This window comes from Streptomyces carpinensis, from assembly GCF_002154505.1.
Lineage (GTDB): Bacteria > Actinomycetota > Actinomycetes > Streptomycetales > Streptomycetaceae > Streptomyces > Streptomyces carpinensis.
This window is the reverse complement of record NZ_MUBM01000283.1, coordinates 1-45,818: the sequence shown is the minus strand read 5'-3', so window position 1 is coordinate 45,818 and position 45,818 is coordinate 1. Positions and strand designations below refer to the sequence as shown.

At 68.4% G+C, this 45,818-nt stretch carries 38 protein-coding genes and 4 pseudogenes; 16 read left to right on the top strand and 26 right to left on the bottom strand.

Annotation, left to right across the window (positions count from 1 at the left end; genetic code table 11):
* Positions 1-324 precede the first annotated feature (324 nt).
* A complete protein-coding gene (locus tag BZY54_RS50470; RefSeq protein ID WP_143668177.1) occupies positions 325-864 on the bottom strand; it encodes a hypothetical protein in 540 nt (179 codons plus the stop codon).
* A gap of 172 nt (positions 865-1,036) precedes the next feature.
* Here BZY54_RS50470 and BZY54_RS33755 point away from each other — a divergent pair, with 172 nt between their 5' ends.
* The 5 genes from BZY54_RS33755 to BZY54_RS33735 all read left to right on the top strand — a co-directional run bounded on the left by BZY54_RS33755 (position 1,037) and on the right by BZY54_RS33735 (position 5,521).
* On the top strand, positions 1,037-2,227 hold the full coding sequence (locus tag BZY54_RS33755) for a PP2C family protein-serine/threonine phosphatase (protein ID WP_086729133.1): 1,191 nt from the start codon (positions 1,037-1,039) through the stop codon (positions 2,225-2,227).
* Positions 2,228-2,551: 324 nt separating this feature from the next.
* Entirely contained in the window at positions 2,552-3,352 is an 801-nt protein-coding gene (locus BZY54_RS33750; protein WP_086729132.1) for an alpha/beta fold hydrolase, read from the top strand.
* A gap of 2 nt (positions 3,353-3,354) precedes the next feature.
* A complete protein-coding gene (locus tag BZY54_RS33745) occupies positions 3,355-4,644 on the top strand; it encodes a PP2C family protein-serine/threonine phosphatase (protein ID WP_086729131.1) in 1,290 nt (429 codons plus the stop codon).
* Complete coding sequence (locus tag BZY54_RS33740) at positions 4,641-4,979, top strand: STAS domain-containing protein (protein WP_086729130.1); 339 nt, start codon at positions 4,641-4,643, stop codon at positions 4,977-4,979. Before BZY54_RS33745 ends, BZY54_RS33740 begins: the two co-directional genes overlap by 4 nt.
* Positions 4,980-5,350: 371 nt before the next feature.
* Positions 5,351-5,521, top strand: coding sequence for a hydrophobic protein (locus BZY54_RS33735; RefSeq protein WP_086729134.1), 171 nt, complete (start codon positions 5,351-5,353; stop codon positions 5,519-5,521).
* Positions 5,522-5,601: 80 nt separating this feature from the next.
* Here the strand turns inward: BZY54_RS33735 and BZY54_RS53840 are convergent.
* The 7 genes and pseudogenes from BZY54_RS53840 to BZY54_RS33700 all read right to left on the bottom strand — a co-directional run.
* Positions 5,602-5,760 (bottom strand): annotated as a pseudogene (locus tag BZY54_RS53840) (IS30 family transposase); the annotation flags it as partial.
* Positions 5,761-5,950: 190 nt separating this feature from the next.
* Positions 5,951-6,373, bottom strand: coding sequence for an ATP-binding protein (locus tag BZY54_RS33725; protein ID WP_086729128.1), 423 nt, complete (start codon positions 6,371-6,373; stop codon positions 5,951-5,953).
* A gap of 159 nt (positions 6,374-6,532) precedes the next feature.
* On the bottom strand, positions 6,533-7,123 hold the full coding sequence (locus tag BZY54_RS33720; protein ID WP_086729127.1) for a hypothetical protein: 591 nt from the start codon (positions 7,121-7,123) through the stop codon (positions 6,533-6,535).
* A 466-nt stretch (positions 7,124-7,589) separates the two neighbouring features.
* Positions 7,590-10,418 carry a beta-N-acetylhexosaminidase gene (locus BZY54_RS33715; RefSeq protein WP_086729126.1) on the bottom strand — a complete coding sequence of 943 codons (2,829 nt, stop codon included), beginning with the start codon at positions 10,416-10,418 and terminating at the stop codon, positions 7,590-7,592.
* Between the two features lie 635 nt (positions 10,419-11,053).
* The gene (locus tag BZY54_RS33710) at positions 11,054-12,568 is read right to left on the bottom strand and encodes a DEAD/DEAH box helicase (RefSeq protein WP_244217472.1); all 1,515 of its coding nucleotides are present in this window, start codon (positions 12,566-12,568) and stop codon (positions 11,054-11,056) included.
* Positions 12,569-12,810: 242 nt separating this feature from the next.
* Positions 12,811-13,017, bottom strand: coding sequence for a cold-shock protein (locus BZY54_RS33705; protein WP_067116135.1), 207 nt, complete (start codon positions 13,015-13,017; stop codon positions 12,811-12,813).
* Between the two features lie 230 nt (positions 13,018-13,247).
* A complete protein-coding gene (locus BZY54_RS33700) occupies positions 13,248-13,586 on the bottom strand; it encodes a helix-turn-helix domain-containing protein (RefSeq protein WP_086729124.1) in 339 nt (112 codons plus the stop codon).
* Positions 13,587-13,729: 143 nt separating this feature from the next.
* Between BZY54_RS33700 and BZY54_RS33695 the strand changes: the two genes are divergently transcribed.
* Complete coding sequence (locus BZY54_RS33695; RefSeq protein WP_167414114.1) at positions 13,730-14,218, top strand: GNAT family N-acetyltransferase; 489 nt, start codon at positions 13,730-13,732, stop codon at positions 14,216-14,218.
* 345 nt (positions 14,219-14,563) lie between these two features.
* Positions 14,564-14,770, top strand: a pseudogene (locus BZY54_RS53835) (MerR family transcriptional regulator); the annotation flags it as partial.
* Between the two features lie 318 nt (positions 14,771-15,088).
* Here BZY54_RS53835 and BZY54_RS33685 read toward each other — a convergent pair.
* The gene (locus tag BZY54_RS33685; RefSeq protein ID WP_086729122.1) at positions 15,089-16,774 is read right to left on the bottom strand and encodes a ribonuclease J; all 1,686 of its coding nucleotides are present in this window, start codon (positions 16,772-16,774) and stop codon (positions 15,089-15,091) included.
* Positions 16,775-17,689: 915 nt separating this feature from the next.
* Between BZY54_RS33685 and BZY54_RS52415 the strand changes: the two genes are divergently transcribed.
* From BZY54_RS52415 to BZY54_RS33670, 3 genes are all read left to right on the top strand, one after another.
* Entirely contained in the window at positions 17,690-17,875 is a 186-nt protein-coding gene (locus BZY54_RS52415) for a hypothetical protein (protein ID WP_208640851.1), read from the top strand.
* A gap of 495 nt (positions 17,876-18,370) precedes the next feature.
* Complete coding sequence (locus BZY54_RS33675) at positions 18,371-19,786, top strand: DEAD/DEAH box helicase (protein WP_086729121.1); 1,416 nt, start codon at positions 18,371-18,373, stop codon at positions 19,784-19,786.
* Between the two features lie 212 nt (positions 19,787-19,998).
* Positions 19,999-20,241: a DUF5302 domain-containing protein gene (locus BZY54_RS33670; protein ID WP_086729120.1), complete on the top strand. Its 243-nt coding sequence runs from the start codon at positions 19,999-20,001 to the stop codon at positions 20,239-20,241.
* A gap of 550 nt (positions 20,242-20,791) precedes the next feature.
* On the opposite strand, the gene katG is transcribed toward BZY54_RS33670, so the two are convergent.
* A complete protein-coding gene (gene katG, locus BZY54_RS33665) occupies positions 20,792-22,984 on the bottom strand; it encodes a catalase/peroxidase HPI (protein ID WP_086729119.1) in 2,193 nt (730 codons plus the stop codon).
* Here katG and BZY54_RS51145 point away from each other — a divergent pair.
* The 4 genes and pseudogenes from BZY54_RS51145 to BZY54_RS33650 all read left to right on the top strand — a co-directional run bounded on the left by BZY54_RS51145 (position 22,983) and on the right by BZY54_RS33650 (position 25,619).
* Complete coding sequence (locus BZY54_RS51145) at positions 22,983-23,159, top strand: hypothetical protein (protein ID WP_158103958.1); 177 nt, start codon at positions 22,983-22,985, stop codon at positions 23,157-23,159. The genes katG and BZY54_RS51145 overlap by 2 nt on opposite strands.
* Before the next feature lie 1,057 nt (positions 23,160-24,216).
* Positions 24,217-24,480: a hypothetical protein gene (locus BZY54_RS33660; RefSeq protein ID WP_086729118.1), complete on the top strand. Its 264-nt coding sequence runs from the start codon at positions 24,217-24,219 to the stop codon at positions 24,478-24,480.
* A 114-nt stretch (positions 24,481-24,594) separates the two neighbouring features.
* Positions 24,595-24,963, top strand: a complete 369-nt coding sequence (locus BZY54_RS33655) for a hypothetical protein (RefSeq protein WP_086729117.1) — start codon at positions 24,595-24,597, stop codon at positions 24,961-24,963.
* A pseudogene (locus BZY54_RS33650) lies at positions 24,960-25,619 on the top strand (nucleotidyl transferase AbiEii/AbiGii toxin family protein). Before BZY54_RS33655 ends, BZY54_RS33650 begins: the two are co-directional and overlap by 4 nt.
* On the opposite strand, the gene BZY54_RS53830 reads toward BZY54_RS33650, so the two are convergent.
* The 15 genes from BZY54_RS53830 to BZY54_RS33580 all read right to left on the bottom strand — a co-directional run bounded on the left by BZY54_RS53830 (position 25,514) and on the right by BZY54_RS33580 (position 42,350).
* Entirely contained in the window at positions 25,514-25,939 is a 426-nt protein-coding gene (locus BZY54_RS53830; RefSeq protein WP_244217473.1) for a hypothetical protein, read from the bottom strand. The pseudogene BZY54_RS33650 and the gene BZY54_RS53830 sit on opposite strands and share 106 nt — an antisense overlap.
* Before the next feature lie 169 nt (positions 25,940-26,108).
* On the bottom strand, positions 26,109-26,981 hold the full coding sequence (locus tag BZY54_RS33645; RefSeq protein WP_244217471.1) for a sodium:solute symporter family transporter: 873 nt from the start codon (positions 26,979-26,981) through the stop codon (positions 26,109-26,111).
* Positions 26,978-27,253, bottom strand: a complete 276-nt coding sequence (locus BZY54_RS33640; protein WP_143668175.1) for a hypothetical protein — start codon at positions 27,251-27,253, stop codon at positions 26,978-26,980. Before BZY54_RS33640 ends, BZY54_RS33645 begins: the two co-directional genes overlap by 4 nt.
* A 217-nt stretch (positions 27,254-27,470) precedes the next feature.
* Positions 27,471-28,571, bottom strand: a complete 1,101-nt coding sequence (locus BZY54_RS33635; protein WP_244217470.1) for a phosphotransferase family protein — start codon at positions 28,569-28,571, stop codon at positions 27,471-27,473.
* Positions 28,571-29,809: an acyl-CoA dehydrogenase family protein gene (locus BZY54_RS33630; RefSeq protein WP_086729114.1), complete on the bottom strand. Its 1,239-nt coding sequence runs from the start codon at positions 29,807-29,809 to the stop codon at positions 28,571-28,573. Before BZY54_RS33630 ends, BZY54_RS33635 begins: the two co-directional genes overlap by 1 nt.
* A gap of 29 nt (positions 29,810-29,838) precedes the next feature.
* A complete protein-coding gene (locus BZY54_RS33625) occupies positions 29,839-30,621 on the bottom strand; it encodes an SDR family oxidoreductase (protein WP_086729113.1) in 783 nt (260 codons plus the stop codon).
* Between the two features lie 3 nt (positions 30,622-30,624).
* A complete protein-coding gene (locus tag BZY54_RS33620; protein ID WP_086729112.1) occupies positions 30,625-32,304 on the bottom strand; it encodes a class I adenylate-forming enzyme family protein in 1,680 nt (559 codons plus the stop codon).
* A 42-nt stretch (positions 32,305-32,346) separates the two neighbouring features.
* Positions 32,347-33,903 (bottom strand): long-chain-fatty-acid--CoA ligase, encoded by a 1,557-nt coding sequence (locus BZY54_RS33615; RefSeq protein ID WP_086729111.1) that lies wholly within the window; start codon positions 33,901-33,903, stop codon positions 32,347-32,349.
* 98 nt (positions 33,904-34,001) lie between these two features.
* A complete protein-coding gene (locus tag BZY54_RS33610; RefSeq protein WP_244217469.1) occupies positions 34,002-35,153 on the bottom strand; it encodes an aspartate aminotransferase family protein in 1,152 nt (383 codons plus the stop codon).
* 122 nt (positions 35,154-35,275) lie between these two features.
* Positions 35,276-36,391 carry a Zn-dependent alcohol dehydrogenase gene (locus tag BZY54_RS33605; protein WP_086729109.1) on the bottom strand — a complete coding sequence of 372 codons (1,116 nt, stop codon included), beginning with the start codon at positions 36,389-36,391 and terminating at the stop codon, positions 35,276-35,278.
* A gap of 31 nt (positions 36,392-36,422) precedes the next feature.
* On the bottom strand, positions 36,423-37,811 hold the full coding sequence (locus BZY54_RS33600) for an NAD-dependent succinate-semialdehyde dehydrogenase (RefSeq protein ID WP_208640850.1): 1,389 nt from the start codon (positions 37,809-37,811) through the stop codon (positions 36,423-36,425).
* Complete coding sequence (locus BZY54_RS33595; protein ID WP_086729107.1) at positions 37,808-38,512, bottom strand: transporter; 705 nt, start codon at positions 38,510-38,512, stop codon at positions 37,808-37,810. The genes BZY54_RS33600 and BZY54_RS33595 overlap by 4 nt, the downstream gene beginning before the upstream one ends.
* Positions 38,509-39,903, bottom strand: a complete 1,395-nt coding sequence (locus BZY54_RS33590) for a flavin monoamine oxidase family protein (protein WP_086729106.1) — start codon at positions 39,901-39,903, stop codon at positions 38,509-38,511. The genes BZY54_RS33595 and BZY54_RS33590 overlap by 4 nt, the downstream gene beginning before the upstream one ends.
* A complete protein-coding gene (locus tag BZY54_RS33585; protein WP_086729105.1) occupies positions 39,887-40,822 on the bottom strand; it encodes an alpha/beta fold hydrolase in 936 nt (311 codons plus the stop codon). Before BZY54_RS33585 ends, BZY54_RS33590 begins: the two co-directional genes overlap by 17 nt.
* The gene (locus tag BZY54_RS33580) at positions 40,815-42,350 is read right to left on the bottom strand and encodes a flavin-containing monooxygenase (protein WP_086729104.1); all 1,536 of its coding nucleotides are present in this window, start codon (positions 42,348-42,350) and stop codon (positions 40,815-40,817) included. Before BZY54_RS33580 ends, BZY54_RS33585 begins: the two co-directional genes overlap by 8 nt.
* A 578-nt stretch (positions 42,351-42,928) precedes the next feature.
* Here BZY54_RS33580 and BZY54_RS33575 point away from each other — a divergent pair.
* Positions 42,929-44,458, top strand: a complete 1,530-nt coding sequence (locus tag BZY54_RS33575; RefSeq protein WP_086729103.1) for an APC family permease — start codon at positions 42,929-42,931, stop codon at positions 44,456-44,458.
* On the opposite strand, the gene BZY54_RS33570 is transcribed toward BZY54_RS33575, so the two are convergent.
* Positions 44,397-45,005 (bottom strand): helix-turn-helix domain-containing protein, encoded by a 609-nt coding sequence (locus BZY54_RS33570; protein WP_086729102.1) that lies wholly within the window; start codon positions 45,003-45,005, stop codon positions 44,397-44,399. The two genes, BZY54_RS33575 and BZY54_RS33570, sit on opposite strands and share 62 nt — an antisense overlap.
* A gap of 326 nt (positions 45,006-45,331) precedes the next feature.
* Here BZY54_RS33570 and BZY54_RS33565 point away from each other — a divergent pair.
* A pseudogene (locus BZY54_RS33565) lies at positions 45,332-45,818 on the top strand (PucR family transcriptional regulator); the annotation flags it as partial.

The window sequence follows — 45,818 nt, the reverse complement described above, 5'->3', positions numbered from 1 at the left end:
GGGAGGCCCCCACCCCCCGCGCACGACATCCCGGCTCTTGCAGAGCTACTTGAACAACCACCCTGGCGGCGGCGGACTCGCCTGTCCTGCCAGGTTCTCGAGGTGGTGGGAATCCGTCGAAACCTCGGGTGCTCCCCCCACCCAAGGCACCCTCTCGGGCTCCAAGAATTGATCATCCCCACGTCTCGTGCCGGGGACGTGACTGCTGGTTTCCGTAGCGCCGGACCAAAGATCATTATTGGTCGCTTCGTGCCCGAACAGCTGAAGCACGGTCAATCTAGACCATCGGGGCCGCTATGAAGAGGGGGTGTGTGTAATTTGTGCTCACGCTGCGAAAGTTGATCCACCGATCCATGATCGACTACCGGTGTCTTGACGCCACCGCGCGCTCCAGCGGCGCGCCCGGCCCCGGGGCGCGGCGTCTACGCGGTAGTGATCGGCGAGCTTCGGGTGGCACCGGCCGGCGGCAGGGGTGTGCACGCTAGCATCGGCCAGGCACCGTCCCTCCTCTGGCGGGAACAGGGCGGTGACAACGATGACGGTTTGGTGGTAGACGAGATTCGCGGCCGCGTGCCCCTTCCTGTCTTGTGTGACGGCCCGCGCGATGCGCTGGTCGATCATGCCGAGCGAGCGGTACAGCTCGGAAACGCCGTCCAGGCGGCGTGATCTTTCCCCGGCCTCGGAGGAATGATTCCGCAGATCGAGCGATCCGAGGACGCGCTGCACCCGAAGCGCGCGAGAGCCTGATACCGCCGGTGGGTGCGGGAGCAGATCCCCTTCGATGTCGACTGGAATGGAAAGCGCTGCCGAGATCCCATGACGCACCTTCGCATGAGCCTGGCGCGGCGTCAGAAAGATCAGCAAGGGGTCATTGCGAGTCCTCGACCACCTGGCGAGCGCGCCGCCGTTCTGCGGCTCAGACGGGCCGAGGCGGATACTGCTGGAAGAGCAAATGCCGCGAGCGGGTGTGATGCAAGTACTGGATGAAGACGGGCGGACCCGGGGAAGAAGGAGTGGCAACGGATAGGAGGTTGCCATGGATGGCGGGGATCTGGAACTGGGGCAGCTTCTGGCCGCCGCGGAGGCCGCACCGCCAGGGGAGTCCGTCGAGGTACTTGCGAACGACCTGCGCAAGCGCTTCGGGGCGGAGCGCGTGTCGTTCCTGTTCGTCGACCTCGTGGGCCGGCGGCTGCTGCGCCTGACCACGCAGGTCGAGGATGACATGGGGGGCGCTGCCGAGCCGATCGACCTGGACGGCAGCGTCTACAGCGCGGTCCTGCGCAGCCAGCGCCAGCATGTGGAACCGAACGGCCAGGGCGGGCGGCGGGTGATCTCACCGGTGACCAACCGCGGCGACTGCATCGGTTTGCTGGAGGCAACGTTGCAGAACCATGACGACACCGTGCTCGCCCAGATCGAAGACGCGGCGCACGCACTGGCCTACATCATCGTCACGGACCGCCGTTTCACTGACCTGTACCACGCGGGCCGGCGCACCACCGAGACCAGCCTGGCCGCCGAGATCCAGCACCAGTTGCTCCCCTCGGCCGCCTGCTGCGAGGCTCCCCAGTTCACCCTCGCCGCTGAGCTGGTGCCGGCCGACGACATCGGCGGTGACACCTACGACTACACACTCGATCGCGACACACTGCATCTGTCCATCACCGACGCCATGGGCCACGACACCCACTCCGCGCTGCTGGCCACCCTCCTGGTCGGTGCTCTGCGCGGCGCCCGCCGCAGTGGCTGTGACGCACTCCAGCAGGCCCAACGTGCCCACGAGGCCCTCCTGGCCCACGGCCGTGGTCTGGCCACTGGGCAATTGCTGTGCATCAGTCTCAGGACGGGGACCTGCGAACTGGTCAACGCGGGGCATCCCCGGCCTCTGCTCCTGCGCCTGGGCGCCACCGAGGTCGAAGAGGTCCGGCTCGGCGTCAACCTGCCGTTCGGCGCGGTGGCCTCCACCACCTACCGTCTCCAGGAACTCCAGCTTCTCCCCGGCGACCGTCTGATCCTGCTCACGGACGGGATGCAGGAACGCGCCGCCGGAGCCGTCGACCTGCCCTCCCTCGTGTGGGACACCCGCACCTCACATCCCAGGGAGGCCGCGCGCAGCCTGACCACCGCGGTGCTGGACGCCTGCCGGGGAAATCTCAGGGACGACGCCACTGTTGTCGTCCTGGACTGGCATGGTCCCCGGGGCGTGACGACCGGCGCGAAGACGTAGAAAGCCCAGCTCGCCGATCAACTGCTGAGGATCGCTGCCCATGGCCGCGGCTATGACACGACGCAGCAGGCCGAGGCGCATCGGGCTTCGTCACACCCGGTGCCGCCGCGGTACTCGATGAACTCATGCTCGCGCCGCCTGCAGCTGCCTGCTCAGCGACGTCACCGGCAAGTCCCGCCATGCGCCCGCTCCTCCGGTGAGACCTTGACATCCAGGAGTGGGTAGAGGGTCTCTACCACGAACCGGTGTGTGAAGCGCCGGGCGCAATGAGGAGGCTTCAGGGCCGAATTGGGCCTCTGGGTGCTTCCTGAGAGACTGCCGAGCATGGATATCGCTCGCAGGAACAACGTCACCGTCACCGGCAACCCGCAGGGGCGGGCGGTGGTGCTGGCTCATGGGTTCGGCTGCGATCAGAACATGTGGCGGCTGACGCTGCCTGCCCTGGCCGAGGACTACCGCGTGGTGCTGTTCGACTACGTCGGTTCGGGCCGCTCGGACGCGGCCGCGTTCTCGGAGGACCGGTACGCCTCCCTGACCGGTTACGCCCAGGACGTGGTGGAGGTGTGCGAGGCGCTCGATCTGCGCGACGCGGTGTTCGTAGGCCATTCCGTCAGCGCGATGATCGGTGTGCTGGCGGCCGGCATGGCTCCGGGGCGGATCGGGGCGCATGTGATGGTCGCGCCGTCTCCGCGGTACATCGATGACGATGGCTACCATGGCGGCTTCAGCACCGAGGACATCGACGAGCTGCTGGCGTCACTGGAGTCGAACTATCTGGGCTGGTCGGCGGCGATGGCCCCTGTGATCATGGGGAACGGGGACCGGCCGGAACTCGGCGAGGAGCTCAAGAACAGTTTTTGCGCCACCGATCCGGACATGGCGCGTGTCTTCGCCCGCACCACGTTCCTGTCGGATTCGCGGGACGACCTGAAGAGCGTGAGGGTGTCGACCCTGGTGCTTGAGTGCACCCAGGACGTGATCGCGCCCCGGGAGGTGGGCGCCTTCGTCCACCAGGCGATCCCCGGCTCGACGCTGATCACTCTCGAGGCCACCGGGCACTGTCCCCACCTGTCCGCGCCCGGAGCCACCAACAAGGCGATCACAGAGTTCCTGGCGGCCCTGTGATGATGTGCCGTACCGGGCAGCAGCCCGACCCGCACGATGCCGACGACGAGAAGATATCGAACGCGGCGTTCGCCGCACTGTTGGAGGACAGCGCCGAGGAACTCTACGAAAGCGCACCGTGCGGATATCTGTCCACGCTGATGGACGGCACCATTGCGAAGGTCAACACGACGCTGCTGACCTGGCTCGGTATGGAGCGCGAGGCGGTGGTGGGCCGGATGCGGTTCACCGACCTGCTGACGGTGGGCGGCAAGCTGTACCTCGAGACGCACTTCGCGCCGCTGCTGCGCATGCAGGGCGAGATCAGCGCTATCGCCCTGGAGATCAAGCAGACAGACGGCGGCCGGATGCCTGTGCTGGTCTCCTCCGCGATCAAGCATGGCAGTACCGGCGAGCCCATGCTGATCCGTACCACCGTCTTCGACGCCCGGGACCGCCGCGCCTACGAAGAGGAACTCCTGCGCGGCCGGAAAGCCGCCGAGGAGGCACGCAAACAGGCGGAGGCCGACCGAGCCCGGCTGCAGGACGCCCTCGCCGTCCTCCAGCAGTCACTACTGCCCGACACCCTCCCAAAGGTGCCTGGGGTGGAGACGGCCGCCTACTACCACACCGCTCATCCCGACCGGCTCGGCGGCGACTTCTACGACGTCTTCCCCATCGACGGCAAACGCTTCGGCTTCTTTCTCGGTGATGTGTGCGGCAAGGGCCCCCAAGCCGCCGCACTCACCTCACTGACCCGCTACACCCTGCGTGCCGCCGCCCTGCACGACCCCGACCCCGTCTCCGCCCTGACCACCCTCAACACCGTGCTGCACGAGCGCTATGCCGGCAGCGGCGATCCGCGTTACTGCACCGTGGTCTTCGGCACCCTCGAGCCCGACCCCGATTCCGGGCAGGTCGCCGTCCACCTGGCCGCGGGCGGCCACCCTCCGGTCATCACCGTGCGTGCCGACGGCACCGCCGGCTATCTGCCCACTCCCGGTGGCCTCCTGGTCGGCGTCCTGCCCTTCGCGCGCTTCACCGCCGCCACGACCGTGCTCGCTCCCGGCGACATGCTCCTGCTCTACACCGATGGAATCACCGAAGCCCGCACCGGCGAAGACCGCACCAGCCTCTACGGGGACGAGGCCCTCCTGGCTTTCGCCGCCGACCACGCCGGCAAGCCCCCGCCCGCTGCGATCCAGGCACTGACCGGCCTGCTGAACAGTTTCGGCGACGGCCTCGACGACGACACCGCCCTGCTCGCCCTCGGCGTTCCAACTCCCGATCCCCTGACGAGAAGCAGCCAATGAGTCCACTGAAGATCACCATCCGAGACGCTGCCATGGGTCCCGTTCTGGAGATTTTCGGCGAGCTCGACTACGACAACGCCAGCAAACTGCGTGAACTGATCCCCACCATCGCCCTCCGGCCGGGCCAGCGCTTCATCCTGGACCTGGGCGGCATGGAGTTCTGCGACTCCAGCGGCCTCAGTGCCCTCATCGCCGCCCATAACCACGCCCACGCCGCCCAAGCGGACATCGCACTCGCAGCCGTACCCGCCCACACCCTGCGCACCCTGCGCATCGTCGGCCTCGACCAGATCTTCCCCATCCACCCCGAAACCGACACCGCACCCGATTCCTGAGCACGACGTGCGCTCACCGGACGGTTACGCGACAACGTGGCACTTCCGCCGGGCCGAGTGGCTGCGGTTGCAACCACTTCCGCCGAGATACCTGGAATGGCTTCCCGGGCATGCCCGGGAGGGCCCTTCGAAGAAAGAGACGTCGTCAGCGCTTGAAGGCATCCTTGGTCTTTTCCTTGGTCTGACAGACATCGCTTGGCCTTGCCCTTGGCCTGCTCGGTCTTCGCCTCGGCCTTCTCGCCGGCAGCCATGGAATGCGCCTTCTCCTTGCTGTGGCCCGCTTGTGCCCCGGCCCTCTCTGCACAAACAAGCCACAGCTATGGAATGAAGGAACAATGGCGGGGCATACGGCGCTCAGGAGGTCGGTAACTATGGTTCCTTTGTTGCTTGTTCTGCTTCTCGCCCTGGTCCTTTTCGGTGTCGGTTTCGCCGCCAAGGTGCTTTGGTGGGTGGCACTCGCCGTCCTGGTGCTGTGGCTGCTGGGATTCGTCATGCGCTCCACGAGCGCCGGCGGTGGCCGCGGCCGCTGGTACCGATGGTGACCTGTCCCGAACTCGCCCCCTTGTAGGGCCCGGCCGGTACGGCGGATTCCATGTTTCGTTGCAACACATGGTCGCGTTGATCAGGCCGTGAGCAGTTCATGCAGGCGCTCGGCTGGGGTTTCCCAGCCGAGCGTTTTGCGTGGCTGGCTGTTGAGCTCGTCAGCGACCGCGTCGAGGTTGCCCCTACTGGGCCGGGGAAGGCCGGTCCTTCTGGCAAAGTACCGCCGCAGGAGGCCGTTCCAGTCCGTTACCCGTGTGTCAGCCTTGACCGGGCGGGATCGAGCAACACGCGGGAGACACCGGCGGTCCGCGGCCGACTTCGATATCCCGAAGCACGGCGGCAAAGGGCGCCGTGCACAGCCGCTGACTCCCAGAGGCCATCCGGAAAAGAAGGAACCTGCGCGGTCTCCGGCCAGGTCGTTCCCCCGCTTATGTCGCCTGCGTTGGTGAGGGCGGTTGGAAGCAGGCGGTGACGTCTTTGCCGCGGGGGCAACGGCGGACCTGCCAGCCGTCGGCGAGGGCGTCGACCAGGAGCAGCCCGCGCCCCCCGAGGGCGCTGTCATCTGCGTGACGTTGCTGGGGCAACTGCGTTGAGGCGTCATGCACAGTCACATGCAGGCATTCCTCGTCCCACGTGAGGATGAGCTGCGCGGCGGTGCCGGCGTGGGCATGGGCGTTGGTGACCAGCTCGGACACGGCCAGCACGACCGAGTCCACCAGATCCGGTGCCGTCCGTTCCCAGCCGAGGCTGACCAGATGCTTACGGGTCCAGTCCCTGGCCGCCGTCACTCCGCTGCTGATCGGCAACGAACGCGCCCATCCGACAGCCCTCAATGATGAGTCCTGTGCCACGGTCTCTCCTTCAGCCAACCCGCGGGTCTCTTGTTCCGTCTGCCCGGCACACGGCAGCCCCAACGTGAGCTGGCGGGATGATCTCCAGCGCGAAGTCCTGTACGAAGAGTGTGGTGCCACCGCGGTTGCAATGAAGGTGCTTGTCCCAGGTGGATGCTGTTACTGCGCTGCGCGCCGCGGCTCAGGGCGCGGTCGGGGCCTGCGGCGCACCGTCCCGAAGGGCTTGACGTAAGAAAGCACGACGGTCGCGATCAGCACGCAGCAGGCTGCGCCCGAATCGCGGACCAGCCCGGTGGCGTCGGCGACAGGATGCCGGGCCAGTGCCGCCGAGGCCGCCGTGCCCAGGCCCGGAACCAGTACGAACGTGGCAAGGACGGTACCCCCGGCCGTGATCGCGAGGCTCAGCACCACCCACCAGTGGCGCAGCAGACCCCAGGGCGTGAGCAGGCCCAGCGCGACGCCGGTGGCCAGGGCCAGCACGGCGAGCGGCAGGAGCAGCAGCTCGCCGATCAGGTGGGCGGCTGGGTAGACGGTCACCGGGTCGCTGCCTAGCCGCCCCGCCGAGGCCAGGGCCAGCACGGCGGAGTCACTGCCCAGTAGCCCGACCGAGACCGTCACGTGTGTGGCCCGTAGCGCCTTGCGCCACTGCGGCGGCAGCGTGCCGCGGCGGCCTGGGCGGCGCGGCTCCTGCGGGTGCGTCGTTCGGGTGGTGGGGGCGAACGGGCTGGGTTTCTGAGGCGGGGTGTCCACGGGCCTTGGGTCCTCGGTGTCCGGTGTGTGTCCTGTCGGGGGTCGAGCGTCGCCTCTGATCCTGGACGCGGGCCGCGCTGACGTCGTCGTCCCATGGGCGGCACACCGCCTACTACGCGGGAAGTACCGGGGGATTCCTCGCGCTCCGTGCCGGACCTGCGGGCCGGCCGCCAGAGCAGCAGGCGGGCAGGGCGCAGCGACCGCACAGGCGCGGCAGCAGCAGGCCTGTCACCATGCCGTGCTGGAACCACCGCCTCGCTCGGAGACGGAACCGAGCAGGGCGCAAGGCCGCATCGGGCTTCGCTGCGAAGCGTGCAGTTCGGGCGACCCTGACAGGACGCCCGCACCACCCACCGGTGAGCGCGGACGTCATATGGTGCTGGGCACCGCCCTTCATCCGGCAAGCGAGGAGAACCACGGCCCTGCGCAGCTCGCGCGCAGGGCCGCCATGTTCCCCTACCGGGTGTCAGAATCCGGCGCACTGGCCCGACATCGGGCCGGACGCCGCGTTGGGTTGGTCGGCGTTGGTCGGTGCGGGGGAGTTGCCCGTGCAGGACAGTGGCCCGCTGATGTGGTTACCGGAGACGATCGTGGAGCCGGTGTTGTTCTTGAGGACGAGCGGGCCCGCCACGGTGGCGCCGTCGATCGTCACCTGACCGGCCGAACCGCTGACCTCCACCGAACCCCCGACCGTCGTCGGCGCGCACTCGCCGTTCCGGTTGCCGAGCCAGACGCGGGTTGCGGCGGTCACGTCCACCGGTCCGGAGACGGTTGTACCGCACAGCAGAACGTTGCCTGCTCCGGAGGCCGTCACCGGGCCGCGGAGCACGGACCCGGATGCGTAGAGCGAAGCACCCGCAGCCACTGTGACCCGTCCCGAGACCGTCGCGCCGTCGAGGCACGTGACGCCTGAGGACAAGGTCAACGGGCCCTGGTGCGTCCCGGTGACCATCGACGTACAGGACGGGACGCCGGTCGCGACGAACGGCACGACCCACGTCTGGTCCTGACGGCTGTAGGTGACGGTCCCGTGGTACGTCCCGTCCGCCGGGTAGGTGTGGCTTCCGCTGACCGTCATCAGGCTTCTGCCCTGACGTTGGCTCGTCGCGTAGTCCCGTGCTGTGATGCCGGCGGATTGGGTCGGCGATCCGTCGCCCCAGTCGATCACCGCCGTGAACTCACCCGGCGGAATCGAGCCGGCGGCCAACCGGCCCAGGGGTGCGTTGCTCAGGGTCCTGTCGACGCCGAGGCGGGTGACCGTGCCCATCGACTCCGTACTCCAGGTGACCTGGGCGATGGAACCGTAGTTCACGTTCGCGAAGGCCCATCGCGGCCCGGCGACGCTGAGCCGCTGGCGGTACGCGTCGTAGTCCTGGGTGAGCACCTTGGGAGACCAGGCCTTCTCCAGGATTCCGGCCAGCCGTGGGAACACCATGAACTCGTTGGTGGCCAGTCCACGCATCTGTTCGCCCCAGATCGGCGCCTCGATGCCGATGATGTCCTTTGCCTTCGGTCCGCCGTATGCCGGTTGCGCCCAGACGGAGCGGTACTTCTCGTAGACCCATTCCGGGTCCCAACCGTAGGCCTTGTCGAGCTCGGTCCGGGGCGTCCGGCCGGGCGACCCGTCGTACCCGAAGTCGAGGTAGGCGTTCCACTCCGGGGTGGTGATGACGTCGCGGCCTTGGTTGAACCACTCGGGTTTGATGAGCGGCGGGCCACCGCCGGTGTAGTCGGACCAGTAGTGGTTGATGGACGTCGAACCCGGTGCGTAGCCCTCGAGTGCGGGATTCCAACCCATCATCCGCTTGCCGTTGGCGTTGACGATGGACTCCATCTGCCCGATCCACCACTTGTAGTCCTCGTGGGGCATCCCGATGGCTTCGTCGCCGCCGATGTGGATGATCGGTGCGGGCGAGATCGCGGCGAGTTGTGCGATCGCGTCCCGCCAGAACGCGAGCGCCCGTGCACTCGCCGAGTCGTTCGGGTTCGTGCAGAAGCGGTCGGTCTGGGTCTGGCCCTGGCAGCCCATGACCGCGACGCCGCCCAAGGACCTGACCGCCGCCGTGGCGTGGGCCGGGCTCTCCAGTTCGGGGACGATCTCGATGAACCGGTCGGCGGCGTACTTGACCAGGCTCTTGAAGTCCTCTTGCGTGTAGAAGCCCGGGATACAGCCCGACCCGTTGCACCCGGTACCGTCCAGAGCCGGGTAGCCCTTGATCTGCAGGCGCCAGGACTGCGAGTCGCTCAGGTGCAGGTGCAGCCGGTCGCCCTTCAACGCTGCCAGTTGGTCGATCATGGACCGGATCTCGGCCACGGTCATGAAGTTGCGGGCAGGGTCGAGTTGAAGACCTCGATGCGCGTAGCGCGGGTAGTCCAGTACTGTGATGGGCTGCGCCGTCCACGGCCCCACGCCGGTGACGGACGAGTTGATCGCCGCCGGCAACAGCTGCCGAAGGCTCACGAAGCCGTTGAACAGACCGTGTGCTTGAGGGGCGACGATCTTGACGCCCGTACTCGACACTGTGAGGGAGTAGCCCTCGTCCGCCATGTCCTCTGGGATGCCGGACACCGGTCCGAGCGAGAGGGAGATGTCGGCGGAGGTGGCGGAATCCGTCACCACGGGGAGTACGAACCCGGTGGCCGGTCGTAGGTAGCCGGCGAGGACCTCTGCCGTCGAGGCGAGGGCACTGCTGGAGACGACGATCCGGGACTTGTCCGTGAGCACCCACGGCTGACCGCTGCCGGGCGTCTGCTTCACCGGCACGGGGATGATCTGACCCACTGTCGGCGGCGGCTTGGGGCCGGACCATAGCTCGAACTCGTTGAGCGTGTAACCGATGGTGGACGTCGTGGCCAGGGCCTGCATCCGGACACAGGAGATCGGATCCTTGCGATCGATCACCTGCGAATCCTTGTCGGCCGGATTCACCACGTGGGCGACCGTCGACCAGGTCTGGCAGTCGGCGTCCGTGGAAACCTGCAGGTCGTACTCGGTCGGCTTGGACGGAGAGGTCCAGCGGCTGAACACCTCGTACACCGGGGCGGGCGTGGCCAGCTTGACCTGGAACCAGTCCTGGGTCGGGTCGTAGCCGTTGCCGACCGACGCGTAGTTCGAGGTCCATCCGTCGTGCACGAACACATCGATCGCGTTGGCGGGCGCATACGTCGCCGCGGGTGCAGTCATGCGTTGGGACTTGGCAGTGGCGACCGCGCCCGGCAGCAGGGCGAGGTTCACGCTCTCGGAGGTCGACGGATCGGCGGACGTCGTGGCGGTGCCGGCGGAAGCCTCTCCCACTGTGAGTGGAAGCAGAGTTGCGGCCAGAAGGGCACCGATCGTGAGGACGGGGACAGCGCGAGGCCGAGAGCGATGGCCTGCGGTTGGTCTCCCCTCGAGTTTCGGTGACAAGAACGGGAATCTCACGTCACTCCTTACCAGTGCTGGCGGTGTCACGCGGACCTGGAGGGCGACCGTACCGGCGAAAACCACGACGAGAAAGACGTACGGCGCGACGAGCACGCCCCGATCGGCTGTACGCCGATGCTGCGGCCGACTGGGAATCGCCGGAGGGAGACACCGGGGTGGCCGCGGGCACGAGGACGGCCGCCTTGATCATGACGTGGTGTGACGCAACATCAAAGCACGGGGCATGCCGATGGAGCTCGAGGATGTCAACTGCTGGAGCCTGGCCGACGCGATCGGGGAGCGGGGTCCGCACCGCCTGCACCATCTGCTGTCCCGCGCGGTGGGGGACGAACAAGCGGTGCTTGGCGGACGTCGACCTGGTCGACGGCGGTGACGGGATCCTGATCAAGGATGAGACGGGGGACGCGAAGTCCTCCACCGCCGCGGTGGCCGCGGCCCCTTCGTTGGGGCGGGCAGGACGGGCGACGGCTCGTCCCGACCGCAGGGAGCGCCTCCCCGGGCTTGAGCTATGGGTTGTTCCCCGGTGCAGGCCGACGGCCCCGGGCGGCGGCCCGGCCTCTTCCGCCACGACCGGCCCCCTGGCCGCTCCTCCCACGGCCGGCAGCCCGGCTCCTGTGATGCCGGCCGACGGCTCCCTTGCCGTCGGGTCGTCCTTCGACCGGTGCGGCGAGGACGACGGGCACGCCGGAGGGGGTCCGGGCGCCGGTGATGCGGTGCAGCTCGGCCTCGCCAGGGCGGATCCGTACGGTGCGCGGAGCGATTCCGGCGTCGCCCATCAGACGGTCCACCGCTCGCCGCTGGTGTGGCAGCACGAGGGTGACGACCGTGCCGGACTCGCCGGCGCGTGCGGTACGGCCGCCGCGGTGGAGGTAGTCCTTGTGGTCGCCGGGAGGGTCTACGTTCACGACGAGGTCGAGGCCCGTGACGTGGATTCCGCGGGCGGCGACGTTGGTGGCCACCAGGACCGTGACGTGGCCGTCCTTGAACTGAGCGAGCGTCCGGTTGCGCTGTGACTGGGACTTGCCGCCGTGCAGGGCCGAGGCTCGTACTCCGACGGACAGCAGGTGCTTGGTGAGCCGGTCCACCGCGTGCTTGGTGTCCAGGAACATGAGCACGCGTCCGTCGCGGGCGGCGATCTCGGTCGCGGCGGTGTCCTTGTCGGCGTCGCGCACGTGCAGCAGGTGGTGCTCCATTGTGGTGACGGCTCCCGCGGACGGGTCGACCGAGTGCACCACGGGGTCGACGAGGTAGCGGCGTACCAGCAGGTCGATGTTGCGGTCCAGCGTGGCCGAGAACAGCAACCGCTGGCCGCTCGCGGGAACTTGGTCGAGCAGCGCGGTCACCTGCGGCATGAAACCCATGTCGGCCATCTGATCGGCTTCGTCCAGCACGGTGACGGCGACCCGGTCCAGCCGGCAGGCCCGCCGCTCGATCAGGTCCCTGAGGCGGCCGGGCGTCGCCACGACGACCTCGGCGCCGTCGCGCAGCGCACTCGCCTGGCGGCCTATCGACATGCCGCCCACCACGGTGGCGAGCCGCAGCCGTAGGGCGCGGGCGTAGGGGGTGAGCGCGTCGGTGACCTGCTGGGCCAGTTCGCGGGTGGGGACGAGGACGAGGGCGAGCGGCTGCCGGGGCTGGGCCCGCTGTCCGTCCAGACGGGCCAGTACCGGCAGACCGAAGGCGAGCGTCTTGCCCGAACCCGTCCGACCTCGGCCCAGGACGTGCCGGCCGGCCAGTGCGTTCGGCAGTGTGGCCGCCTGGATCGGGAAGGGCACGGTCACGCCCTCGGCGCGGAGCGCGGCCAACAGCCTTGCGGGCACGTCCAGTTCGCTGAACGCCTCGACCGCCGGCAGCGGCTCGGTGAGGGTGACCGGCAGGGCGAACTCATGTCGGCGCAGGGCGGAGCGTGCGCCCTGGCCGGTCTTTCGTCCGGTACCCGGACGGGGACCCTGGCGGCCCGTCCCCTGCGTACGGGAGCGGCCGCCGGAAGCGGTGCCGGTGTGACGGGGTGTGCGGTTCACGGAAGAACCTTCCACGATGCGGCGTATCGAGGAATTCCGTCCAGCGGCGATGACCGCACGAGGATTCGCAAGAATGAGCCGAAGAAAAAAAGAGCCGGCCCTCGTGGCGCTGGAGCGGGGACGGCCGGCGGTCCGGAAAATCCGGAAAACGGAAAATCAATGAGCTGGGGCCCGTACCCCAAGAGCACGGGCCCCAGCCACATGATGCGCGAACCACTGGCTCGCGACGATTCGCGTCTGCGTCAGGCGGGAACGATGTTCTCAGCCTGCGGGCCCTTCTGGCCCTGCGTGACGTCGAAGCTAACCTTCTGGCCTTCCTGAAGCTCGCGGAAGCCACCGTTGCTGATGATGTTCGAGTAGTGGGCGAACACGTCAGCGCCGCCGCCGTCCTGCTCGATGAAGCCGAAGCCCTTTTCCGCGTTGAACCACTTCACGGTGCCAGATGCCATATTGAATCTCCCTTGGGGGGCAGTGCCGGTCTCCGCACTTTGCGGAGCCGAGTCGCCGCGATGATCACCCCTCCGGAAAGTTCCGGAAAGCTCTGCAAAGAAAAAATCTCTGGCAACCAAAACTGCAACTGCTCTCACGTTAACACAGGCCGGATGGAGACGGGCATACGTTTTCGGGAGCGTCCGGTAATTATCCTCCCGCGCCGGGGTGTATATCTGTAGTGGCGGGACTAGGTATCTGCGCGGTGCTCGTCCAGCTTCCGGTGTATTGCCCGATTCAGACGCAGGGCGTCGTCGAGCTGGTCCTCAAGGGAGACGATGCGGCACGCGGCCTCGATGGGGGTGCCCTGGTCGACAAGCGCACGGGCGGGGGCGGCGATGCGCAACTGGCGGCGGGAACAACGGCGGTGGCCGCCTTCCGAACGCAGAGGAGCGATCAGTCCGACTTCACCGACGGCCCGGAGGAAGGCGGGGGTGGTGCCGAGAACGTCCGCGGCCCGCCCCATGGCGTAGGCGGGATAGTCGTCATCGTCGAGGTCGCCGGCGACGGAGGCGTTCTCAGCGGGCATGGCACGTTCGTTCCGGGGACGCGGCGAGGGACCCGGTCGTGCCTGGCACTGGTCTCCGAAGGATCCGGAGCGGTGCAGGAACGCCTGCCCGAGCAGCCGACCCCTCCGAACCAAGGCACCCCCCGGTGCGACATACTCTCCCGATGAGTTCACGCACTTCCCCGATCAGTCAGCCGATCACCATACGGAGGGCCGTCGCGCGGGATGCCAAAAGGCTCACACGGCTCGTGCGTGGCTCAGGCGCCTACGAGGGTAAGTACGCAGCCGCAGTGGCGGGCTACCGGGTCGGCCCTGATTACATCGAGGCCCACCGCGCCTACGTAGCCGTCGGCCCCGACGAGCATGGAGGCCGGGTCCTCGGGTTCTACTCGCTCGTCCTCGCTCCACCGGAGCTCGACCTGCTGTTCGTCGCCGACGAAGCGCAAGGACGGGGTATTGGACGACTGCTCGTCGCGCACATGCTATCCGAGGCCCGTGCCGCCGGGCTCGACCGTGTCATGGTCGTGTCGCACCTTCCCGCCGCGGACTTCTACCACCGCGTCGGTGCAGTACGGATCGGGACCGCCCTCGCGAACCCGCCCGCCGTCCTGTGGGACCGTCCCGAATTCGAGTTTCGCATTCCTTCGGAATGACGCGGTGTGCCGGTTCGCAGGGCACCGGCTTCGCCTGCATGGCGCGCTCCGTGTGTGCCGTCGTCCCTCCCTGGCGAGGGGATCGCCTGCGCGCCTGCGCCGGCGGCCTCTCCCTCACCCGAGGCCGACGATCTGGAAGAGGCGTGCGACGGAGGCACTGGGTGCTGCCCGTCGTAGCCGACCCCCGACGCGCGGTTCGGTGGGTGGTGAGGAGAGTGTTGACGCCGCCGGAGTCCATGATCGTGACGCCGTCGAGGTCCAGCACCGTCCGGTACGAGGCGGCGCGGTGGGCAGCTGCGGCATCGAGACGCGTCGGGGGCCCGGATGCCAACCGCTTGATCACCCCCGCTGCGCTCCGATGGCGGCCATCGCCGCTACTCCCGGTACCAGCTGCGCATCGCCGCCCGCGCCCGCGAACTCGTCGACCAGGGCACCGCCATAGAGGCCGCCTGGCGCATCGTCATCCTCGAAGACCAGCTCGAAAAGGCGCGGCGCATCGACGAGCAACTGCGCGCCGAGGGCGGCAAGCCTCAGCCGAAGACATCAGCCTGATCAGAACGCCCGAACCCGAGGCAACACCTGTCGGCGGATGAGGCCGCCGAGGGACCGCACCGCCGTTCCGCAGCTCAGGCGGGCTCAACGCGTCAACCGGACTCCACGGCAGAGAGAACCGCGAGCGGGCGTGATGCATGTAGTGGGTGACGAGGGGCGAACCCGGGGAAGGAGGAGCGGCAACCGATGGGAGGTTGCCATGGGTGGCGGGGATCTGGAACTGGGGCAGCTTCTGGCCGCCGCTGAGGCGGCACCGCCCGGGAGTCCGTCGCGGGCGGGGCCGCGGCCGGAACGGGGACCGTGCCGCCGGGCTATGGCTCAGGCGTCGATGATGACGGGGATGATGAGGGGTTTGCGGCGGTGGGTGCGGAACGCCCAGTTCGCCACGGCGCGGGCGAGGAGTTGTTCGAGTTGGCGCGCGTCCCCGACGCCTTCCTCGGCTGCGGTGGCCAGGGTCTTCTCGATGACGGGGATGACCGGCTCGAAGGTGGCGTCGTCGTGGACGAAGCCGCGGGCCAGGAAGTCGGGGGCCTCGGCGAGAGCGCCGGTGTCCGCGTCGACGATCGCCACCACCGTGACCACGCCTTCGGCGGCGAGGGTGAGGCGGTCCTTGAGGGACGCTTCGGTGGCGCCGCCGACTTCCATGCCGTCCACGTAGACGTTGCCGGCGGCCACCTTGCCGGTGATGGATGCGCGTCCGTCGACCAGGTCGACGACGACGCCGTCCTCCGCGATGACGACCCGGTCGGGGTCGACACCGGTACGGATGGCGAGGTCGGCGTTGGCCCGCAGGTGCCGCCATTCGCCGTGCACGGGCATGACGTTGCGGGGTTTGACGATGTTGTAGCAGTAGACGAGTTCGCCGGCGCTGGCATGCCCGGAGACGTGCACCTTGGCGTTGCCCTTGTGGACCACGTGGGCGCCCCACCGGGTGAGTCCGTTGATCACCCGGTAGATGGCGTTCTCGTTGCCAGGGATGAGGGAGCTGGCGAGCAGGACGGTGTCGCCCTTGCCGATGCGGATCAGGTGGTCGCGGTTGGCCATCCGTGACAGCGCGGCCATCGGTTCGCCCTGGGAGCCGGTGCACACCAGAGTGATCTTGTGGTCCGGGAGCTTCTCCAGCTCCTTCGTGCTCACGACCAGACCGGAAGGGACCTTCAAATAGCCCAGGTCACGGGCGATGCCCATGTTGCGGACCATCGACCGGCCGACGAAGGCGACCTTGCGGCCGTGCTGGTGGGCGGCGTCCAGGACCTGCTGGATGCGGTGCACGTGGCTGGCGAAGCTTGAGACGATGACCCGGCGCGGCGCGGTGCGCATCACCTGCTCGATCGCCGGGTTCAGCTCTCGCTCGGAGGTGGTGAAGCCGGGTACTTCGGCGTTGGTGGAGTCGGTGAGGAACAGGTCCACGCCCTCCTCGCCGAGGCGGGCGAAGGCGCGCAGATCGGTGATGCGGTCGTCGAGAGGGAACTGGTCCATCTTGAAGTCGCCGGTGTGCAGCACCATCCCGGCCCGGGTGCGGATCGCGACCGCGAGGCTGTCGGGGATGGAGTGGTTGACCGCCACGAACTCGCAGTCGAAGGGCCCGAAGCCACGCCGGTCGCCCTCCCGCACCCGCACCGTGCGCGGCCGGATGCCGTGTTCCTTGAGCTTGGCCTCCAGGAACGCCAGCGTCAGCTTGGAGCCGACGACGGGAATGTCGGACCGCTCGCGCAGCAGGTACGGCACGCCGCCGATGTGGTCCTCGTGGCCGTGGGTGAGTACCACGGCCACGATGTCGTCCAGCCGGTCCCGGATCGAGGTGAAGTCCGGCAGGATCACGTCCACGCCGGGCTGGGTCTCCTCGGGGAACAGTACGCCGCAGTCGACGATGAGCAGCTTGCCCGCGTGCTCGAAGACGGTCATGTTGCGGCCGATCTCACCCAGGCCGCCCAGGGCGATGACCCGCAGCCCTCCTTCGGGAAGGGGCGGTGCGGCTTTCAGCTCGGGGTGCGGATGACTCATACCCTGACGGTACCCGGAGAGCGGGACAGGGCGATCCATTGCCTGTGTGATCCAACGAGCGCCCGATACGACCCGACGCCGGAGACGTACTGGCGCTCAGGTCGGCAAGCGTCTCACCTGCCCGCTGCCCGGGCCCAGGACAGGAGGGCATCCGCAGTCACAGCGACCGCCGCGGGTGCCGGGGTGGCCTCGCGGGTCGCGCGGGCGGTGAGCACCCCGCCCGCGATCACACAGAAGGAGCAGGGCGAACCGAGGGCCCGGGCATGCGCTCACGGCCGCTGAAGTGTCGAGGTTGAACGTGATGTCGACCGTCGCGGTCCGTTGTGGTCGGCCCGAGTCGACTTCGGGGTGTTCCAGAGCTGGGATTGAGCATGTACTGCGGGCCCGGGTCGGGGAGGCCTGAGTCAGGGGAAATCGGCAGGTGCTGTCCTGCGGCGGGGTCTGACTCTTGAGATCTGCGACCGGGGTGTCTTGCCCACGACCGCCGGCCGGGGATGGTGCGTTGCTGGTACCGGGCCGGCCGGGTGTGTCTCGATAGGGGCTTGCCGACCAGGCGTCGTCACGGTTCTGACCGTCCGCCCGGTCCGGTGCCGGCTACGCGATGAGCCGTCGGGTCGGAAGGTGAACGAGGATGACCGGTACGTTCCCTGCCCGACGTACCCCCCGGCGCCGGACGACGGGGGAGGTGGTCCTTGGAGTGGACACGCACCGGGACGCTCATGCGGCTGCCGTGCTCTCTTTGGTGGGGGAAGTGATCGGCATCGAGGTATTCCCGGCCACTGCGGCCGGATACAGCGAATTGCTGGAGTGAGCCAGGGAATTGGGCACGGTTCGGCGGGCCGGAGTGGAGGGGACCGGCTCCTTCGGGGCCGCCCTGTCCCGCTACCTGCTGGCCCAGGGCGTGGAAGTGTTCGCGTGAACCGTCCGGACCGGACCGACCGTCGCCGGCGCGGCAAGTCCGACCCGCTCGAGGCCCAGAACGCGGCCCGGGCGGTGCTGAGCGGGCGGGCGCGTGCTCAGGCCAACTCAGTCGACGGACCAGTGCAGATCGCCCGGATGTACAAACGCACCAAGGGCTCGGCAGTCGAGGCCTGCACGTAGGCGATCAAGCAGCTCAAGGCTGTCCTCGTTGTGCCGACCCGAACCTGCTGGAAGAACCGGCCGGGCTGAACAACGCAGAGCTTTTCCGTTCCTGCGCACGGCTCGCCGAGGACAGCTGTCAGCAAATGGTCAGCACCGGACGGTGTCCGGGCTTGCTGACCTGCATCCGCGGCAGGGCCTGCTGCGCCGCCCGGCGCGCTGCTCGAAGACTTGGTGCGTGGCTCGACAGCTCGCCCCGTGGGATGGGCTCCTTCTTCAAGCCGTTCGCGATGCAGCCTCAGGCCGTCACGGTCTCGCCGTGCGTGAGGCGGTCCGCGTCGGGTCATCGACTCGGGCGGGCGATCGGTATCACGGCGCGATGTAACGTCTTGTGTTAGGGTGATGCGTTTGCGTGGTCGTCGCGGTGGGCGATTCTGCCTGTTCGGTTCCGCTGGTGAGGGGACTGTTCGATCCTGCCGGGCCTTCCTCGGTACGTTCCCCTGCGGAAGGCTGTTCATGAAGCATCCCGATGACTCCGGCATCGCTCACGGCGGACCCGCCCAGCCCGGGGCCACGACCCCGGCGCTGCCCGCGGCCGTCTCCTTCGCCGGTCTGGAACTGCCGGTGGAGGTGCTGCGGACACTGAGCGGACTCGGGGTGCGCGAACCCTTTCCGATCCAGGCCGCCACACTGCCCGATGCCCTGGAGGGGCGCGACGTCCTGGGGCGCGGGCGCACCGGATCGGGCAAGACGCTCGCCTTCGGCCTGCCGCTGCTGACACGTACGGCCGGGCGGCGCGCCGAACCGAAGCAGCCCCTCGCTCTGATCCTTGTGCCCACCCGGGAGCTGGCCCAACAGGTCACCGAGGCGCTGGCGCCGTACGCCGAGGCACTGCGGCTGCGGATGGCCACGATCGTCGGCGGCATGTCGATCGGCCGGCAGGTCGCCGCGCTGCGCCAGGGAGCCGAGGTGGTCGTCGCCACCCCCGGACGCCTGCACGACCTGATCGAGCGCAACGCCTGCCGCCTGGGACGGGTAAGGGTCACCGTCCTGGACGAGGCCGACCAGATGTGCGACTTGGGATTCCTGCCGCAGGTTGTCGACGTGCTCGACCAGGTACACCCCGACGGTCAGCGGATGCTGTTCTCGGCCACTCTGGATCGCGACGTCGATCAGCTGGTCCGCCGCTACCTCCACAACCCCGTCGTCCACTCGGTCGACCCGCCGGGGGGCACGGTCTCGACGATGGAGCACCATGTTCTGGTCGTCCACGGACCTGACCGCTACGCGGTTACCACGGAGATCGCCGCCCGTGACGGCCGCGTACTGCTGTTTCTCGACACCAAGCACGCCGTCGACCAGCTCACCCGGCATCTGCGGGCCAGCGGGGTGCACGCCGGGGCCCTGCACAGCGGCAAGTCCCAGCCGCAGCGCACACGGACCCTGGCGCAGTTCAAGAACGGCCAGATCACCGTTCTGGTGGCTACCAATGTCGCGGCCCGTGGCCTGCACGTCGACGACCTCGATCTCGTGGTCAACGTCGACCCGCCCACCGACCCCAAGGACTATGTGCACCGGGCCGGCCGCACCGCCCGCGCCGGTGAGTCGGGCAGAGTGGTCACGCTCGTGCCGGCGGGCCATCGGCGCGAGACGAGCCGAATGCTGGCCGGGGCCGGCATCGAGCCGACCGTCACCAAGGTGCGCTCGGGCGAGGCGGAGCTGAGCCGGATCACCGGCGCCAAGACTCCCTCCGGCACTCCGCTCGACGGCGGGGCCGCCGTCCCCCGGCCCAAGAACAGCAATGCTCCTTTCCGCGGCTTCGGCACCAGCAAGGACCCCTCCCGCGGCGCCGGCGGCAAGTCTCGAAAGGCCGGCGAGGCCCGCAAACTCGCCGAGGCCCGCAAGGCCGCCCTCGTGCGTCGCAACGGCTGAGAACCGTTGGCCTGCCGGCAAATCTCATGGCCACGGGATCGACATCCCACGGCCCGGCCCGAAACCGGTCCTGTGCCCCTCCACCACGAAGCGAACGCCCTCGGCCGTGGGAGGGATATCCGCCAGAACGAAGCAGGATATGTTGTCGGCGCCCCGCACTGCGCCCGGCATGACAAGCTGTGCTTGCCCACCCCCGAACCCAGGAGGTCACCATGACCGCAGAGCCCGTAACTACGGAAGGTTCGGAGCCGCCTGCCCCCGAGACGTCACCTCTGGCGCCGGACAGCGACGGCAACTACGACCTCAAGCGCAAGTTCCGTGAAGCCTTGGCGCGCAAGCGCGGTGCGCAGGCGGACGCGGCCGATGTGGCCGCCAATCCGGATGCGTCGAAGGTACGTGCGGCGCACGGCCCGGCTGCGAGCCAGCGGTCGTTCAGGCGAAAGAGCGGCGGCTGAGTCGATCGGTCCCGCCTGTCCGGCCGCATTACCGGCACTCTGCGCGCTGTCCACTCGCGCGCCCGGTGCCGTGGCCCGCAACGTGCGCATACCGTGCGCGCGTTGCGGGCGGGGCGTAGCCAGGGTTCTCGCCTGTGGGAATGGCCCGGCTGCGGTGGGGCGCGGCTCGGTGGTGCCGCCGCGCCGGCATTCCCGGACGGGACGTACGGTCGCCGGCGTTGCACGGGGCCAGGACGTAGCTGACGGCCCGGTGCGACACCGGCGCGTCCGGCCATCCCACCCGGCGCCGGGCGCCGTTCTGGGCGATCAGCAGGCACTCCCGGTCGAGACCGACCACGGCAGCCAGGGCGGCGGCCCCGACGGATCCGGCGTCGCCGGCGGCAGGGGAGGCCGGCACCGGTTTCGCGCTCGCGGCCTCTCCCAGCCCTGGACCAGGAGCAGACAACGACGTGGAGCCGACCCGCTCACGCAGGCATACGGCTCAGGACCGCAGAGGGCCACACTTCTCCACGTCCCGGCCGGCCGATGAGGGCCGACCGGGACGTCGGACTCAGGCGAGGTCGAACCGGTCGAGATTCATCACCTTGTTCCACGCTGCCACGAAGTCACGTACGAACTTCTCTCCCGCATCCCGGGACCCGTAGACCTCCGAGACGGCCCGCAGCTGGGAGTGCGCACCGAAGATCAGGTCGACGGCTGTGGCGGTCCACTTGACCTCGCCGGTGGCGCGATCCCGGCCTTCGAACACGTTCTCCTCCGTGGCCGACGCCTTCCACTCCGTGCCCATGTCGAGCAGGTTGACGAAGAAGTCGTTGCTCAGGAGTCCCGGCCGGTGGGTGAAGACACCGTGGGGCGACCCCTTGAAGCCGGTGTTCAGGGCCCGCATGCCGCCGATCAGCACCGTCAGCTCGGGAGCGGTCAGCGTCAGCAGGTTGGCGCGGTCCAGCATGAGGGTCTCCGGCGACAGTTTCTCGCCCGCCGGAAGGTAGTTGCGGAAGGCATCCGCCTTGGGCTCCAGCACGGCGAACGACGCCGCGTCGGTCTGCTCCTGCGAGGCGTCCGTACGCCCCGGTGTGAACGGAACCGTGATGTCGTACCCGGCGTCCCTCGCGGCCTGCTCGACGGCCGCGCACCCGCCGAGGACGATCAGGTCGGCGAGGGAGACCCGCGTTCCGCCGGTCTGGGACAGGTTGAAGTCCTGCTGGATCCGCTCGAGCGTGCGCAGTACCTCGGTCACCTCGGGGAGGTCGTTGAGCTCCCAGTCCTTCTGCGGCGCGAGCCGGATGCGTGCTCCGTTCGCCCCGCCGCGCTTGTCGGTGCCGCGGAAGCTCGCCGCCGACGCCCAGGCGGTGGTGACCAGCTGGGAGATGGAAAGGCCCGAAGCGAGGATCCTCTCCTTGAGGTCGGCGATGTCCTCGTCCCCGACCAGTTCGTGATCGACGTCGGGAACGGGGTCCTGCCACAGCTGCGGCTCGGGAATCCACGGGCCGAGGTAACGCGAGAGGGGCCCCATGTCGCGGTGCAGCAGCTTGTACCACGCCTTGGCGAACGCCACGGCGAGCTCGTCCGGGTTCTCGTGGAACCTCTTCGTGATCGGGCCGTAGACCGGGTCCATCTTCAGCGCGAGGTCCGTCGTCAGCATCATGGGGGCGTGGCGCTTCGACGGATCATGGGCGTCGCGCACAGTGCTCCTCGCCTCGGGGTCGGAGGGAGTCCACTGGTGGGCGCCGGCGGGGCTGCTCGTCAGCTCCCACTCGTACCCGTACAGATTGTCCAGGTACCCGTTGTCCCACTTGGTCGGCTCGGTGGTCCATGCGCCTTCCAGACCGCTGGTGAGCGCGTGCGGGCCCGCGCCGCTGCCGTATGTGTTCCGCCAGCCGAGGCCCTGCTGCTCGATGGAGGCGGCCTCGGGTTCCGGGCCGATATAGCTGGGCTCGACCGCACCATGGCACTTGCCGAAGGTGTGGCCGCCGATGATGAGTGCGGCCGTCTCCTCGTCATTCATCGCCATGCGCCGGAACGTCTCCCGAACGTCCCGGGCGGCGGCCAACGGGTCCGGGTTTCCGTTGGGCCCCTCCGGATTGACGTAGATCAGTCCCATCTGTACGGCGGCGAAAGGACCGGTGAGTTCTCTGTCTCCGCTGTAGCGCTCATCTCCCAGCCATGTGTCCTCGGGCCCCCAGAAGATCTCCTCGGGTTCCCAGATGTCCTCTCGCCCGAAACCGAACCCGAACGTCTTGAATCCCATGGATTCCATGGCACAGTTTCCGGCGAAGACCAGAAGATCGGCCCAGGAGACTTTCCGGCCGTACTTCTGTTTGACCGGCCACAGCAGACGGCGCGCCTTGTCCAGGCTCGCGTTGTCCGGCCAGCTGTTGAGGGGGGCGAAGCGCTGTGCGCCGCTGCCGCCACCGCCGCGGCCGTCCTCGATGCGGTACGTCCCCGCGGCATGCCAGCTCATCCGGATGAAGAGCGGCCCGTAGTGGCCGTAGTCGGCAGGCCACCAGTCCTGGGATGTCGTCATCACCTCGAAGACGTCGCGCTTCAGCGCATCGACGTCGAGGGTGGCGAACTCTTTCGCGTAGTCGTAGTCCTCGTCCATCGGGTCGGATCGGGGCGAGTGCTGGTGGAGAACCTGAAGGTCCAGCTGATTCGGCCACCAGTCCCGGTTCGTCCTGGGCCGCCGAGTCGGTGTGGGCGTCGGCGAAGGGATTACTGGGTTCTCGCTTTCACTGCCGGACATGCCCGTTCTTCTTCCTGTCTCGGTGTTCCTGCTGCCGGCCACCGCTCTTGACGTCGTTGACCTCGCTGGTGTCGAGCACGTCGACTCACAAAATCAGCGCGCCATGGCTCCCACCGGCTGGAAAATTGCCGTGCCGCGTCCGTATGGTCGCGCACCGCAGACCACACCTCCATGAAACACGCAGAGCACCCCCATAGGACAGACGTGAGAGAAGGGGCGGCCTTTCTGCTTCCGCGCCGACTTGCGACGCAGGCCGAATCGAATATGACAGCACCCGGACTGGCCGGAGGGGCCCGGCTGGTGGCGGCCGTAGGGCGTGGTACGCCTCGAACGGCGGGCGGGCGAACGGCCTGAGTGAGTAGTCGTCCATCTTGATCGCCATCTGGTGGGCCACGCGTTGGACGCCCGCTGGACCTGGTTCCGTGCGTTTTTGGGACTCATCATCGAGGTCGTCTTGCCGCGCAGTGCGGCCGATATGTCGTTCAACCGGTTCCTGGAGCGGACCGGTGGCGGATTGCACCACGTGTCGTTCGACGCCACCGATACTCGCGACCCGGCGGGCCCAGGGCTCCGTCCGCGACGACATCCCCGCCGACCCGCTCGCCGACCAGCTCAGCGCCCTGGGCAACGATTGGATGATGACGCTGCCGTTCACACCCGAGAGGCTCGCACCGCGCCAGGGCCCCGGCCTTCGTCACTGCGCGATGGTCGATCGCTCCAGTCCCGGAACATTCCGCAAGGGCTGGGGCGTGAACAATGATGTGACCGCTGCCACGAGCGTAGTCCGCGCCTGCCGCGTAGTGTCCTTTCGTCTTCATTGCGGACGTGCCGTCAAGTAAGTCAGCGACTGGTCAGCTTCAGTCCTTGATGTTGATCGGCACCCCGTTGGAAAACCGTGTCGATGTAGAGCGAAAAACGCCCTTGACCTGCAAGAGCAGGCAGGGAGCCAACCCTCTAGACGACCGAATGCTGCGCACCATGTTCAGTCCAAGATCTAGCGTTTGGGTGTTTCCGCAGGTCAGAGGCTTGATGACGCCGCTCGGGTCAGCAAACGGTCAGCATTGGGCGCCGGAGCGTCCCAGCTTGCTGACCAGGTGGCCGCGATGACGGGGGACCTGGACACAGTGCCTGGCTCCCGCTTGGGACGTTCGCTGCGTTACTCGACAGCTCGTCCGCGGTATGGGTCCGGAGTGAGTGGGCTGCGTTCGGGACCGAAGCGGCGTGCCTTGTGAATGCCGCCAGCCCACTCCGGCCGTGATCGCGACCTCGCCCGCTCCGGTGACCTTCTCGTCCACTGCGCCGGCGCCATGGGCCTCACCTTCGGCACCGTCGTCATCTCCGACACCGAGACCGAAGCCGCAGCCGACTCCGCTGCGGCGGCCCACCGCGTGACCTGCTGCGTCATGATCACCCGCGCCCGCGAGCGGGGCTGGTCCCGGGTCTGCAGGGCAGCCGGTTGCCGCGCCGCCTGGGGGATGCTCGCGGGTAGGCGATGATGCGCCAAGCGCCCACTGGGTGAGATCTCCGATGGAAGGGCGGCCGGCCGCCCGACCCGTACGTACGACAGGGGACCCCCGTATCCGCCATGCCGCCGCCTCCCAGCAGCGATACTGAATGCATGGACACGCCGATCACCCCCCCGCGCCGAGGTGCTGCGGGACCGCTACCGTAGCCGACTGCCGGAGCGCTTGCAGGATCTGGCCGGCCCCGTCGAGGGCAACGTGGACCTGCCGCTCCACATCGTCTGGTCCGGGCGGACGAGCTACAGACTGGACCGTCCGAAGTCCCGCATGACGCTCTACCGGACCGTCCTCGCCGAAGGACTGGGTGAGGACCTGGTGGCTCTCCTGCACCACCGGCTGCTCACCGAGCAGTGGCCCGTGCTGCGGCGCTTGATCAGTCCCTACATCCGCGAGGTCTGGGAGGATGCCTTCCCCGAGCCGCTCCGCACCGCTCCGGCCGACACGACCGCCGAGTGAGGCTCACTCCGCCCCACGAGCGTCTCCTCGCCGACATCCTCGACCTCGGCTCCCCCTACCCTCTGGTCCTCACCGGCCGATACGCCGTGCAGGCCCACGGCCTGGTCGAACGCTTCAGCCGTGACCTCGACGTCGCCACCGAGAACCCCGCTCCGATGCAGGAGATCGTCGCCTCACTCACAGCAGGCCTCAGCGCGCGCGGATGGCGAACCACGCACGTCCAGACCGATCCGCTCAGCGGCCGGTTCCTCGTCACCGATCCGGACACCGGCGAGGAGTGCGAGGTCGACGCCCTCAAGGAGGCGTTCTGGGCTCCGCCTGCCCAGACCCCCTACGGCCCCGTTCTTTCCCTCGACGACGTGATCGGCACAAAGGTCCGTGCCCTCGCCGACCGCGGTACCGTCCGCGACCTCATCGACGTCCAGGCTGCCTCCCGCCACCGCTCCACCGCCGACCTCGAATCCCTGGGCCGCCGTCGCGCCCACGACGAGTTCAGCCTCAAAGATCTCCGGGACCGGCTGATCGGCGCGGACTGGTACGAGGATGAGGACTAAACCGCGTACGGGCTCACCTCCCGGCAGATCGAACAACTCAAGGCGTGGGCGCTGGAGTGGGCGGAGGGTCTGGGTGCGCGGATCCATGACCATAACGCCTGAGAGGCGGTCATCGCGTCCATCCCCTCTGCCGCCGTTGCAACGAGAGGATGCGGCGCCGAGGGCTGCTGTGGCTCGTCTACGGAGGGCTGTCCCTCTGCAGAGGAAGGCTCACCTCCCCCGTTGTGTCCGGGGTTGAAGCCGGTCCAGAGGAAGGAGTAGACGAGCGCGGGGAACACGCAGGAGGCCGCGAGGCTCAGCGAGGTACGGCCCTTCTGCCCGATCAGGTCGCGGGTCACGGAGACGGCAGCGGCGAAGGTCACGCTCGCCACGGCTGTGAGGACGGCGAGGAAGGCGACACAGGCCACGAGGGTGATGAGCACGACCCGGCTGGTGGAGTGGTGGGGAGGACCTCCGATGCCAGAAGGATCGGGGCTCCCTGTCCCTTCGCATCGACCGCCCCGATCTGTTCGCTGCCCACCACCGCGGCCGCGGCGAAGCCGGTCGTGATCAGGAGCAGGTAGAAGAGGCCGGTCAGCCCTACGGCGACGCTCAGTGAGCGCCGAGCGGCGGGCACGTCCCGGCTGCGCTGACGCGAAGGAGCAGATGGGGCATCATCGCGGCGCCGAGGATGACGACGATGTGGTCGCTGATCGTGCCGAGCGGCCCGAAGTCGGCGGTGTGCGCCCACAGTCCGGGGCTGAGGTAGTCATCCGGCGACATGCTCTTGTCCATGGCGGCCGACAGCACGGATTCAGGGCTCCAGTCGAACAGGCGGAGCGCCAGCAGGGTGACTGCGGCGAGCGTCGCCAGGGCTACGGGCACCTTGGCGACCTGTACGAAACTGGTGCCGCGCAGATCGGCCACTGCTGCGAAGCAGGTGATGAGGAATCCCATCAGCACCGTGCACACCACCTGGGCCGTCTCGGTCGGCATGTCGATCAGAAGAGCGGCGGTCCTGCCGCCGGCACGCAGTTGAACCATGAGCAGGGGTACGGCGATGCACAGCGTCACCACCGCACCGGCGATCCGCGTTCCCGGTCCCTCAGCACGCAGGGAGAACAGGTCGCCCAGGGTGTAGCGGCGGGTCGCGCGAATCCTGGAGGCGAGGAGCAGGAAGACGCCGAGTGCGAGGGCACTGTCGACGGCGGTCGAGACTCCGTCGTAGCCGAAGAGGGCGATCGCTCCCGGCAGCGAGACCAGAATGACGACCGTGATCTGTTCTCCCGCCGTCGCGACGCCGTTGAAGACGGGTGGGAGAGACCGGTCGGCGACGTAGAGGCGTTCCGGGGCGTCGTCCTGAGTGGCGAGGGTGAAGACCCACGGGAGGCAAAGGCCGATGAAGCTAGGAAGGCGGTGATGACCGCGCCTCGCGGCGGAGCCGATGAGGTCGGGCGAGCTGAAGCTCAGGAGGGAAACCGTCACCAGTTGCCCCCGGCCGGACGAGAGGCAGCAGTCGTCGCCGACGCCGGTTCGCTGGAGGACGCGGCCCGGTTCTCGTACCACCACGTCCCGACGACGAGGACGACGAGCTGCGTGAGCGCCCACGTCATGCCGAGGGTGAGACGTCCGTACACGGAGATCTCTCCGAGGGCCCTGGAGCAGGAGAGCAAGACACCGACGGCGAGCGGCAGCGCGTTGACAGTGACCAGCACCCGTGTGTCACGGGGGGAGTGCTGGGAGGAAGCGGAGGGCACGGGACCTCTCTCTGATGATGAAAAGGAAGACGGACACGGCGCGAGGGGGCGCGGAGACGGTCGCAGCCGTTGAGGACAAGCAATGGAGTCGGGCGGCAGCGCTCCGTACCGGTCGAAAGTCCATGCCTGCGACCGCGGGGGCTCGATGGTGGCGCGGCCTCCACGGCCTGGTCGCAGCGAGGTTGGTGAAGAGCCCCGTACCGGGACGCGTCGGGTGTCAGCGGCGAGTGGTCGCCGTCAGGCCGGCGTATTGCCCGGCCCGCTCCAGCAGTCGGGGGACACCCGTTTCGAGCGACGGCCCGAAGGTCTTGTCGTGGGGACGCTCCCCACGCTGCCAGCGGGTGTAGATGGCCTCGCAGAAGATCGCTGCCTTCCACAGGGCGAGGGTCTGATACCAGGGCAGCGGGGTCAGATCGAGACCCGTGCGGGACTGGTACCGCTCTGCCAGCCGGCGCTGGGGGAGGTAGCCGGGTGACCGGGTCACGCGGGTGAGTTCGAGCGGGGTGGCCGGGCTGCCCGCCTCGGAGTAGGTGGCGGTGAGGTACCCCAGGTCCGCGAGCGGGTCACCCAGCGTGGCCATCTCCCAGTCCAGGATCGCGAGGATTTTGGCCGGCGCCTGTGGAGCGAACATGAGGTTGCCCATGCGGTAGTCACCGTGCACCACCGAGGCCGCCTGGCTCGTCGGCAGGTTGCGGCCGAGCCAGTCCCCGATGCGCTCCACCGCAGGGAGGCTGCGTGTGGTGTTGACCTCCCACAACCCGCGGAACCTGTCGACCTGGCGCCGGAGATAGCCCTCGGGGAAACCCAGGGAGGCGAGTTCCCCTCCGGTGACGTCGATGCTGTGCAGGGCGACGAGGGTGTCGATGACCGCCTCGCTGGTGGCCCGGCGCTGTTCGGCGGAGGAGAGGTGGGGTGGGATCGTGTCGGTGATGACGATTCCGTCGAGCCGGGACATGAGGTAGAACGGCACGCCCAGAAGCGACTCGTCCTCGCAGACGGCGACGATCTCCGGTACCGGTACCCCGTGCTCACCGAGGATCTTCTGGATACGGGCCTCGCGCACCATGTCGTGCGTCGACCTGGGCAGGGGCGGCCGCGGTCCACGGCGTAGTACGACGCAGTCGCCACCGCGCTGGATCAGATAGGTGATGTTGGAGTGGCCGTCGCCGATGCGCTGCCACGCGAGCGGGCCGCTGCCGATGCCGTGTGCGTCGAGGAAGCCGGTGACCGCGTCGAGGACCAGGAGCGGAGGGCTGTCGAGGTGACGGGTCCTCTCCCAGCTTGCGACGACTTCCACGCCGTCAGGGACGGTGTGCATCACGCGCCTCCGTCCTGGCCGACGACGGCATCGCCCCTGTACCGCTCACCGGCCCGGACCGAGGCGTGGCGGCCCGCCGAGGCGCGGCGGGCGATGGCCCACCTGTGGGTTTCGTTGGAGCCGTCGTAGATACGGAACGGACGGACCTCGCTCAGGTACTGCGCCAGCGGGAGCCCGTCGGAGACCCCGTCCCCGCCACAGATCTGGATGGCGCGGTCGATCACCCGAAAGATCGCCTCCGAGCAGTGCACCTTGGCGATCGACGACATGGCCGAACCCGCCTTCGGGTCACTGTGCAGCAGAGCCGCGGTCTTGGTGATGATCGCGTCGGAGGTCTCGATGTCGATCACCGACTCGGCGATCAGGTGCTGTGCCAAGCCCAGCGAGTCGATCGGACCGCCGAACAGCTCACGCCTTCCGGCCCGGTCCAGCGCGATGTCGTGCGCCCGCCGCGCCAGCCCCAGCCACCGCATGCAGTGCGTGAGGCGTGCCGGTCCGAGCCGGACCTGCGCGTACCGGAATCCGAGCCCCACCTCGCCGAGCACCGCGTCGTCGGCGACGAAGCAGTCCTCGAGGTACACGTGCGGGTGACCGCCGTCGATGGAGCGGTCGACGGTGTGGATCGCCTCGCCGACCCAGATCCCGGGGTTCGTCATGTCGACGAGGAACATGGTGGCCCCCTCGGGGGAGCCGTCGACGGCCGGGGTCCGGGCCATGACGATGCAGAATCCCGCACCGACAGCGCCGCTGGTGAACCGCTTGTGACCGTCGATGATCCAGCCGCCGTCGGCGCGCACGGCCGTGGTCCGCAGCGCCGCCGGGTCGGATCCCGCCCCCGGGTGGGGCTCGGTCATGCCGAAGCAGGACCGGACGTCCCCCGCCGCCAGAGGCGCGAGATAGCGCTTCTTCTGCTCCTCGGTGGCTATGAGGTTAAGCATGTGCATGTTCCCCTCGTCGGGTGCCATGCAGTTGAGCGCGACGGGACCGATCGGCGAGTAGCCGGCCTCGTGGAGAATCGGTGACCAGTGCTCGATGGACAGGCCCTGCCCGCCGTACTCCGTCGGCACGAGCGGCGCGAAGACACCGGCCTCCTTCGCCGCAGCCTGCAGTCGGCCACGGGTGGCCTGGTCGAGACGTCCCCCCGGTGGGGGCTCCGAGTCGATGACGACCTCGCGGATGAACCGGCGAATGCGCTCACGCAGCTCCGCGACGTCCGGCGGAAGGTGAGGGAAAGTCATGGCTGTCCTTTGTCTGATGGGCGCGGTCGTTACGCGGTGCCGCCGGCGACCGTGAGGCCGCCGTCGACGTTGAGGACGTGACCGGTGACCCAGGAGGAGTCCTCAGAGGCCAGGTAGGCCACGGCGGAGGCGATGTCCGAGGGCACGCCCAGACGCCGCAGCGGATAGTCGGCGGCCACCTCGGCTTCCTTGCCCTCGTACAGGGCTTCGGCGAACCGGGTCTTCACCACCGCGGGTGCCACGGCGTTGACACGGATCTCCGGGCCGAGCTCGACGGCCAGGGTCCTGGTCAGGTGGGACACCGCCGCCTTGCTCACGCCGTAGAGGCCGATGCCGGGGGAGGGGGTGTCTGCGGTCACCGAGGAGAGGTTCACGACGGTGCCGCGGCGTTCGGCGAAACGGAGCTCCGGGTGGGTCACCGCGTCCTGCACCCAGGCGAGGGTGGCGAGGACGTTGACCTCCAACACCTTGCGGGCGACGTCGAGGTCCAGGCCGACGACGGGACCGTACGCCGGGTTGATGCCCGCGTTGTTCACGAGGACGTCCAGTCCGCCGAACTCGCGTGCGACAGCGTCGAACACCTCGCGGCGGTGCTCGGGGTCGTCCGCCTTGCCGGCGACGGTGATGACGCTGCCCCGGGGAAGAGCAGCGGCGGCCTCTTCGAGCGGTCCGGCCTTGCGCGCGGTGATGCACACGCGCGCCCCTTCGGCGACGAGCCGCTCGGCGACGGCGAGGCCGATGCCCCGGCTCGCTCCGGTCACGATGGCGGTGCGGCCCGAGAAACGCCCCTGGTCGGTGTGGTTCTCGCTCATCGATCAGTCCTTCGAGGGTGATACCGGCCCGGTGCCGTCGACGCCCCGGAGCTCGGCACGCCGGATCTTGCCGCTCTGCGTCTTGGGCAGGTCGGCGAGGAAATGGATCAGGCGGGGACACTTGTAGGCGGCCAGCCGCTCACGGGAGAAGGCGATCAGCTCCTCCGCCGTGGCGGTCAGACCCGCCTTGAGCGAGACGTAGGCGACGACGGTCTCGCCGCGGTACGCGTCCGGCTGCCCGACGACCGCTGCCTCCAGCACGGACGGGTGCTCGTACAGCACGTCCTCGACCTCGCGCGGCCAGACCTTGTAACCGGACACGTTGATCTGGTCCTTGAGCCGGTCCACCAGGTAGACCCAGCCCTGCTCGTCGATGACGGCGACGTCACCGGTACGAAGCCGGCCCTCCGGCATCGTCCGGCGGGTGGCCTCGGGCTTGCCCCAGTACCCGGGCACCACCTGCGGCCCGCTCAACTCGAGTTCGCCCTGCTCCCCGTTCGGCAGCGGGTTGCCGTGCGGGTCCACGACGCGCGCGGTGAGGTGCGGCAGGGGCCTGCCGATGGACAGCGTCCCGCTCGGCAGATGCACGGGCGCCCTGTCCCCCGGAGGCACGGCGATGACGGCGGACGTCGTCTCGGTCATCCCGTAGCCGTTGTGGAGGTAGACGCCGAACCGCTCCTGGAACCGCTCGACGGTCGCCGGCGGGATCGGCGCGCCCCCGGAGTACAGGGCCTTCACCGACGCGAAGTGCTGGGGACCGGCCTGCGGCAGCTCGTAGATCGCGTTGTACGCCGTGATGGAGCCGATCGTGCAGGTCACCCCGTGCTCGGCGAAGGCCTCCAGCACGACCTCGGGGTGGAACCGGCCCGTGAGGACGAGCGTGGTGTCGGTGAGCAGGGAGATCGTCGCGTTGACCACCGCGCCGGTGATGTGGAACAGCGGGGCGATGGCGAACACGACGTCCCCGTCGCTCAGACCGGTCCAGGAGGCGTAGGTCGATACCACGCTCAGAACGTTGCCGTGGGTGTTCATGGCACCCTTCGGCGGCCCCGTCGTGCCGGAGGTGTAGGTCAGGAACGCCACGTCGTCGCCGGTCAGCTGTACGGGCGAAGGGCTGCGGCCCGTGAACTCAGCGATCAGCGCCACGAGGTCGCCGTCCGGCGCCGGGGCGAGGCGTTGCGTTGTTGCGAAGACCCGCGGATCGTTGCGGGACTGGTAGTCCAGTGCCGACGTGCTGACCAGCCATCGGACCGTGCTCCCCGCCAGCGTGCCGAGCGTCTCGTGGACGTCCGCGTCCGCGCAGACGACGCCGACCGCCCCGGAGTCGTCGATGATCCGGCGGAGCTCCTGGCGCCGGTACATCGGGTTGAGTCCCAGTGCCGTGGCCCCCAGCTTCCACAGGGCCAGCAGCACCAGCGCGTACTGGGGGATGTTCTGCAGGTACACGCCGACGCGATCACCCCGGCCGGTTCCGCGGGCCTCGAATGCGGCAGCCAGGGCGTCCGACGCCGCGTCCACCTCCTGCGCGGACAGAGCGCCGTCGAAGAAGCGGAGCGCTGTGCCCTCCGGGTTCTTCGCCACGCGTGCCTTCCAGGCGGCCACGAGCGAGTCGGGAACCGCATCCGTCCCCGGGCCGAATCCGTCGGGGAGCGTGTCCCCCCGCCGGCCCTCATCCAATGTCATCTGCCGTCCTTCCCACCCGTGTCGATGCGCTTGTCGTGCCGGTTACGTGAGTTCGCGCTTGAGGATCTTTCCGGTGGACGTCATCGGCAGCATCTCGACGATCTCCACGATGCGCGGGTACTTGTAGCCGGCCATCTGCTCCTTGCCCCAGGCGATCAGCTCATCGGGACTGGCCTCGGCGCCGGGGTCGAGGATGACGAACGCCTTGATCTCCTCGCCGTGGCTCTCGTGGGGCACGCCGACGACCGCGGCCAGGCTGATCGCCGGGTGCGTCATCAGGACCTCCTCGATCTCACGCGGGTACACGTTGAAGCCGCCGCGGATGATCAGGTCCTTCGCCCGGTCGACGATGTAGTAGAAGCCGTCCTCGTCCCTGCGGGCCAGGTCGCCGGTGCGGAACCAGCCGTCCCTGATTGCTTCGGCTGTGGCGTGGGGGCGACCGTGGTAGCCCTTCATCACGTTGTGGCCCTTGACCGCGATCTCGCCGATGGCGCTGCCCGTTCCGTCGTCCTCGACCTCGGACCAGTCGGAGTTGACGAGCTTGAGTTCCACGCCCCAGATCGGCACGCCGATGGAGCCGGGCCGCGGCTCTCGCGCCGGATCGCTGAAGGTCACCACCGGCGAGGTCTCGGAGAGGCCGTAGCCCTCCAGAACCTGGACGCCCAGTCGCTCCCTGACCTGTTTGATGATCTCGGCAGGGAGCGAGGCACCGCCGGAGACGCCGACTCGCAGGTTCCTCGCGATCCTTGCTGCGTCGACATCGTCGGTGAGCGCCTGCAACAGGCCCCACCACATGGTGGGGACGCCTGCGAAGAAGGTGATGTCCTCCTGCTGCATCAGGGACACCGCCTGCCGGGCGTCGAATCGGGGCAGCAGCACCAGTGTGCTCGCCGTCGAGAAGCCGGCGTTCATCTGCACGGTCGCGCCGAAGGAGTGGAACAGCGGCAGCACGAGCAGGTGGGTGTCCGAGGCCGGCTGGTTGTCCAACAGCCGGTTGCAGGCGAGGGCGTTGAGAACGAGGTTGGCGTGGCTGAGTTCGGAGCCCTTCGCCTGTCCTGTCGTACCACTCGTGTAGAGCAGCACAGCCGGGTCGTCCCCGGTGGTCCCCATGCTGTCGAACGTCGTCGGCGTGCCCCGCAGCGCGGCGCCCATGGTCTCGACGCCCTCGATCGGGCTTTCCGCCTCGGGATCGGCGGTGATGAGGAAGAAGTGCTCGCAGCCCGCGGTGTCGGTGAACCCGGCGTGTCCCTCCGCACCCATCGGCAGACCCGCGTCTCCCTCGAAGCAGAAGTACGCCTTCGCCTCCGAGTCGGCCAGGTGGTAGGCGATCTCCCGGCCCTTGAGCAGGATGTTGAGCGGTACGACGACGGCGCCGGCCTTGAGGATCCCGTAGTAGACGATCGGGAACCAGGGCAAGTTCGGACAGCTGAGCGCGACCTTGTCGCCGGGCCAGATGCCGCGGTCGACCAGGAGGTTGGCGACCCGGTTCGCGGCGGCGTCGACCTGGGCGTAGGTGAGGCGCGTCGGGCCGAGGACGACTGCGTCCCGGTTCGGGTGGGCGCGGGCGGAGTCCTCGAGCAGGACCGAGAGGTTCAGCATGGTGTCTTCCAGGAATGTGGGCCAGGCCAGGTCGCGGGGGACGGGACACACGGCCTGGCCCTGAGCGGGTGGGGGCTACACGTGGCTTGATGCGGATGTCACAACTTCCGCAGCAGCTGGTCGAGGGCCTCGGCCGTCGCCTCGACGTCGGCGGTGGTATGGGCCGTACTGATGAAGACCTTGCCGGACGGCATGAACAGGAAGCCCTGACGCAGCATCCCTTCGAGGATCGCGGTCCAGAGCCCGCCGGTTCCGTGGAGCCCCGTGGCCCCACCGGCGGGGACGTACTGGAGGAGCGAGCCGACCCGGTTGAAGCGGCCGAAGTCAGGAGATGAACCGAGGGCGCCACCGACGAGGGCCTCGAACTGGGACGAGGTCTGTTCGAGCAGCGCGTAGACCGCAGGATCGGTCAGGACGCGCATCGTCGCCTCGACGGCTGCCAGTGCGATCGGGTTGGCGTTGAAGGTTCCGGCATGAACGACGCCGGACGTCACCTGATCGACCAGCTCCGCTCGGCCGACGACGGCGCTCTGCGTGAAACCGCCGGCCATCGCCTTCCCGAAGACGGACAGGTCGGGCAGCACGCCGTACTTCTCGGCCGCCCCGCCCCGGGCGATTCGGAACCCGGCGATCACCTCGTCGAAGATGAGGACGACGCCGTGTCGGTCGCAGAGCGTTCGCAGCGTCGACAGGAATTGCGGTGAGGGTGCTTCGACGCCGGCGTTGCTCATCACCGGGTCGACGAGCACGGCCGCGATGTCGCGCTCGACGGACTCGCTCAGCAGGCGTTCGGCCAGCTGTACGTCGTTGAAGCGCGCCACGACCAGGTCGTCCAGCACGCTGGTCGACTGCCCTGGTCCGCCGGGGGATGCAGGGCGATCGCAGTCGTCCTCGGACATCCCGGCATACACGGTGTCATGCCAGCCGTGGTAGCTCTTGGCGAACTTGAGCACGCGGCGCCGCCCGGTGACGGCTCGCGCGAGGCGCAGCGCGACCTGCACCGCTTCGGTCCCCGTGTTGCTCCACAGCAGGCGCTCGCCGTGCGGCACGGCTTCGAGGACCGCTTCCGCCGCGCGATACTCGAGCGCGTGGCCGGTGCCGACGACCTGCATCTTCTTCGCGACCTCGGACACCGCGGACAGCACGCGCGGGTCACCGTGACCGAGGACGAGCGGGCCCCAGGCCATCACGTAGTCGATGTACCGGTCGCCGTCCAGGTCCCAGACGTATGCGCCCTGTGCCTCTTGCACGAAGAGCGGATGGGGAGGCATCGCGGCGCGCAGGCCTGACCCCACACCCCCGCCGACGCTGCGTCGAGCTCGCTCGAACGCCAAGCGTGATGATTCCAGGGCCATGCGATTGCCCCTGCCTTTCAGTACCTGATCACCGAGCGGATGCCGATGCCGCGCTGCATCTGGTCGAACGCCTCGTTGATGTCCTTCAGATCGATCACACGCGTCACAAGGGAGTCGAGATCGATGCGGTTGTTCATGTAGTGGTCGATCAGCATGGGGAAGTCGGAATCCGGCTTGCTCGAGCCGTAGTTCGAGCCGATGAGCGACAGCTCCTGATCGGACATGACGAACGGGTCGATGGAGATCCTCATGCCGTCCGCCACCTGCCCGGCGACCACCGCCGTGCCGCCTCGGGCCAGGACCTCGTAGGCCGACTCGATGGTGCGTGGCAGCCCGATGGCCTCGATGGCGATCTCCACACCGCGTCCGTCGGTGAGCTCGTGCACCCTGTCGGCGAAATTCTCGCGGCCGTTGTTGATCAGATCTGTCGCACCGAAGACGCGTGCCTGCTCGAGCTTCTCATCGGAGATGTCCGCGGCGATGATCCTCCGCGCGCCGGCGAGCCGAGCACCCTGAATCGCGTTCAGGCCGACGCCGCCGCAGCCGAGGACCAGCACGGTGTCGCTCGGACGCACCTTGGCCGTGTTGACGGCCGCGCCGACGCCGGTGGTGACGGCGCATCCGACCAGAGCCGACTGTTCGAACGGGGCGTCGTTCCGGATGGCGATCGCGCCCGATTCGGGCACGAGAGCGTACTGGCCGAACGTTCCGAGGCCCGCGAAGCTGTAGACGTCGTCCCCGCTCACGGACGCGATTCGAGACCGGCCGTCGAACGACAGATGATTCGCCGAGTGTTGGCTGACCATGTCACAGAGGACCGGTCTGCCACTGATGCAATAGCGGCAGCGGCGACAGGACGGCGTCCAGGACAGCACGACGTGATCGCCCTTCTTCAGCGTCGTGACACCTTCGCCGACACTCTCGACGATCCCGGACCCTTCATGGCCGAGAATCATCGGCGATGGCACCTCCCATTCGCCTACGACGACGTGAAGGTCGCTGTGGCACACCCCGCTTGCTTTGAGCCGCACGAGCACCTCGCCGGGCGGAGGCGTCGAAGGGAGAGTCACTTTCTCGATGGTCAGTGGTTCGTTCGGTGCCCTGAAGACAGCGGCGTCGAATTCGATGGTCATGACAGGTTTCCTTCTGTCCGCGCTGTGGCGATCACGTCCGAGCGGTGCGGATGAGTTTCTTGTTGGCGAACTCGTCGATTCCCGCCCGGCCCAGTTCGCGGCCGAAACCGGACCGCTTGACCCCACCAAAAGGCAGTTCCGCGCCCTCGAGTCCGACGCCGTTGATGAAGACCATGCCTGCGTCGATCTTGTCCGCGACGCGCATCGCCTGCTCGGCGTCCGTCGTGAACACGTAGGAGCCCAGGCCGTACGGTGTTCCGTTCGCCAGGTCGACAGCCTCGTCCTCGGATCCGGCTCGATAGACGATCGCGACGGGGCCGAAGAGCTCCTCGGCGGCCGACGGCGACGTCGGCGATACGCCCGTCAGAATGCCGGGCGGGAAGTGCGCCCCTTCGCGCTGTCCTGCGGAGACGAAGGTCGCCCCGTCATCGATGGCTCGCTCGACTTGTTCTTCGAGGCGCTCGGCAGCGGCGACCGAGGACAGTGGCGCCAGGCCGTCGGCCATGGCGAGGACTTTCTGGGTGAACTTGTCGAGGAACGCGTCATAGATGTCGTCGGCGACGATGATTCGCTTGCCGGCGTTGCACGCCTGCCCGGTGTTCTCGAATCGAGCGTCGACCGCCGCCTGGACCGTGGCGTCGAGGTCGTGCGTCGACAGCACGATGAAGGGGTCCGAGCCGCCCAGTTCGAGCACCACCTTCTTGAGGCTGCGCCCGGCCCTTTCGGCGATCTCCGCGCCGGCCCGCTCCGAACCGGTGAAGGAGACGCCTTGCACCCTGGGGTCCGCGATGGCGCGAGCGATCTGCTCGTTGGTGGCGTAGACGTTGACATAGCTGCCCTCGGGACAGCCCGCGTCCGTGAACAACTGCTGCAGAGCCGCGGACGACTCCGGACACTGCGGCGCGTGCTTGAGCACGATGGTATTGCCCAGCGCGAGATTGGGTGCGGCGAATCGGGCGACCTGGTAATACGGGTAGTTCCAGGGCATGATCCCCAACAACACGCCGATCGGCTGGCGACGGATGAAGGCGGTGCCCTCTGCCTCGAGAAGCTCGATCGGCTCGTCGGCGAGGAACCTGTGCGCGTTCTCGGCGTAGTACCTGTAGATGGAAGCGCTGAACTCGACCTCTGCGATGGCCTGGTCCACCGGCTTGCCCATCTCCCGGTGGATGATCTCGGCAAGTTGCCCGCTGCGCTCGCTGTGCAAGGTGGCGACGGTGCTCAACAACTGCGCGCGCTGAGCCACCGAGGTCTGCCTCGACCATTGCGCGTAGGCCTGCGCCGCCGAGTCGAGCGCCCTGTCGACAGCCTTGTCTGTCGCGGCGGGGTACCCCTTGACCAACTTGCCGCTGGCGGGGTCCACCACCGCGTACACGGGCCTGTTCGCCATACTGACTCCGTCTTCGTGCTCGGGGTTCATGCGATGGCCCCTGTTGCGTGAGCGGGCTTCGCATCCAAGGCCGCGTTGTGGTGGTGCAGCGCGCGGTAGGCGCGGAAGTAGACGAATCCCTGGGTGCCCCAGGTCGCCAGCGCAGCGGTGTAGAAGACCGTGCGGTTCTCGTCGTCGAACGGCAGGGGGAACAAGTCGTAGGTGATCGCGATGGCGGTCCCGGCGGCGGTGACCAGTCCCGTCCAGATCGCCGGCCACCTCGCGCCCGCGTCCCAGAGCCGCTTGACGAAGTACCCGACGAAGACTGCCGTGAGGAGATTGACGACGAGGTAGAACACGGCGACCGAGAACGCGGCGCGGTCGGTGTGGAGATCCGCGCCGTGGAAGTGCCGGAGGAACAGACCGGCCACAATCGCAACTCCGAACAGGGCGACATCGACGCCGAGGCTCGGCTTGTAGCGATGGGTGACCTTCATCAAGCCCATGATCAGGATGAGCGTGATGCCGACCGACCTGGAGAACGCGTCGAAGAAGTACGCCACGTCGTACAGGACGCTGCCGCTGTCGGCTCCGAGCAGCGACCAGAGCAGGAAGTTGCTGCCCGACGTCGCGACGACCATCCACTCGAGACCGAGGAGGTAGTTGCCGTACCGGCGGATGAACCTCCATCCGTAGAAGTAGCCGGCGAAGATCATCCACAGGTCGGCCAGCAGGAACAGCGCTTCCTTCATCGCAGCGCCCCCTCCCGGACGTCGCGGGACAGGAGGGCGGCGACGCGCTCGGCGGCGCGCTGGCCCGTCAGGACCGCGCCGTTCATGGTGCCGGCCCATTCGCCGGCGGTTTCGGTACCGGCCCAGTGGATGCGCCCGTGGGGCTCGGTCAGGGCCCTGCCGTAGCTCGTGGTCGCGTAGGGGGCGACAGCAGGATTGGGACCACCTGGGGCGAACGGTTCCGATCCCCAGCAGTGGTCCACGTAGTCGATGGGGTTGCGGGCCTGCGGACCGTAGAGGTCGGCGAGCTGCTGGATGACCCGGTCGCGTCGGGTCTCGGCGCTGAAACCGTCGAAGACGCGCGGATCGCAGAAGGCCATCAGCACGCCCGGTCCGCTGTGGGCGGGTGACACATCGAAGGTGATGAACACGGTTCCGGTGTCGGTCACTGCCTCGCCGGAGAGTCCGCCGGCCCGCCAGAACGGCACTTCGTAAGCCGCGAAAGCCTTGCTCAGCACGCCCATGCGCCAGGTTCGTGTGAGCCCTTCGGCCTGCTCGGGCAGAGCGGGATCGAACGCGATGGCGGCGCGGTGCGCCGGCGCGGCCGTGACGATCCCGTACCTGGCGTGGATCTCGTCGGAGTCGGTGTGGACGGTGACGCCGTTGTCGTCCTGCGCGATACGGCGCACCGGTGTCCCCAGGCGCACGCGGTCGCCGAGCTTCTCCGCCACCCGCTTGGCGATCTCCTGGGTGGTTTCGACGAGCCGGTCCTGCTGCTGGCCGCCCTCGACGTCCAGCATGTGATCGATGCCGCCCGCTGCACGGATGTAGCGCAGTGCGTGCAGCAGGGAGACGTCTGACGGGGTGCAGCCCCACTGCACCTTGCTGATGACGGTCATCAGCGCACGGGTGCTGGGCAGGGCGTTCTTCCGGTCGAGCCACTCGCCGAACGAGATGGTGTCGAGCCGGCTCGCCTCGGGCGACTCCCACGCCGCGTCCACGTCGATGGTCGAGACGAGCTTGTTCACGGCCATCTGCATGCGGGCCATGTCCACCAGGGCCGCGGGGGAGACCTTGGGGATGGTGCCGCTGTAGGTGCGGCGCCGGCCTGCCATCCACAGCACGTTGCGACCCTGGTTGAACTGGGCGGTCGTGGTACACCCCACCCGGCTCGCAAGGTCCCGGATGGCAGTGTGGCGCCGTGCCACCCACGTTGCTCCGAGGTCGACCTTCACGCCTGCCACCTCGCCGGACAGGGATCGGCCTCCGACCCGGTCGCGGCCTTCCACGACCAGGACGGACTGCCCCATGCTCGCCAGTCGCTCGGCAGCGCTCAGGCCGGCGAAGCCGGCACCGACGACCACGACGTCGACCGAGGTGTCCCCGGAGCCGGGCTTACGAGATCCGGACATGGTTTCCTCCTTCGCCCACGCGGTCCGCGTGCTGCGAGATGTACTGGGTGACGGGGCCGACGAGGGCCTGGGGAATGTGGTGGCCCATGCCGGGAATGACCACGTGCTGGGCCGAGCGGATCGCCTTCACCGTCGCTTCGCCGCCGCTCGGGTGGACCAGCAGGTCCCGGTCGCCGTTGATGACGAGCGTCGGTGCCGTGATGGTGCTCAACTGGGCCGTCCGGTCTCCGGAGCGCTGGATCGCCTGGACCTGGCGCGCCACGCCGGCCGCCGGGTCACCGGCGCTGCGGTCCCAGCCGCGCGCTGCGATGGCCGCCTCGGCCGCGTCGTCGATGGGATATCCCGTTCCCGCGACGTGCCTGGTGATCCGCAGGTGGGCCCGGACCGCCGCGGTTCTGGTCCTCGCCGGTGGGGCGGCGAGGAGCCGGATCGTCGACAGCGCCGGCTGGCCCACTTTCTTCGACCCGGTGGTCGAGTAGATGGAGGTCAGCGACAGAACGCGCTCGGGGGCCGTGGCCGCGATCGTCTGCGCGATCATCCCGCCCATCGATCGCCCCACCAGGTGCACCCGCGAGATCCCGAGGCAGTCGAGTACGCCGACGGCGTCCTGGGCCATGTCGGCGAGCGCGTACGCGTCGCTGCGCGGGCGCCCGGCGAGCTGACGCCACAGCGCCGGAGGGGGTGCGGCGACGAACGTCGACTGGCCGACGTCACGGTTGTCGATCGCGACGACCCGGAAACCGCGGGCGACGAGCGAGCCGAAAAACGCGTCGGTCCAGAAGGTGAGGTCCTCGCCCATACCGGCGATGAGGAGGATGGTGGGGTCGGCCTTGTCGCCGAAGTCCCGGAAGCAGATCCTCATCCCGGACGGCAGGGCCGCGTACCGGTCGGTGCTCTCCGCACCGCTCGTCTCAGACATGGGTGGCTCGCCTCCCACCGAGCGACTGCGCGGCCGCCCGACGGGAGCCGAACTCGAGGTGCTCGTCGGCCACCGGGCCGCGAAGGGCCTTGGCGTCCTCGGGGTAGGACATCGCCATCCGCCAGGGCTTTTCGAGGCCCTGCTTGGGCATGCGCTTCTCGGCGCGCTTGGCGTACCCCGCCTGAAGGTCCATGACGGGCCTGCGCTCCGTCCCCGCCGGCGCGACCGGAACCACCGTGTCGCATCCGCGGGCGTCCATGTGCCTGACCAGGTCGATGAAGTAGCGACACATCAGGCTCACCTTGAGCGTCCAGGACGAGGTGGTGTAGCCGATCGCCATCGCCCAGTTCGGAATCCCGCTCAGCAGCATTCCGCGGTAACAGAGCGCGTCCGCGATGTCGACCTGACGCCCGTCGACCACGATGGGCATGCCGCCGAAGAGCTGCAGGTTCAGCCCCGTCGCGGTGACGATGACGTCGGCTTCCAGCTCCTCACCCGAGCTCAGCACGATTCCGCGTTTGCTGAACCGCGCGATCGTGTCGGTGACGACGGTCGCGGAACCCTTCTTGATCGCGTCGAAGAAGTCGCCGTCCGGCGCCAGACACAGACGCTGGTCCCACGGGTCGTACGGCGGATTGAAGTGCTTGTCGACGTCGAACCCCTTGGGCAGCCGCTTGATGTTCTCGCGCCGGATCAACCGACGCCCGGCCTTCGGGAACGTCCGCAGTCCCTTGACGACGGCGCGGTCGAGCCAGATGTTCTTGAACCGCGTCACGGCGTACCCGCGCTCCTCCCCGAGCACCTTCGTGAGCGCCAGGGCGACCTTGTCGACGCGCGGCAGCGCCAGGACGTACGTCGGGGTCCGCTGCAGCATCGTCACGTGCCGGGCGGCGCCGGGCCCGGTGGCCATGGCCGGCACCAGCGTGATCGCCGTCGCGCCGCTGCCGATGACGACGACCTTCTTGCCGCTGTAGTCGAGCGTCTCGGGCCAGTGCTGCGGATGGACGATCGTGCCTTCGAAGTCGTCGCGCCCCGGGAACTGGGGGGAGAACCCCTCGTCGTACCGGTAGTAGCCGGTGGCGGCGAACACCCATCCGGCACGGATCGTCTTGGTTACGGTGCCCCCGCCGGCGGGGTCGGCTGCCTCGACGGTGAGGGTCCACCGCGCCTCGTACGAGGACCATTCGGCCCTGACGACCCGGTGGCGCAGCCTGATGAGGGGCTCCAGGTGGTTCTCCTCGACCGTCTCCCGAAGGTAGTCCCGGATCAGCGGCGCGTCGGCGATCGCGGCTTCGTGACGCCACGGCTTGAACTCGTAGCCGAACGTGTGGAGGTCCGAGTCCGAGCGGATGCCCGGGTAGCGGAAGAGCTCCCACGTGCCACCGATGTTGTCGCGGCCCTCGAGCACGAGCAGGGACTTGCCGGGGAGTTCCCGGCTGAAATAGCTGGCCGCGCCGATTCCGGAGATCCCCGCTCCGATGATGACCACGTCGAACTCCTCGACGGCGTCAAGCACCTCAGTTGTCATGGTGTTTCCTCGCTGTTCCCGGGGTGGTGATCTCACTGTCGCCAGCCACGGCCACGGGCGGAACGACAGGGTGCACCAGCTGGTCCCAGGGCTCGGTGCACGATGCACAAGCGGTCCGGCAGCGCCGCCCTCAGGCGGTTGCAGGCAGCCGGGCACGGCCTCGGCCGAGGTCTCGCCGACTCTCGAAAGAAGCCGGGATCCCGCGGATCTCTCTGCTGTGGCCGACCTCGCCGCATCTCTTGCGGTGACTTCACCGGCGTGATAGTCGTTTGCGGCGTTTACCAGTACTAAACACGTGCGGCAGCGCGTGCCTCGCTCGAGGACTCGAACCGGGCTCAGTCCTGAGAGGTCGTGGCTCTCTCTGGTAGCCGTCGCCCGCGGCCACCTCATCGGCCGGCTCTCTCCAGGTCGATCACTGGATGCACGCCGCGCACGTGGCCGGAGAAGCAGAACCCGGATCTCGTCGCCCTGCTGCGGGGCAGACGCGCCGGTTCACCCCGTGTGGCCGTACCCCCTCACCTCCTCATCACCCAACCATGACGAGCCGGCACCGGCCCGTGAGCTGAAAGGTGGTCGACATGGCCGACCTCTCCGAGACAGGGCACTTCGAAGCACCCGGCAGGGAAGCAGGCCCAGGCAACCCGCTGCGCCGCGGGCTCGGCGTACCGCAGATCGTCTTCATGGTCGTCGCCGCGGCGGCGCCGCTCGGGCTGGTGGCCGGCGGGGTGCCGATCGCCTTCGCCGTGAGCGGCAGCCCGGGAATGCCCCTGTTCTTCGCGCTGACCACCGTTATGCTGCTGATCTTCGCGGTCGGCTTCACCCTGATGGCGGGACGGGTGCGCGACGCGGGCGCCTTCTACGCCTACGTCCAGGCTGGGTTGGGCCGGATACCCGGTCTCTCGGCAGCGACCCTGGCGCTCTTCTCCTACACACTGATTCTCGTCGGGGTGAACGCCTACGTCGGCGTCGCGACGAGCAATGTCGTCGAGCGGTACGCCGGCATCAGCTCCCCGTGGTGGTTGTGGGCGTTCGTCTCGCTGGGGATCATTGCTTCCCTCGGCTATCGGGACATCGAGCTGAGCGCCAAGGTGCTCGGTGTCGTGCTGGTGCTGGAATCCCTCCTGCTCCTGGTCATGGACCTCGGCATCGTGGGCCACGGTGGCGCCCATGGCCTGACGGCGAAGCCCCTGTTGCCTTCGATCCTGGGGAATGGCTCCCCGGGCCTCGGCATGATGTTCGCCTTCTTCGGGTTCATCGGTTTCGAGGCGACGGCCGTGTTCCGCGACGAGGCCAAGGACCCTGACGTCACGGTTCCGCGAGCGACGTACGTCGCGATCCTGGTGGTCGGGATCTTCTACTCGTTCACCGTGTGGGCGGTCGTCTTGGGCGTCGGCGCCGACTCGGTGACCGGCGCCGCGAAGGCCGACCCCGAGGGCCTGGTCCTCGCGCTGGCGCGGAGCTACGTCGGACCCGTCTGGTTCGACGTGATGCAAATGCTCCTGATAACCAGTCAGTTCGCGTGCGCGCTGGCCTTTCACAACGTCGTGACGCGCTACCAGTTCGCGCTGCCCCGGGCCGGTGCCCTTCCGGCGCGGCTGGGCGTCGTTCATCCCCGGCACCGGGCGCCGTCAGCGTCCTCGGGCGTCGTCTCGGCGGTCGCGTTCGTCACCACGCTTGTCGTCGTCGCGCTCGACCTGGACCCGATCGCGAACGTCTACGCCTGGTTCTCCGGCGCCGCCACCCTCGGCATCGTCCTGCTCATGGCGGCCACCAGCCTCGCGGTGATCGGCGTTTTCCGGCAAGTCGATGAGCAGGATGGGCAGCGGTCGGTGTGGCGCACGGTCGTGGCCCCGGCCCTGGCCTTCCTCGGCCTGACCTGTGTGGTCTACCTGGTGGTTGCCAACTTCCCGCTCCTCGTCGGCACCACCGAGGGCGCCTGGGTGATCGGCGGGTTCGTCGCCCTCTCGGCCGTAGCCGGCTTGGTGCAGGCGCTCGTCATGCGGACGTGCCGCCCGGCTGTCTACGAGCGACTCGATGCGGGCGGCTCTAGGAGGGTTCGCGGGCGACACGAAGGAGCGGAGGCGACAGGACCCACAGGACCTCGCTGACCGTCGTGCCCGGATTGTCGAACTGGTGCAGCGTCCGACCGGAGAACGAGGTGGACACACCGGCTGACAGCATCCGGGTCTCGCCCCCGACGATCAGACGGGTCGAGCCGCTCAGTCCCAGCGCGAAGATCGTGGTGGTGTCGAGCCGATAGGGGCCACCCGTTCCCCCGCCTGGTTCGATCACTGAACGGAAGACTTGGAACGCCGTGGTGCTGGCGGGCGTGAGCAGGTACTCGGTGACTCCTTCACCGCCCATGTCGATCCGGCTTCCGCCCGCCACGACCTGCTCATCGGGGTAGGCGAACAGCTCGCCGACCCCGATCTTCAGCACATCGCAGACTCGCAGCAACGTCGCGACGGACACGTTGGTGAGACCACGTTCCAACTGACTCAGGAAGCCCTTGGTGACGTCTGCCTGATGCGCAACCTCCGTCAACGACAACCCGCGGCTGAGCCTGATCTCCCTCAGTTGCGCGCCTGTGGACGCTTCGAGGGCAGGGGAGCTCTTGGCTGCTCCGCCCGCCTTCCCGCTGTCATCGATGGACATGGTGTGCTCACCGCCCGTCCTGAGGTCGAAATCGTGTGGCCTTCGGGAGAAGGGGCGACGTCGCCGAACCCCTTGCAGCACCCCTGACGGCGTGATAAATCTTCCGCCGTTTACTCATACTAAACACCACGCTGCTGGAGACCACGTGCGGGGCCGGAAGCCGCCGCTGCCGCATGGTGGTAGCGGCCCGACGCCTCTCGCTGTCGTCGGCCGACGGCATGGCACCCGACCTCGCTGGCGGCCATGCCGCTGGCCGGCCCTTCCTCTGTCTGTGACACGGCACGTCGGGAGCGCCGGCTCCAAAGGATCAGAGGGAGACTTGAGAAATGGAAGATCTGTGGCCCCCGCCCTCCCGCGAGGTCGCTGATGCGATGAGGTCACTCTGCCAGCGCCTGCTGACGGAAACGGACGCACTGGTCGATGCCTTCGCAAGGCCCTCTCTCGTGGCCCAGAACGATCCTGCCCTCCTCGCCGATGCCTCGCTGGTCGAGGAGGATCGGGAGCTCAACCGTTCCGATCTCGTCCAATGGCTGACCGCGAACATCCAGAAACCGGGGCGGCGGGTGGAGCCGTACGTCGGCCCGAGGACCACGGCGTACATCAACGATCTCGTCTCACGTGGCATCGCGCCCGACTTCGCTGGTGCCTGGCGCGTGGCACTGGGGATCGGCTGGCGGCGATGGCTGGAGGAATGCGTGGCGCACTGCGCCGACGCCGACCTGCTCGTGGGGGTCTTGGACGTGTCGGGGAAGTCGCTGGTGCAGTACGCCCTCGATTCGGTCGCGGCCCTGCGCGAGGCCGGCCTCGCCGCTG

Bases quoted from the DNA above. Each gene is read 5' to 3' on its own strand.
- BZY54_RS33600 (WP_208640850.1), bottom strand. From the start codon at position 37,811: ATGAACCCCGAGCACGAAGACGGAGTCAGTATGGCGAACAGGCCCGTG.
- BZY54_RS33575 (WP_086729103.1), top strand. From the start codon at position 42,929: ATGGCCGACCTCTCCGAGACAGGGCACTTCGAAGCACCCGGCAGGGAA.
- BZY54_RS33580 (WP_086729104.1), bottom strand. From the start codon at position 42,350: ATGACAACTGAGGTGCTTGACGCCGTCGAGGAGTTCGACGTGGTCATC.
- BZY54_RS33700 (WP_086729124.1), bottom strand. From the start codon at position 13,586: ATGCCCGCTGAGAACGCCTCCGTCGCCGGCGACCTCGACGATGACGAC.
- BZY54_RS33685 (WP_086729122.1), bottom strand. From the start codon at position 16,774: ATGAGTCATCCGCACCCCGAGCTGAAAGCCGCACCGCCCCTTCCCGAA.
- BZY54_RS33675 (WP_086729121.1), top strand. From the start codon at position 18,371: ATGAAGCATCCCGATGACTCCGGCATCGCTCACGGCGGACCCGCCCAG.
- BZY54_RS33735 (WP_086729134.1), top strand. From the start codon at position 5,351: ATGGTTCCTTTGTTGCTTGTTCTGCTTCTCGCCCTGGTCCTTTTCGGT.
- BZY54_RS33570 (WP_086729102.1), bottom strand. From the start codon at position 45,005: ATGTCCATCGATGACAGCGGGAAGGCGGGCGGAGCAGCCAAGAGCTCC.
- BZY54_RS33740 (WP_086729130.1), top strand. From the start codon at position 4,641: ATGAGTCCACTGAAGATCACCATCCGAGACGCTGCCATGGGTCCCGTT.
- BZY54_RS33695 (WP_167414114.1), top strand. From the start codon at position 13,730: ATGAGTTCACGCACTTCCCCGATCAGTCAGCCGATCACCATACGGAGG.
- BZY54_RS33660 (WP_086729118.1), top strand. From the start codon at position 24,217: ATGCCGCCAGCCCACTCCGGCCGTGATCGCGACCTCGCCCGCTCCGGT.
- BZY54_RS33590 (WP_086729106.1), bottom strand. From the start codon at position 39,903: ATGTCCGGATCTCGTAAGCCCGGCTCCGGGGACACCTCGGTCGACGTC.
- BZY54_RS33705 (WP_067116135.1), bottom strand. From the start codon at position 13,017: ATGGCATCTGGCACCGTGAAGTGGTTCAACGCGGAAAAGGGCTTCGGC.
- BZY54_RS33630 (WP_086729114.1), bottom strand. From the start codon at position 29,809: ATGACTTTCCCTCACCTTCCGCCGGACGTCGCGGAGCTGCGTGAGCGC.
- BZY54_RS33670 (WP_086729120.1), top strand. From the start codon at position 19,999: ATGACCGCAGAGCCCGTAACTACGGAAGGTTCGGAGCCGCCTGCCCCC.
- BZY54_RS33635 (WP_244217470.1), bottom strand. From the start codon at position 28,571: ATGCACACCGTCCCTGACGGCGTGGAAGTCGTCGCAAGCTGGGAGAGG.
- BZY54_RS33585 (WP_086729105.1), bottom strand. From the start codon at position 40,822: ATGTCTGAGACGAGCGGTGCGGAGAGCACCGACCGGTACGCGGCCCTG.
- BZY54_RS33595 (WP_086729107.1), bottom strand. From the start codon at position 38,512: ATGAAGGAAGCGCTGTTCCTGCTGGCCGACCTGTGGATGATCTTCGCC.
- BZY54_RS33605 (WP_086729109.1), bottom strand. From the start codon at position 36,391: ATGACCATCGAATTCGACGCCGCTGTCTTCAGGGCACCGAACGAACCA.
- BZY54_RS33615 (WP_086729111.1), bottom strand. From the start codon at position 33,903: ATGCTGAACCTCTCGGTCCTGCTCGAGGACTCCGCCCGCGCCCACCCG.
- BZY54_RS33755 (WP_086729133.1), top strand. From the start codon at position 1,037: ATGGATGGCGGGGATCTGGAACTGGGGCAGCTTCTGGCCGCCGCGGAG.
- katG (WP_086729119.1), bottom strand. From the start codon at position 22,984: ATGTCCGGCAGTGAAAGCGAGAACCCAGTAATCCCTTCGCCGACGCCC.
- BZY54_RS33625 (WP_086729113.1), bottom strand. From the start codon at position 30,621: ATGAGCGAGAACCACACCGACCAGGGGCGTTTCTCGGGCCGCACCGCC.
- BZY54_RS51145 (WP_158103958.1), top strand. From the start codon at position 22,983: ATGCCCGTTCTTCTTCCTGTCTCGGTGTTCCTGCTGCCGGCCACCGCT.
- BZY54_RS33745 (WP_086729131.1), top strand. From the start codon at position 3,355: ATGTGCCGTACCGGGCAGCAGCCCGACCCGCACGATGCCGACGACGAG.
- BZY54_RS33750 (WP_086729132.1), top strand. From the start codon at position 2,552: ATGGATATCGCTCGCAGGAACAACGTCACCGTCACCGGCAACCCGCAG.
- BZY54_RS33620 (WP_086729112.1), bottom strand. From the start codon at position 32,304: ATGACATTGGATGAGGGCCGGCGGGGGGACACGCTCCCCGACGGATTC.